This window comes from Nonomuraea salmonea, assembly GCF_042428605.1.
Lineage (GTDB): Bacteria > Actinomycetota > Actinomycetes > Streptosporangiales > Streptosporangiaceae > Nonomuraea > Nonomuraea salmonea.
In genome coordinates, this window is the sequence record NZ_JBHMCF010000012.1 from 1 (window position 1) to 57300 (window position 57300).

Here is a 57300-nt window from a genome sequence, read left to right on the forward strand (position 1 = left end):
CGACTTTCCAAGAATTAAGCCGCGCCCCCTTTCGGAGACAACCCCTCTAACTTACCAGCCGATCCGAAGTGGTGCGAAACCAGCGACGGACGACCGCGAAGGTAGTGGGATTTGCCGGGCATCTCCGAGGCTCTGAGGAACCTCTCGATCGCCCTGCGGGAAGTAACTCTAGCAGCCTGCACCGCGTACTCGGGCCGACTCAGGTAATCAGGAGGTTCTTCCCTTCCCACCAGACACTCAAACCTCGGCAACGAGCTCCCCAGCCGGCACCGTGGGGCAAGCCGACCGCAAGTCATCCGCAATCACCCCCAGGTACGAAGTAGGTCACGAGCAGACTGCGCTCACGGAGAGGTGACCGCTATGACCCGGTCGGAGTTCGACGACATCCGCGCATTCCTCGCCGACGAGGCGACCCACGCTGATGACCTGCTGCGGATCGCCAGGACTCTGATCGACGACCTGGAGCACTCCCGGCTGCGCGAGGCCGTGCTGCGTACCCACTATCTGCGGCTGCTGACGGCGGCGCGGGCGACGGTGGCGGCCGACATCGTGGGCTCGCCCGATCCCCTCGGCTTCATCCGGCACGAGTTGGCCCAGCGGGGGCAGCTGCCGGAGGACGGTGAGGCCGTTTACCGCATCCTCGCCGACGCCCGCGCGGCGGCCGCCCTGCTCGCCTGCCTGGAGAGCCGCGACTGCGAGGGGCAGCCCCGCGAAGGACGGTCTCCCGAGGGACGGCCTCTCGAAGGGCAAGCACTCCCAGAGGAGTTCCTCCCTGACCGAACTGAGGAGCTTCCGGGCCAGCCGGCGCTCGAAGCGCAGACGGTGGAAGGCCAGGCGGTGGAAGGCCAGGCCCAGGAGGGGGACGGACTGGACACGCGGGCGCCGGAGGGCAAGGGGCTCGTGGAGGGGCCGACGTTCACCGGGCAGGGCTTCGAGAGCCAGGACGTCCAGCTCGCGCAGGATACGCAGCTCCCCCTGGAGGGCGATGTGACGAACCAGAGCCCGCCGCGCTCCCGCGCCCCGCGAATGCGGAGCTGCATCGGCACCGCGCGCATCCTCCCCCGCTGAAGCGCCCGGTTCGCCTCGCCGCGGCGACGGTCCTGTTCCGTAGGAGGGGCCATCCAGCCCCTCTGAGGCGACCATCCGACCTCGGTTGAGATGGTCAGCCCGACTTTCTGCGGCGACCACCCCACCACGGGGGCGACCGTCCCATTCCGGGGGGACCGTCCCACGTCGGGGTGACCGTCCCACCTCCGGGGCGGCCATCCCACCTCCGGGGCGACCGTCCTGTTTCGGAGAGAGGGGCCATCCACCTCCCCGAAGCGACCATCCGACCTCGGCTGAGGTCGCCATCGTTTTTGGCTGCGACGGCCGGCCTGCGTCGCCCCGAGGGGGGCAGGTCAGGCGCTGACATGATGACGACTTCGGGCATACCCGCCCTTGGTCGACCGCCTGTAAGACTGCGCATATGTGGCAGCGGGGGCTGAATTGGGTGGCAGTCGGCTTGGTTGGGCTATTCGGCCTGATGTGGGTCGGCATCGTGATTTATGCGGATCAGGGGTCGCCCGGCTGGATGCGCGTCGTCCAGATCGTCTTCGGGGTGTTCCTGCTCGGCTGGGCCGTACGCAAGACGTACCTCATGATCAGCCACGCGACCCAGGAAACGAAGAAGTCCCCGGCCTCCGGATGATCCGGTGACCGAGGACTTCAATCTTGGTAGCGGGGACAGGATTTGAACCTGCGACCTCTGGGTTATGAGCCCAGCGAGCTACCGAACTGCTCCACCCCGCGTCGGTGTGTCTGCACTTACTCTACAGGCCCCGGAGGAGTGCTTTGACCACCGAGGTGGTCCGTTCACACGAAAGCCCGGTTTCCGTTTCCGGATCCCGGGCCTTCGGCCTGGTAGCGGGGGCAGGATTTGAACCTGCGACCTCTGGGTTATGAGCCCAGCGAGCTACCGAACTGCTCCACCCCGCGTCGTCGTGCTTATGAAGGCTACCGGGCGACGCGGGGCGGACGCAAACTGAATGACGCTAACCGGTCGGCGTGGCCGACGGTGACGCGCTGGGCGCGGCCGGCGGCGAGCCTGTCGGTGTGGCGGACGGTGCCGCCGACGGTGCCGCCGGCGGGGAGCCTGACGGCGTCGGTGACGGCGAGGACTGCGGCTGGGCGTTCGCGCCCTTCAGCGCCTCCAGCGCATCCTCCAGCCGCTTCTGGGCGTCGCCGTAGGCGTCCCAGTCGGGCGGGCTGGCCTGCAGCGCCTTCTGGGCGTCGGAGTAGGCCTTCTGGGCGTTGGAGATCGCGGTGTTCAGCGCCGTGCTCGCCTGGTCGGGCTGAGCCTGCTGCTGCTCGTCCGTCTGTTCCTGCTCTTGCTGCTGCTGTTGCTGCTCGCCGCCGAAGACCTCTTGCAGGGCCTCCTCGAGCGTGCGGGCCACACCGATCTTGCTGCCGAACGACACCAGGATGCGCTGCAGGATCGGGTACGGCTCCTGCCCGCCGCCCGCGGCCACCTGGATGTAGACCGGCTCGATGTAGACCAGCCCGCCCGCGTACGGCAGCGTCAGCAGGTTGCCGTAACGGACCGACGAGGCGCCGACGCCCAGCAGGTTGAGCTCACCCGCGAAGCGGCTCTGGAAGGCGTTCTGTGCCTGTCCTGGGCCGGGGATCGGGGTGCTGGACGGCATGCGCAGGATGCGCATCCGGCCGTATTCGCCGCTCGCCGACGAGTCGACCGCCATGAACGCCGCCAGGTTCGGACCCTGACGCGGCACGAACGTGGTGGTCAGCGAGAACGTCGGCTGGCCGCCCGGCATCGTGGTGGTCAGGTAGTAGGGCGGCTGCTTGATGTTCTTCTCGCCCTGGGTCGGGTCGTTGGGGACGTTCCAGAAGTCCTGGCCGCTGTAGAAGGCGGCCGGGTCGGTGATGTGGTAGCGCGACAGCGTGTAGCGCTGCACCTTGAACAGGTCTTCCGGGTAGCGCACGTGCTGCTTCAGCTCGGCGCTCATCTCCGAGGCCGGACGGATCGTGCCGGGGAAGGCGTTGCTCCAGGTCTTGAGCAGCGGGTCGTTGCTGTCCCACGCGTACAGCCGCACGGTGCCGTCGTAGGCGTCGACCGTGGCCTTGACGGAGTTGCGGATGTAGTTGATGCGGTCGCTCGGCTGCTGGGCGATGACGCGGCGGTCGGTCGAGGTGTCGCGCGTCATCTCGCCGAGGCTCTCGCTCTGCGAGTACGGGTAGTCGTTGCTCGTCGTGTAGCCGTCGACGATCCACTGCACCCGCCCCCCGATGATCGCCGGGTAGGCGTTGCCGTCGAGCGTGAGGTACGGAGCGACCTTCTGGACCCTCTCCCGCGGGTTGCGGACGTACAGGATCTTGGAGTTGTCGTTGACGTCGCCGGACAGGACGATGTTCGCCTCGCCGTACTTGGCGGCGTAGAGGAGCCGGTTGAGGAACGAGCCGACGGGGACGCCGCCCCGGCCGGTGTAGGTCGTGTTCTTCTGGCCGGTGCCGCCGGTCTCCGGGTAGTCGAGCTCCTGCGGCGCGTTGGGGTTGCCGCCGGCGATGACGTATTCGGCCGAGGCCGGGTCTTCGCCGTAGTAGATGCGCGACTCCTTGAGCTGGGTGCTGTTGACCAGCGGACCCGTGACCGGCATGTCCTTGGCGTCGTAGTCGGGCAGGCCGCTGGTGTCGACCTTGTTGCCCGGCGCGGCGACGAAGCCGTAGCCGTGGGTGTAGACGAGGTGCCGGTTGATCCAGTTGTTCTGGCCCTCGGGCGGCCCGTCGAGCTCGCGGACGCCGATGATGTGGTCGATCAGCTTGCCCGAGCTGTCGGGGTAGCGGTCGACGTCGAGCGGGTCGGCGAAGCTGTAGAAGCCTCTGATGCGCTGGGTCTGCTCGTAGGTCGAGGAGACCAGGGACGGGTCGAGCAGGCGCACGCCGGAGACGGAGGTGTCGCCGTTGGCCTGGACCTTGGTCGGGTCGGCCTGCGCGTTGTACGTCTCGACCTCTGTCTTGTCGACGTTGTACGCCTCGCGTGTCGCCTCGATGTTGCGCCCGATGTAGGGCGACTCCTTGCCCTGCTGGTTGGGCTTGACCTGGAACTGCTCGACCAGCGCCGGGTAGACGCCGCCGATGAGGATGGCCGAGAGCACGAGCAGGCCGAAGGAGACGCCGGGCAGCATGCCGCCCGGACGGACCACGCCGGCGAAGAAGAGCACGGCGCAGATCAGCGCGATGATCGCGAGGATGGTCTTGGCCGGCAGGACCGCGTTGACGTCGGTGTAGGAGGCGCCGTGGACGAAGCCCCGGTCGGAGAAGACGAGTCCGTACCGGTCGAGCCAGTAGGCCACGGCCTTGAGCAGCACGAAGACGCCCAGCAGCACCGACAGGTGGACGCGGGCCGCGCGGGAGGCGTGGACGCCGGGCGACTGCAGGCGGAAGCCGCCGTACAGGTAGTGCGTGATCGTCGCCAGCACGATCGAGATGATCACGGCGGTGAACAGGAAGTTCAGCACCATCCGGATGAACGGATAGTCGAACATGAAGAACGAGATGTCCATCCCGAACAACTTGTCCGTCTTGCCGAACGACTCCCCGTTGATGAACTGCAGCCACGTCTGCCACTGGCCCGAGAAGGACGAGCCGGAGAAGAGGGCGAGCAGCGCCATGCCGACGATGAAGATCAGCTTGCGGTGGGGGTCGAGCGCCATGCGGTAGCGGTCGGCTCCGCTGGCGCCGCCGAACATCGCCGGGCCGAACATAGGCCGGGTGCGGAAGGCGAGCAACATGTTGCCGCCCGCGATGGCGACCATGAGCACCGCTCCGACCAGGAACAGCACGATCTGGGTCAGCACCACACCGCTGAAGACCGTCGTGAATCCGGTCGCGTCGAACCACAGATAGTCGGTATAGATGCCGGAGAACAGGAAGAAGAATGCCACGATCGCCACGAGGGCGATCGCCACAGGCAGAAGCAGTCGCGGTCGGCGGGGCAAGCGCATCGCCCTGCCGGCTCCTGGGGTCCGGAAGCTCAAGGCCAACCCCTCGTCGTAATGAAGAAACGGTCCGTGTCTGGCAACCTACACCGCAGGGCCAGCCGTACGGCTAACGCACGGCGAGCGCCAGAAGTTTCATCCGGCCTCGCACGCGGGCACGTCGCCCTTGCTGGTGCGCAGCGCGTCGAGCGCCGCCACCGCGCTGTGCAACGTGTCGGCCCTGACCAGCCGTAGCCCGTCAGGAACGCTTTTGAGCGCCTCTGCGCAGTTGTCGGCCGGGGTCAGGAAGATCGTGGCGCCTGAGTCCTTGGCGCCGACCATCTTCTGCGCGATGCCGCCGATCGCGCCGACCTCGCCGGCCGGGGTGATGGTGCCGGTGCCGGCGATCTGCTTGCCGCCGGTCAGCTCTCCTGGGGTGAGCTTGTCGAGGATGCCGAGCGAGAACATCAGCCCGGCGCTCGGCCCGCCCACGTCGCCCACGTTGATGTCGACGTCGAAGGGGAACTTGTACTTCGCCTGCATCATGACGCCGACCACGGTCTGCGCCTGGGGGCCCGCGACCGTCTGCACGGTGACGTCGATCTTCTGTGTGCCTCTGGTGACGTTGAAGGTGACGCTCTCGCCCGGCTTGTGTGCCTTGACCGCGTCGGCGACGGCGGTGACGTCTTTCGTCTCCTTGCCGTCGACGGAGTTGATCTCATCGCCCTTCATCAGCTTGCCGTCGGCGGGCCTGCCCTTCTCGGTGGAGACCACGCCCACGACCATCGCGTAGGGGATCTTCAGCTCGTTGAGCGCGGCGGCGGTGGCGGAGTCTTGGGAGTTGGTCATCTCGACGGTGTTCTCCTCCTCGACCTCCTGCGCGGTGCGGTCGGGAGCGAAGATCGTCTCCTGCGGGACCACCGCGACGGTCGGGTCGAGCCAGCCGCGCAGCGCCGTCAGCAGGTCGATCTTGGCGGCGGGGCCGCCCTGGTAGGCGACCGTGACCAGTTGCAGCGAGCCGCTGGTGGGGTAGGTCTGCCTGCCCTTGATCGCGATGACGGGCTTTTTGTTCACCTCGCCGATCGTGTTCTCCGTCGGGCCGGGGCTCAGCACGACGTACGGGACCGGCTGGAACGCGCCCGCCACGCCGAGCGCGAGCACGAGGAATCCCGCGAGCAGGAGCGTCAGGGCGCGTCGAGACATGTCTTCGAGCTTATTCGCCGGCGCCGACCCACTCGGTCTCGCCGTCGGCGAACGCCTGATGTTTCCAGATGGGGACGCGGGCCTTGAGGTCGTCGATGAGCCGCCGCGCGGCCTTGAACGCCTCGTCTCGGTGGGGCGCGGCGACCGCGACGATCACCGCGGTGTCGCCGAGCGCGAGGTCGCCCACCCGGTGGACGGCGGCCACGGCGGTCACCGGGAAGTCGGCGGCGACCTTCTCGGCCACCTGGCGCAGCTCGGCCTCCGCCGAGGGGTGGGCGGAGTAGGCGAGCCCGGTCACCGGCTTGCCGTGGTCCTGTTCACGCACGGTGCCGAGGAACAAGGCGGTGCCGCCCGCGGCGTGGTCGCGCACGGCGGCCAGCACCTCGTCGACCGAGAGCGGGGTCTCACGTATGCCGAGCAAGCGGATGACGTCCACAGAAAGAGCCTAACCGTTACGAGCGACGCTTCTTACGTACCTGACGGACGATCGCGGCGGTGCCGATGACGGCGACGGTGGCGCCGGCGGCGGTGAGCGTGGCCTCCTTGACGGGCAGGCGGCGCCCGACCACGGTCGTACGGTTCTCGCGCAGCTCCAGGAGCTGCTCGAACGAGGCCTCGTTCGTCCATTGGGGCTTCCAGCCCGCCTCGCGCAGCGCGGCGCAGTCGACGACCCACGGATAGACGACGTAGTGCAGGTCGGTGGCGGGCGCCGGGGTGACGCCGAGGCGGTGGAGGCGCTGCGCGGTGCCGAACGTCAGGCCGGCGGGCAGCTCAAGGCTCCTGATGCCCGAGAGCTCCTCGATCTGCTCGTGCTCGAGCCAGCCGTCGCTGCCGACCGCGACCACGCCGCTGACCAGGCCGCGGGCGGCCAGTTCGAGGGCGGAGACGAGGTCGTCGATGTGGCAGAACTGCCAACGGGGGTGGCAGCCCTTGACCGTGAGCAGCCTGGGCGACTCGAAGTGGCGGGTGATCACGGTGTCGACGCCCGGGCCGACGACGGCCGCCGGGCGCAGCACGGTGATCTCCAGGCCGGGGTGGCTGCGCAGCGACCTGCGTACGAGGGACTCGATCTCCAGGAAGTCGCCCACCACGCCGGTGTCGGGCTCGGCGGCCACGGGGGCGTCTTCGGGCAGCGGCACCTCGTTGTCGGGTGCGGCGCCGTACACCATCGCGCTGGTGACCAGCACGACCTTGCGCACGCGTGCGGCGGCGCAGGCGGTGAGCACGGTCTGCGCGGCACGCAGGTTGTACGCCCGCCGCTCCCCCGGGTCGGAGTCGACGGCGTAGTCACCGGCGAGATGGACCAGGACGTCGATGTCGGAGATCCGGTTCGCCAAGAGCGGATCTCGTACGTCGATCACTCTCCACGTGGCCTCCTGGATGTCGCCGCGCTGCTCGTCGATGGCCACCACTCTGCGGAAATCCGCGGCGGATACGAGCCTCGCGAGCAGCTCGCGGCCCAGGCCGGAGGCCGCGCCTGTGACGGCGACGACGGGTTGGCGCGAGCGTTTCGAGGTTGGCACCAGGTCCTCACTTTGCACTGATCCGCCGTAGGACGACTAACGTGGCGGATGTGGACTCCTCCATCCTGCACGAGGTAGAGCGGTGACTGACCTGCCAGGTCGCGAAAACGACCCCAACGAGAACCCGTTCGCCATGTTCGGCAACCCTGAGCAGATGGCTCAGGCGATGCGCCAGTTCGCCGACATGTTGTCGGCGCCCCAGGGTTCAGGCCCTGTCAACTGGGACATGGCCAAGAACATCGCCAGGCACTCCGTGGTCGCCCAGGGCGACCCGAGTGTCATGGAAGGCGAGCGCCGCCAGATCGTCGAGGCGCTCAGCCTGGCCGACTTGTGGCTCAACGAGGCGACGACGCTGCCGAGCGGCGTGACGACGCCGCAGGCCTGGAGCCGGTCCGAATGGATCGAGAACACGATCCCGATCTGGCGCAAGCTGTGCGAGCCGATCGCCGAACGCATGGTCGAGACCATGGGCGGCGCGCTCGGCGGCTCCGGCCTGCCCCCTGAGGCCCAGCAGATGGCGGGGCCGCTGATGGGCATGCTGAAGCAGATGGGCGGCATGATGGTCGGCCAGCAGATCGGGCAGGCCATCGGGTCGCTGGCGCGCGAGGTGATCGGCACCACCGACATCGGTCTTCCCCTGTCCGACACGGCGGCGCTGCTGCCCGGCGGCATCGCGTCCTTCAGCGAGGGCCTCGAGATCCCGTCCGACGAGATCCGGCTCTATCTGGCGCTGCGCGAGGCCGCGCACCACCGGCTGTTCCAGCACGTCCCGTGGCTGCGCTCGCATCTGCTCGGCGCGGTCGAGGAATACGCCAGGGGCATCACGGTCGACACCTCCGCGCTCGAAGAGCAGATCCGCGGGCTCGACATCAACAACCCGCAGGCCATCCAGGAGGCGCTGAGCGGGGGCAACCTGCTCAAGCCCGAGGAGACCGAGCGGCAGAAGGCCGCGCTCGCGCGCCTTGAGACGATGCTCGCGCTGGTCGAGGGGTGGGTGGCCACCGTGGTCGACCGCGCTGCGCAGGGCAAGCTGCCCTCCGCGGTGGCGCTGGCCGAGACCGTGCGCAGGCGCCGGGCCACCGGCGGGCCCGCCGAGCTGACGTTCGGCACGCTGGTGGGTCTTGAGCTGCGGCCGCGGCGGCTGCGCGAGGCCGCGGCGCTGTGGCAGGCGCTGGAGAACGCGCGCGGCGTCGACGGGCGCGACGCGCTGTGGAGCCACCCCGACCTGATGCCGACGGCCGAGGACCTCGACGATCCCGACGCGTTCGTACGCGGTGAGGCCACCTGGGACATCTCCCAGCTCGAGGCCAAGCCCGGCGACGACGAGGGCGAGGAAGGCAAGAGTTGACCCTGCACGCCGACGCGGTGGCGGTGCTGTCCTCCTGGGCCGCGCCGACGCCAGAGGAAGAGGCGCTGCGCCTGGAGTTCCTCGATCACCTGCGCGCTCACGACGACGCGATGCTGCGCGAATGCGTGCCGGGGCATCTGACGGCGACGACGGCGGTGCTGTCGCACGACGGGTCCCAGGTGCTGCTCACGCTGCACCCGAAGGCCAAGATGTGGCTGCCGATGGGCGGCCACTGTGAGACATCCGACACGTCACTGGCGGAGGTGGCGTTGCGGGAGGCGTGGGAGGAGTCCGGCATCACCGGCCTGCGCCTGCTGCCCGGGCCGCTCGCGGTCGACCGGCACCTGGTGTGGTGCCATCCGCCGCACAGCTGGCATCTCGACGTCGAATACGCCGCGGTGGCGCCTCCCGACGCCACGACCGTGATCAGTGACGAGTCGCTCGACCTGCGGTGGTTCCCGGTCGACGAGATCCCCGAGCCGTCCGACGAGGCCACCAGGCGGCTGGCCGCACGCGGACGTGAGGCGCTTAGCTCAAGCTCACGCGCACTTGGCTAAAGTCCTTTTGCGTCGTTCCAAAGGGGGGCTCGTGTGGAGGGTTCGGCCGTCGGCGGCACGATCGTGACGCCGGTTCGCAAACGTCGCAAGATGCCTCGCACGGCGCTGACCTGGGTGGCCGTGACCCCGTTCGCCGCGTGGGCGGTGGCCAGGGTGGCCGGTCTCGAACGCGGGTCGCTGCCGACCCAGCTCATGACGGCGACGCCGTACGCGGCGGCCGGTTCGCTGCTCCCCCTCCTCATCGCGGCGCTCGGACGCAGGCGCGCCGCGACCGTCGTCGCGCTGCTCGCGACGACGGCGCTCGGCTTCAGCGTGCTGCCCAGGGCGCTCGGCACCGCCGACGCGGCCAAGGGCAGGCCGCTGCAGGTGATGACGGTCAACATGTTGTTCGGCAAGGCCGACGTCGGGACGATTCTGCAGCTCGTACGCGAGTTCAGGCCCGACGTGCTGAGCACTCAGGAGCTGACGCCGGGGGCGGTCGCCGACCTCGACACGGCCGGTTTGAAGGAGCTCATGCCGTACCGCGTGCTGGAGGACGAGTGGAACGCCAGCGGCAGCGGGCTGTTCTCCCGGCATCCGATGGAGCCGCTCACGAGTTGGAGCGCGCCGGCCGGGCACCACATGCCGGCGGCGACGATCGAGTTGCCCGGGGGCGAGCCGATCGAGTTCATCGACGCGCATCCGTTCCCGCCGCTCGGGCCGCAGGTCACCGACTGGAAGCGGGCCCTTGAGTCCTTCCCGTCCGCCTCGCCCGACCGGATCAGGATCATCGCGGGCGACTTCAACGCCTCGCTCGACCACTCCTCCATGCGCCGGCTGCTCGCGCGCGGCTACAAGGACGCCGCCGACGAGGTCGGGGCCGGGCTGATCCCCACGTGGCCGGCCAACAAGAAGGTGCCGCCGCTCATCACCATCGACCACGTGCTGGTCGATCGGCGGGTGGGAGTGCAGGAGGTGAGTGTGCGGGACGTGCCGCGCACCGATCACCGCGCCGTGCTGGCCCGGCTCACCGTGCCGTGATCAGCGCTCTGGTGCTCTCCCAGCCCTCCAGGCCGGGGTCGAGGCGGGCGAGATCGTGCGGGGTGCGCAGGCGGTGCCAGCCAGGGGTGGTCGCCACCCTGCGGGGGCCGGGGGCCTGCGCGCGCAGGTCTTTGACGACGTCGTACGCGTCGAGGTCGGGCTCGGCCCACTCCGGCGCGGGCAGGGCGCAGGCCATGGCCACGGCTCCGCCGTTCTCCGCGGGGCAGATCGTGATCTCGGCCCGGCCCAGCTCCCTGAACAGCTTGCCCACCAGCAGGGGCGGCAGGTCGGGCGCGTCGGCGCAGATGACCGCCGCCTGATCGGCCTTGAGGCGGGCGAGGGTGGTTCTCAGCGGTTCGCCCTCGGCGATCGTGATCACCTCGGTGCCCGGCCAGACGATGTCGTCGAGACCGGGGACGCTGGTGGCGAGCACGGGGGTGACGAGGTCGAGGCCGGCGACCATCTCGTACGTGTCCTCCGCCACCGCCTCAAGGAACCGCGCGGGATCGACGCCCTCGGGCGCCGCGTCCGCCATGTGCCGATGAACCAGGACCGCGACGATGCGCGTCAACACTCCTCCGGTGCGGTGTGGGCCGCGGCGGAGAATCCCTCAAGGAACCCGCGGGCCCGCTCCGCCTTCGGATACTGTTCTACCAGTGCCCAGAACTTGGGCCCGTGGCTGGGCACCAGCAGGTGCACCAGCTCGTGGATGATCACATAGTTGATGACCCACTCGGGCAGGCCCTTGAGCCTGGTGGAGATCCGGATCGTCCCGGTCTCTGGGGTGCACGAGCCCCAGCGGTGCTGCTGGTTGTCCACCCAGCGCACGCTCACCGGGTCGGGCTCGCCGTCCAGATATCTGGCCGACAGCTCCTTGGCCCGCTCGAGCAGAGCCTCGTCGGTCGGCCTTCGACGTCGTTCTTTCGCGGCCAGCCGATCCAGCATGCGGCTCACCCATTCATCCGCGTCTTCACCGCTCAGCCAGGCGGGCAGGAGCACGATCGTCTTGTCGCCGTCGCGGTAGGCGGAAACCGTACGCCGGCGACGAGAACTGCGACGAACCTCGACTGTCTCGGGGGGCACATATGCACGTTAGCCGAGACTGACGAAATTCCACAGAGGGTGGACCATGTTTCTGCTGGTCAGATGATTAAGAGCCGGTGAATTTGGGCATGCGCCTTTCCCGATGGGCGGTCAGGCCCTCGATCATGTCGGCGGAGGCCATGGTCACGGGCTGAGCCAGGGATTCCCACATCAGCGCGGCTTCCAGGTCTTGATGGTCTTGGTTGAGGGCTACTTTGGTGAGGCGCGTGGCAATGGGGGCGTTCTGGGCGATCTTCCGGGCGATGGCCTCCGTTTCCGACATTAGATGATTTTTCGGGAAAGATTGATTTACTAGTCCTTTGTCGGACGCTTCCCGCCCAGAGACGGTGCGACCGGTCAGCAGCATCTCCGCCGCCAGCCGCGCGCCCGCCCTCTTCGGCAGCAGGTACGTGGCGGCCATGCCCGGGTGCAGGCCCAGCGACGTGAACGGGGCCAGCAGCTTGGCGTCGTCGGCGGCGTACACGAGGTCGCAGGCCAGCGCCACGCACAACCCCGCACCCACCGCGGGGCCGTTGACGGCGGCGATCGTGGGGATCTCGAGCTCGGTGATCGCCAGCCAGGTGCGGTAGAAGGCGAGCATGCGGTCGCGGAGTCGCGGGACGGCCTCCGTACCGCGCTCGCCGATCCACGACAGGTCACCACCGGACGAGAACGCCGACCCCGCCCCGGTCACGACCAGGCACCGCGCCTGCCTGTCATCGCGCAGCTCCGCCATGACCGCCCGCCACTCGGCCGTCATGGTGTCGGTCATGGCGTTGCGCATGTCGGTGCGGTTGAGGGTGATGAGCACTACTCCGTCGTCTTTGCGATCAACCAAGAGCTCGTTCATGCGGGGAAGCGTAACCCCGCCCCTCTCCCCCATCTCCGCCCCACCGCCCAGCACCTCAACGCTCCACCTCCCGCCACCCGTGTTCTCTGGCCTTCCTTTCCTTGACCGCTTCGCTCTCGCGCCGGTGCGCCGGAGCGTCCTGGTGGTCGTTTATCCACAGGTCAGTCGCCATGTGCCTGGTTATCCACAGTCGGCGCCGAAGTCCCTCCTGATCTTGCTTGGCCGTGAAAATCTTCCGGCCATGAGGCCACGTGTGAAGCCCGCCCTCCGGCACCTCCTGCGCGACGAGAGCACCCTCCAGCTCGGCACGCATCCGCTCAGAGCGGTGATGCTGAGCGGACTGACCGAGCGGGTGCTCAAGTGGATCGAGAGTCTCGACGGCACGCGGGAGCTGGAGACCGTGCTGGAGGAAGCCGCGCTCGCGGGGCTCGACGAGCCGCGTGCCCGGTGCCTGATCGACCATCTCGCCGCCCAGGGCGCGCTCCACGACGCCTCACTCGAACCCGGTTGCCTCAGCGACCTGCCGCTGGCCCAACGCGACCGGCTCAGACCCGAACTCGACGCCCTCGACCTCGCCTCGACCACTCTCGACGGCATGATGACGACGTTCGAACGCCGCCGCCAGGCCCGCGTACGCGTCTACGGCGCGGGCCGGGTCGGCGCCCAGATCGTCGCCCTCCTCGCGGCCGCCGGCGTGGGCAACATCCGCGTGCTCGACCCGGCGCTCGCCCGGCCGGCCGACCTCACACCAGGCGGGTTGACCTGGGCGGAAGTGGGCCTCCCCCGGGAGGTGGGCGCGGTCGCCATCGCCCGCCGCCTCACCGCCGGCGACCCGCCACCTCCGTCGCACATCCAGTCCGAGGACCTGGCCCAGCGCATCCCACCCCCGGCCGGACCTGCCCCTACGACACGCTTCCCGCAGGACTCGGCGGTGCGCTGGGGCGGCATCACCCCGTCCATCACCGGACACCCAGCCCGGGCCGTGGTCACCCATTCACCCACCCCACCGGCCGCCCGCCCTTCCCCTCAGCGCACCACTCCACCCTCCCCACGAACAGGCGGCACGTCTCCGGCGCAGGCGGCGAAACCGGCGCAGGGACCAAGGCCGGCGCAGGCGACAGGACGGGAGGAGACCCCAGGTCCTGGATCCAGGTCTGAGCCTGGGACCGGGCCGAAGCGGGGGTCTGCGTCTGGAGCTGAGGAGGGGGCGGCGGCCGGATCCCGAGGGAAGAAGCCGGCGCGGAGGCCGAAAGGGGTGCCGCGGGTCAGTGCGTACGAGAGCGAGTTGGGTGAGGAGGCGTGCCGGCCGACGGTCAATGTGCTCGCCGGAGGGCCGTATCTTGGGGACAAGACCGATCGACCTGACCTCGTCATCCTGGCGCCGGTCACTCCCCTCGACGGGGTGCTGGTCAACGAGCTGATCGACCTCGACATCCCCCATCTTCTGGCATCCGCCTTCGAGGGACACGGCACGGTGGGCCCGCTGGTCCTGCCGGGCATCACGGCGTGCGTGCACTGCCTCGACCTGACCCGGCGCGACCGCGACCCGGAGTGGGGGATGGTCACGGCACAGCTGGGCGGCTATCCGCCGGGCGAGATCGCCTGCGACGTGGCGCTGGCGGGCGTCGTCGCGGCGGGGGCGGTGGGGCACGCGCTGGCGTTCCTCGACGGAAAAACCCCTGCTGTGACCAACGGCACAGTGGAGGTAACGCCTGATTGGCGGTGGATAGGGAGATCGTGGGTGATACACCCGCAATGTCGCTGTATGCGAAACAATCGATATTCGCTAAGAATGGTCATGGCACCCAACCGCGACTGACGTGCTCAAAGGATGATCACGAAGGGGGGGAGCGGTATCTCGCCGAGGTTCCGCGCATCAGTGTGAACGATCTCCCGCGCCGTGCCGTCACGCGCTCGGCCAAGTTGGCCACCCTTCCGCTCGGTTTCGCCGGCCGCGCCGCCCTCGGCCTGGGCAAGCGCATCGGCGGCAAGTCGGCGGAGATCGTGGCCCAGGAGGTGCAGCAGCGTACCGCGGAGCAGGTCTTCAAGGTGCTCGGCGAGCTCAAGGGCGGAGCGATGAAGCTCGGCCAGGCCCTGTCGATCTTCGAGGCGGCACTGCCGCAGGAGATCGCCGGCCCCTACCGCGCCACGCTCACCAAACTCCAGGAGGCCGCGCCGCCACTGCCGGTGTCGACCGTGCACAAGGTGCTGGCCGAGCAGTTGGGTGACGACTGGCGCAAGCACTTCCAGTCGTTCGACGACCAGCCGACCGCCGCCGCCTCCATCGGGCAGGTGCACAAGGCCGTGTGGCAGGACGGCCGGGTCGTCGCCGTCAAGATCCAGTACCCGGGGGCGGGCAAGGCGCTGCTCGGCGACTTCGCGCAGCTCTCGCGGCTGGGCAAGCTGTTCGGGGCACTGCTGCCGGGGCTCGACATGAAGTCGGTGCTGAGCGAGCTGCGCGAACGCATCGCCGAGGAGCTCGACTACCTGCGTGAGGCCGAGGCGCAGCACGCGTTCGCGCTGGAGTTCAACGGCGACCCCGACTTCTACGTGCCCGACGTGGTGGCCGCCAACGAGATGGTGCTGGTCACCGAGTGGATGGACGGCACGCCGCTGTCACGCATCATCGCCGAGGGCACCAAGGAGCAGCGCGACCAGGCGGGGCTGCTGTTCGTACGGTTCCTGTTCTGCTCCCCGGCGCGGGTCGGGATGCTGCACGCCGACCCGCACCCGGGCAACTTCCGCATGCTGGATGACGGGCGGCTCGGCGCGCTCGACTTCGGCGCCGTCAACCGGTTGCCCGAGGGGTACCCGAAGGCGTTCGGGCAGCTCACCCGGATCTTCAACCAGGGTGACATGGAGACCGTCATGACCGGGCTGCGGCAGGAGGGCTTCATCCGCGAGGACATCGACATCGACCCCGACGCGCTGCGCGCCTTCCTCGCGCCGTACGTGGAGCCGACGGCGGTGGAGGAGTTCACCTTCAGCCGGGAGTGGTTGCAGGCGCAGGCCGCCAGCGTGACCGACCTTCGGCCCACGAACGTGGTCCGCCAGCTCAACCTGCCGGCCTCGTACGTGCTGATCCACCGTGTCCACGCGGCCGGCATCGGCGTCCTCTGCCAGTTGGGCACCACGGCCCGCTTCCGCGACGAGGTCATCCGCTGGGTGCCAGGCTTCGCCGACGACGCCGACCCCAACCCGGACGACGAAGCCCTGGCCGTCGGCTGACCCGAGTTCATGTCTGGGCGCTGAGCTCGGCTGACTGAGACGGACGAGCGGCACCATCGACCTCGATGGCGCCGCTCGGTGCCTGCCCCAGTCAGCGCTACTCGCTGTCATCCGCCCCGCCAACGGGCACTCGGGCAGCCCTTACGCCGGTGACGCCTGCCCGGCCAGCGCCCCATATGCCGGTGACGCCTGCCCGGCCAGCGCCCTCTTGGTGGGGTGCTCCGAGGTCTGTTGGCAAAGACTCTGGGCTCGGGGCGGAGTCCGGAGGGGTTGATTGCGGGGACACATCCCGTCATGTGAGGCCGGGGTTGGTGCCGTGCGCGCGCGGGGTGAGGTGGGGTGGCTTGAGGAACCATTACTCTGTGCAATCATACGAGGGCTAAAAGTTACTCTCCGTTGGGAGGCATCTATGCACCGTTCCGTGCGCCTGTTCGGCGCCGCTGTCCTCGCCGGCATGGGGTTGCTCGCGGGCGCTCCTGCTGCGAACGCCGTCGTCGATCCTGTCGCTCTGCTCGAATGCGTGACGGCCGGGGTCGGCGAGGTCACCACCCTCGTGGATCCGGCGGCTCCGGGGCTTCCCGCTGAGCTTCCCCTGGTGGGTTGCACTGCTCCTTGAGCTCAGGTGGCCGGGCCGGGAGCTCGGTGAGCGGGCATGGCAGTGAGCGATTCGCGGTTGTGGATGGTCCGTCGTCGTGAGTGGTTGCGGTGCGCGACGAGGACTGTGATCGGCCGCGATCGCTCCTGGCCATGGATCTCGGGCTTGTGGTTCTGGTGCACGGGTGTCGTGCCTGCTGTCGGAGATGCGCACATGAACAGACGGGTGGTGCGCAGGGATCAGTCCGCCCTCAGCGGTGGCCCTGGGGTTTCGGTGGCTGTGGCAAGGAGTTCTGTGACCGGTGTGGAGGCGTGACCGGTGATGGTGGTGCTGTGAGAGTTGAGGAGCCCGGGCTCGGTGCGTTGAGGGGCCCGGGCTAGGTGGGGTGAGGGGCCCGGGCTCGGTGAGGTGAGGGGTCGGGCGGTGGGGTGAGGGGGTCGGGTGGTGGGGTGAGGGGGTCGGGTGGGTGGGGGTGTGGGTGAAAAGGGGAGAGCCGGGCGCTTGGCTGTGCGCCCGGCTCTCTTTATTCACAAGTTCCGGTGGGAGATCCTGCGCCGGCGGCAGGACCTGCCGGTCAGAACTCGCGGCTCAACACCCTGCGGAGGCGCTCGTTCGCGCGCGTGACGCCGCGTCGCGCGCGCTGCACGCGCTGGGCGCGCAGGATGACGCGCTGCTCAGCGGCCTCACGGTGGAGGGTTTGTATTCGGTCATTCACCAGGTCATGGATGAGATCCGGCACTAGCAGACTCCTCGTCGGCTGGGTCCTCATGATCGTTTCTTCTCTCTTTCGGTTGGTGCGGTGTTTCAGGCAGCGACCGGGTGCTTGCGGGGACGCCCACGCGGACGCTTGCGGGGAACGATCGTTCCCCTGAGGATGAGCTCCCCGCCCCAGACGCCCCAGGGCTCTTCGCGCTCGAGCGCGCGCTCCAGGCAGGCCTTCTGGATCGGGCAGCCGCCGCAGAGTGCCTTGGCGAACTCGACGTCCTCCGGCGACTCGGCGAACCACAGGTCAGGGTCGGTACGACAGGGGATCTTGGCTTCGTCGATCAGGTCCATGATCGTCTTCGCCCCCATCTGCTTCTCCTTTTGATCGATCTTTTTGATCTTGGTCGGGCACCTCGTAGGTGGTCGGAGATCACGGACAAACAAGAAGGCCGCGGATCCTGTCTGTGGATCCGCGGCCTGGGGGCTGCTGTAAGCCGGTCAGGTTATGACCGGAGCATCCCGCCAGGGTTGCGGACCGCACAGTCCACCCTTGGTGAGCTGGTTGGCCGGCAGTTCGATACGTCCCGCATAGACAGGGGCACCTTCCGCGGCCACACCGGAGTGAGCTCGCGCGATGAAGGCGGCGGCCTGACGACGGGCAGACTTCTCCTGCCGGAGCTTGGCGGCACCGGCAAGCAGCACCACCGAGTCACGGCACGCGGAGGCGAACCACGGCGTGGCAGACATCTCGATGCTGATCACTGGGATTCACCTCCACTCTCGGGATCGTCGGAACTAGACCGTCCGACTCGCTTGACCAAGACCCTAAACCGGATTGCCGGGAAGGGGCAACATATTTTCTACCTGCGATTTCGTCACTTCGTCCGGCGGATCATGGCCTCTTGTACGACCGAGACCACGAGCTCTCCAGACGCGGTGAACATCTCGCCCCGGGCCAGTCCCCTGGCCCCGGCGGACCAGGGAGATTCCTGAGCATAGAGCAGCCAGTCGTCGGCCCTGAACGGGGCGTGGAACCACATGGCGTGGTCGAGCGAGGCGCCCATGATGTCGGAGGCGCCCCACGCCATGCCGTGCGCGAGCAGGATGGTGTCGACGAGCGTGTAGTCGGAGGCGTACGCCGCCAGCACGACGTGCAGCAGCGGGTCGTCGGGCAGCTCGGCGTCGTAGCGGAACCACACGTTCGTCTGCGCGCTGCGCAGCGCCGGGTCGAGGTGCGCCTCCCAGGTGAGCGGCGAGGCGTAGCGGGCGTCGACGGGGCGCGGCCGGGCGGCCCAGTCGCGCAGCTCGGGGTGGTCGCCGACGAGCTCGAACATGCGGTCCTGGAACGTCGGCAGCGTCTCGGGGTCGGGCACCTGGGGCAGCACCGACGCCTGGTGCGCGACGCCCTCCTCGGCGACGTGGAACGACGCCGACATCGTGAAGATCGCCTTGCCGTGCTGGACGGCGACGATGCGGCGGGTGGTGAACGAGCGCCCGTCGCGCAGCCGCTCGACGTTGTAGACGATCGGGATCGAGGGGTCGCCAGGACGGATGAAGTAGGCGTGCAGGGAGTGCACGTTGCGGTCCTTGGGCACGGTACGTCCGGCCGCCACCAGTGCCTGGGCCGCCACCTGACCGCCGAAGACCCGCTGGATGCGCTCCTCCGGGCTCCTGCCGCGGAAGATGTCGAGCTCGATCTGCTCAAGGTCGAGCAGGTCCAGCAGCTCTTTCAGCGCCTCGTTCACGTGTCGTCCCCCTTGGATGTTCCGGTCCTGCGACAAGTGTGACGTGCCGCCCGTACCGGGGTGAAAGCCGGGCCCAGTTCAGCCGGAATGATGTCGTCTTTCCGTTGCGTCCCCGTTACGGCGGTGTCAGGAGGCGCGGCAGAGAGCGAGGACGGCCTCGCCGTACCGGTCGATCTTGACCTTGCCGACGCCCGCGATCGACAGCAGCTCCTGCTCGGTCGCCGGCGCCCGCTCCGCGATGGCCTGCAGCGTGACGTCGGTGAAGATGACGTACGGCGGGACCTTGGTCTCCTTGGCGGTGGCCGTGCGCCACGCCTTGAGGCGCTCGAGCAGCGCCTCGTCGTAGTCGGCGGGGCAGGTGGCGCAGCGGCCGAGCTTCTGCTCGGTCGCGGCGGTCAGCGTCTTGGCGCACACCCGGCAGTTGACCGGCGCGGCCACCTGACGGCGCTCGGCGCGGGCGGACTGCGCCACCCGCGGCGCGGCGGGGGCGCGGCCGGTGAGGCCGTCGAGGAAGCGGGACGGCCGGCGGCCCTTCCGGCCTCCTGGTGCCCTGGCCGCCGCCCACGAGATCGACAGGTGCTCCCTCGCGCGGGTGATGCCGACGTAGAGGAGACGGCGTTCTTCCTCGATCTGCTCGGGACTCTCGGCGTAGATGATCGGCAGCATGCCGTCGGTGACGCCGACGAGGAAGACGGCGTCCCACTCCAGGCCCTTGGCGGCGTGGAGTGAGGCGAGGGTGACGCCCTCGACGGGCGGCGCGTGCTGCTCGGAGGCGCGGCGTTCGAGCTCGGTGACGAACGCCGGCAGGTCGGCGCCCTCGGCCGCCATGTCCTCGGCGAGGTCGGCCAGCGCCTTGAGCGACTCCCACTTCTCCCTGGCCTTGCCGCCGCCGGGCGGCGAGGGGGTCAGGCCGACGCCGCCCAGGATGTGGTGGACCTCGGAGGCCAGCGGCTCGCCCGCGGCGGAGCGGGCCGCGCCGCGCAGCAGCACGACGGCCTGGCGGACCTCGGGGCGCTCGAAGAAGCGCTCGGCGCCGCGCAGCACGTAGGGGATCTCGGCCTTGGCCAGCGCCTCCTCGTACGCCTCCGACTGCGAGTTGACCCGGAACAGCACGGCGATCTCGCGCGACGGCACGCCCTTGTCGATGAGCTTCCTGATCGACCTGGCGACGTCGGCGGCCTCGGCCGGCTCGTCGTCGTATTCCTTGAAGGCCGGCTTGGGGCCGTCGGGGCGCTGCGCGACCAGCTCGAGGCGGTGGGGCGACTTGCCCTTGGCGATGACGAGGTTGGCGAGGTCGACGACCTGCGGGGTGGAGCGGTAGTCGCGGACGAGCTTGATGACGGCCGCGCCGGGGTGGTCGACGGAGAAGTTCGTGAGGTAGCGGGGGCTGGCGCCGGTGAAGGAGTAGATGGTCTGGTTGGGGTCGCCGACCACGCACAGGTCGTCGCGCCCGCCGAGCCAGGTGTCGAGCAGCAGCTTCTGCAGCGGGTTGACGTCTTGGTACTCGTCGACCACGAAGTAGCGGTATTGCTGGCGGATCTGCGCCGCGACCTCCTGGTGCTCGGTCATCACGGCGGCGGTGAGCTCGAGGATCGTCTCGAAGTCGACCAGGTGGCGCTCGCGCCTGATCTGCTCGTACGCGTCGTAGACGTCGGCCAGCTCGGCCGGCGTGATCGGCGGGGTGCGGTGGTATTTCGCGGCGGCCGCCACGTAGTCCTCGGGACCGATCTGGGTGACCTTGGCCCACTCGACCTCGGAGGCGATGTCGCGCAGCTCGGCGCGCTCGACGTTCCTGCGCAGCCGGCGGCACGCCTCGCCGAGCACCGGCAGCTTCGACTCGATGACCGACGGCGCCGCGCCGCCGATGACGCGCGGCCAGAAGTAGGTGAGCTGGCGCAGCGCCGCGGCGTGGAACGTGCGGGCCTGCACGCCGGGCGCGCCGAGCGCGCGCAGCCGCTGGCGCAGCTCGCCGGCCGCCCGAGTGGTGAATGTCACAGCCAGTACGCTCTGCGCGTCGATGACGCCGCTGCGGACCGCGTACGCGATGCGGTGGGTGATCGCCCTGGTCTTACCCGTCCCCGCACCTGCGAGCACGCACACCGGGCCGCGCACCGCCTCGGCGACGGCACGCTGCTCGGGGTCGAGCCCGATCAGTACGTCATCCGCGTTGTTCACCCCTGAATCCTCCCAGCCGCTGGCGGTGCCAGACTTTATTCTGGCAACATGCGCCCCGGCGTATGTTCATCGTCACCGAGATGCAAAAGGATGGTCTCTTCCCCCACAATGGGGCCCGACCATGTGCATGGGGGAAAGGAAGGCCGTGCGAACTGCGGTTTGCGTGAGCGCCCTCGCGCTCGCTGCCGTTGTGCTCACACCTGTCGCCGCGAGCGCCTCTGGCGATCCCACCCCGCTGCCGACGGTGCACAACCCCATCGACGCACAGGGCCTTGGCGGGTTATCGGTCGAGACCGTCCGCTACGGCTCGCACCAGCGCCAGAGCATGGACGTGTGGTGGACGCCCGACGGCCAGCAGCGGCCCGGCGTCTTCCTCATCCATGGCGGCTGGTGGTCCAGCGGCGACAAGAAGTACATGAAGGAGATCGTCCGGGGCTACGCCGAGCTGGGCTACACGGTCTTCAACCTCAACTACCGGCTGTCCAGTGACGCGGCGTGGCCGGCGCAGCGCAGTGACGCGCTGGCGGCCATCGCGCTGGCGCGCAAGCACGCCGACAAGTGGGCGTTTGACCCGAAGAACTACGTGCTGGTCGGGTTCTCCGCGGGCGGGCACATCGCGGCGGCGGTCGGCACGTACGGTGACGGCATCAACGGGCTCAAGGGCGTGGTCGGGCTGTCGCCGATCATCTCGCCGCTGCGCGCGTACTCCGACGGGGCCAAGTCGCCCGACCCGAACAAGCGCAGGCTGCGTACGGCGGCGATCAAGCTGGCCGGCGGCTGCGCGCCCAAGGGCAAGTGCTCGCGGGTCTGGGCCAGCATGGAGGTGGCCTGGCACGCCAGCCGCAAGGACGCGCCGATGCTGACCGTGCACTCGAAGGACGAGTTCGTGCCGCCGGTGCAGAGTCAGTTGCTCAAGCAGATGCTCGGCCAGGTGGGCGTGCCGGTGACGGTGCTGACGGCGCCGGGCACCAACCACAGCTCGCCGCTCTATCGGGAGCCGGGCGTGGCGGAGCGGGTGCAGGCATGGATCGCGGAGCGCATCGGGTAAGAATCTGGGATTAAGCGGACGTCGCAGGTTGTTGCACGGATCGCTTGATTTCCTGACCTTGGAGGGATTCCTCAGATGGCGCTCACGGTCTACAGCACTACGTGGTGCGGCCCCTGCAAGCGGCTGAAGGCCCAGCTCACCCGCGAGGGCATCGCTTTCAAGGACGTCGACATCGAACGCGACCAGGCGGCCGCCGAGTTCGTGGAGAGCGTCAACAACGGCAACCAGGTGGTGCCGACCGTGGTCATCGAGACCCCCAAGGGGCGCGTCGTGCGGACGAACCCCTCGGCCATGGAGGTCAAGGCCCTGCTCGGAGCGGCCTGACGGTCACCAGTCGCCGATCAGCTCGCCGCCGTACCAGGTCTCAATCAGGCGGCGGGCGATCGACACGGGCGGCGGCAGGCGCAGCTCGCCGGAGTCGAGGGCGCGGAGCAGCTCTGTCCTCGAATACCAGTGCGCCTCGGCGATCTCGTCGGCGTCGGGGGTGAGTGTGGTCGTGGTGGCCTCGGCGAAGAAGCCGAGCATGAGGCTGCGCGGGAACGGCCAGGGCTGGCTGCCGAGATAGCGCGGGTTGGCGACGGTGATGCCGACCTCTTCCGCCACTTCGCGGATGACCGCCGCCTCCAGCGACTCCCCCGGCTCGACGAACCCGGCGAGGATCGACAGCCGCCCCTCGGGCCATTGCGGGCCGCGGGCCAGCAGGCAGCGGTCGTCGGGGTCGCGGATCAGCATGATGACGGCGGGGTCGACGCGCGGGAAGTGCTGGCTGCCGTCGCTCGGGCAGACCCTGACGTGGCCGCCCGCCTGCATGGTCGTGCGGGTGCCGCAGCGCGGGCAGAACTCGTGGGTGGAGTGCCAGGCCTCCAGCGCCACGGCGTGCACGAGCAGGCCCGCGTCGCGGTCGCCGAGCAGCCCGCCGACCTGGCGCAGCCCGGCCGCGACGGGACGGCCCTCCGGCGTGTCGCGCAGCCCCATCGGGGTGGTGAGCCGGCCGTTGACGTCGCCGGCGGGCAGCCCCGGCAGGGGCGCGGCCACCGCGAAGTAGGCGGCGCCGTCGTCGACGCCCAGGAGGTAGCGCGGCCCAGGCGGCGCCTCGGCCGGCGTGAGCAGCACCGCGTGCACCTCGTCATCCGTGCGCCGCACCAGCGTGTGGCCGTTGTCGATGACCAGGACCCTCGTCGCAGGGTCGGACCACGCCTGCTCCAGCCACCCGTCGTCGGCGCGCAGCACCGATGATCTGTCGGTGGTCCCCCGTGCGAGGAGCAGTGGTCCGATGAGCTTGTCTTCCGCGGTCTGCACTGGCCGCCCCCTCCCGATTTCCCCTGTCATCCTATGACCTCGCAGTTAGCCGGCGATTACGGAATCAGCACCCCGCGGTGATCTCTCCCGGGCTAAGATCGACGAGTTAGGTTAGCCTTACCTGATTCTTCGGGGGTGCCTTCGCGTTGCGGCTCTACCTGACCGCGCTCAAACCGACCGACTCCGTGACGGACGGCTTCCTGCCCGCGGCGCGGGCGCTCGGCTGCTCGGTGACGATCCTCACCGACCGCCCCGAGCAGCATCCGGACGCGGTGCGCTGCGACGTACGCGACCCCCGGGCCCTCATCGACGCGATCGAGCACCTCGGCAGGCCCGACGCCGTCTTCTCCAACTCCGACCACCTGCAGACCGAGACCGCGCTCGCCGCCGCCTACTTCGGGCTGCCCGGCAAGGACTGGCGGGCGTGCGCGGCGGCCAAGAACAAGTTCCTGATGCGGCGGGCGCTCGCGGCGGCCGGGGTCGAGGAGGTCTTCTCGCTGCGGCTGGGGCCCGGTGACCCGGTGCCCGAGCGGGTGCCGTACCCGGTGGTGGTGAAGCCGCGCGAGGGGGTGGCCAGCGAGGACGTCATCCTCGTGACGGACGATCTCGCCGCCGCCGTGGCCGGCGTCAGGAGACGGCGGCCGGGCGAGGCGCTGGTGGTGGAGGAGTACCTCGAAGGGCCCGTGCGCACGCTGGAGACGCTCGGCGACGAGGGCGGGCCGCGGGTGCTCGGCGGGTTCGAGACGACGCTGGGGGCGCTGCCGTACTTCGTGGAAGAGCGGCTCGACTGGGCGGCGCCGGACGCGTCCCACGCGCACGTGCTGGCCGCGCTGCGGGCGCTGGGCGTGGGGTTCGGGGCGTGCCACACCGAGTACGTGCTCACCTCCTCGGGACCGCGGATCATCGAGGTGAACTACCGGGTGATCGGCGACCACTGCGACTTCCTGCTCGCCGACGCGCTCGGGGTGCCGCTGTTCGAGTGGATCCTGCGGGTGCACCTCGGCGAGCGCGTGCCCGGTGTCCCGGCCACCTCGGCGCACGCGAGCGCGGTCAGCGTCGTCGCCGACCGGCCTGGCGTGATCAAGCAGGCGCCCGGCCACGAGTCCGTGACCGACGGCGGCGTACGCCTCTGGCACCGGCCGCTGCGCTCGGTCGGCGACGTCGTCACCCTCACCCGCACCAACCGCGACTACCTGGGCGTCGTACGGGCCGTCGGGCCCTCCAGGCAGGCGGTGGACGCGGCCGTCGCCGGGTTCCGCGCGGCCCGGCCGTGGGTGGTGGAATGAGCTCCAGGGAGGCGTACCTGGCCGCCCGGGTGCTCAACGCCCTGCTGCGCGAGGACTACGGCGGGCTCGCCGCCCGCGTCACCAGGACCAGGGACGGCGTCGGGCTGACGCTGGCCGACGGGCGGTGGGTGCGGCTGCGGCCCGGGCTGCTGTTCCAGGACTTCGAGGTGGCGCGGGACGAGTCGCTGGGCCTTGAGCAGGTGCTGGAGACGCTGGCGGAGGTCGCCGACCCGGCCGACGCGGGTGGGGTGGCGGCGTTCTTCGAGGAGTGCCTGGCGGCGCTGGGCGCGCTGGAGCTGCACGACGAGGCCGCCCATGAGGTGCTGCGGTCGGGGCCGTCCTACGAGACGCTGGCCGCGTTCCTCGACCATCCGGTCTATCCGACGTCGCGGGCGCGGGTGGGGCTGTCGGAGGCGGAGCTGCGGGCGTACGCGCCGGAGTTCGGGCCCTCGTTCGAGCTGCGGTGGGCGGTGGTGCCGCGTGAGCTGCTCGCGCCCGGCTCGGCCGGGCTGCCCGCTGAGGTGGCGCCTTTCGCGGGCGAGGTGCTGTTTCCCGTGCATCCGCTGGCGGTGCCCAAGGTGCGGCGGATCGACGGGGTACGAGTGCTGGACGCGGCGGCCGTCACCGTACGTCCCACCTTGTCCATGCGGACGGTCGAGGTTTCCCCTCGCCTGCACCTCAAGCTGCCCATCCCCGTCAGCACCCTCGGCGTCAGGAACCGCCGCTCGCTCAAGCCAGGCACGCTCGCCGACGGCGCCAGGGCGGAGCTGCTGCTGCGCGAGCTGGCCGGGCCGGACGTCGTGCCGGCCGACGAGCAGACCTACGCCGAGACCGGGGACGAGCACCTGGCCTGGATGGTCAGGCGGCTGCCCGAGGGGAAGATCGTCCCGGTGGCGGCGCTCAACGCGCCCGGAGTGCTGGCCGAGCTGGGCGACGTGCTGCCCGCCTACCTGCGGCTGCTGCTGCGCTGGAACGTACGGCTGTTCGTACGGCACGGCGTCGCCCTGGAGGCGCACCAGCAGAACCTCGCCCTGCTCTTCGCCCCCGACGGCCGGATGCGGCTGCTGGTCAAGGACAACGACGGCCTGCTCGCCTCGCCGTCCCGGCTGCGGGCGAGCGGCGTCGAGGTGCCGGACTTCGCCGACGAGCGCCTGCTGAACGACGACCCCCACGCGCTCGCCGACGTGTTCGTCACGATCACGCTGCACCTGGCCGCCGCGTCGGTGGCCTTCGGCGCGCTGCCGCACGCGCAGGCGGCGGGGCTGCTGCGCGACACGCTGGCCGAGGCGCTCGACGAGTACGGCGACGACCCCATGGCCAGGCTGCTGCGCGCGCGGACGCTCGACGCGGCCAGGCTGACCGGCAAGTCCATGGTCACCGCGGGGACGCTCGTGGCCAAGGAGCGGTCGGGCGCGCGCGACATCAACAAGTTCTACGGCACCAGCGGGCCCAACTACCTGAGGAGAGCCTGAATGCACGGACCGGCCATCGAGGCGCCCTGCGGCCCGGCCGAGGAGGCGACGCTGGCGGCCCTGCTGCGCTGCTGCGTGCGGGAGGTGGCCGGGCCGCGCGGGCTGGTGTGGCCGGCGCCGCCGTACGTGCTGCTGCGGGTGGCCGGGGTGCTGCTGCGGGCCCGTACGCACGGGGGCGCGGCGCTGCGCTTCGACGGCCCGCCCGAGCGGCTGGAGTCCGGCGCGTGGCGGCCGCTGTCGAGCGACGAGCTGGTGACGTTGGTGGAGACCGAGCTCGGGGGCGGAAACGCCGAGTTCGCGGGGCAGGTGGCGGCCAGCAGGGCCGCGATGGAGGCGATCCTGCGGGCCAGGGTCGAGGCGGTGCCGCCGGCCGACCCGTGGCTGGCCTCGGAGCAGGACCTGGTGTACGGGCACCCGTTCCACCCCAGCCCCAAGGCGCGCGGCGGCGACGGCTGGCTGCGCTACGCGCCCGAGGCGCACGCCGAGTTCCCCGTCAGGCTCCTCGGGGTGCGCGACGACGTGCTGGACGAGGGCGGCGACCCCTCGATGCTGGACGCGCTGGGCGAGGCGCCGCCCGGCCACCGGGTGCTGCCCGCGCATCCGTGGCAGCTCGAATTGCTGCGTCCCGCGCTCGGCGGTGAGCTGATCGACCTCGGTCCCGGTCCCGTGGTGGCGCCCACGTCGTCGGTGCGGACCGTGTACGCCCCTTCGCACGAGGTCTGCCTGAAGTTCTCCCTGGATGTCAGGATCACCAACTGCGTGCGCAAGAACGCCTGGTACGAGCTGGCCGGCGCGGTCGAGCTGACCAGGCGGCTCGCACCGGTCTTCGACGCGGTGTCGGTGCGGCACCCGGGCACCCGCTGGCTGCCCGAGCCCGGCTACCGTTCCGCCGCGCTCGGCACCCGGCTGCGCGAAGGTCTCGGCGTGATCGTGCGGCACAGCCCCTGGGCGGTCTGCTCCCCCGGCGTGACCCCGGTACCGGCCGCCGCCCTGGCCCTCGGCAAGCAGCCACCCGATCCGCTGGGCTGGTGGCGGGCGTACGTGGGGGTGGTCGCGCCGCCCGTACTCGACCTGTACTTCACGCACGGCGTGGTGCTGGAGCCCCACCTGCAGAACGTGCTGGTCGGCCTGGACGCGGACGGACTGCCCGTCGAGGCCGTCTTCCGCGACCTGGAGGGCGCCAAGCTCGTCGAGGGCCGCCACGACCTGGTCGGGCCGCACCCCGAGGTGGCCCGCGCGCTCACCTACGACGCCGAGCGCGGCTGGGCGCGCGTGGTCTACTGCCTGCTCGTCAACCACCTGACCGAGATCGCCGCGACGGTCGCCGGGCCCGACGACGCCCTGCTGCGCGCCTTGTGGCGGGAGGCCCGCGACCTGTTCGACCGGCAGGCGGACGCGCTGGGCCGGCCGCTCGGGCTGTCGGACCTGCTCGCGGGCGCGCCGCTGCCGGCCAAGGCGAACCTGGGCGTGCGCTGGGCCAGGGCCGCCGACAGGACGGCCGGGTACGTGCCGATCGCGAACCCGCTCGCATGATCGCCCCGCGCGTCCAGGAGGCCGCCGTACGCCTCCCTCGGCTCCCCGCCTACGTCTATGACCTGCCGACCCTGGACGCGCACGTCGCGGCCGTACGGCGGGCTCTGGGGGCCACTGAGCTGTACTACGCGGTCAAGGCCAACCCCGACGCCGGGCTGCTGCGGGTGCTGGCCGGCCACGTGGACGGGTTCGAGGTGTCGTCGGCCGGTGAGCACGCGCACGTCACCGGGCTGTTCCCCGGCATGCCGGTGGCGCTGGGCGGGCCCGGCAAGACCGACGCCGAGCTGCGGCTGCCGCACCACCGGCTGCACGTCGAGTCGCCGTACGAGCTGCGCCGCCTGCTGGACACGGGGCTGGAGGCCGACGTGCTGCTCAGGCTCAACCCCGGGCTGCCGGTCGAGGGAGCGGCGCTGACGATGGGCGGGCCGTTCGGGATGGACGCGGCGGGCGTGGCCGAGTGCCTGCCGCTGTTCACCGACCGCGTACGGCTGCGCGGCCTGCACGCCCACCTGGCCAGCGGCCTCTCCGCGCCGCAGCTGCTCGGGCTGGCCGAGGCGCTGCTGGGCGACGGGGCGTACGAGGAGGTCAATCTCGGGGGCGGGATGGCGGTGTCGTACGCATCCCCCGGCGAGCGGTTCGACTGGGCGGCGTACGGGGCGGGGCTGGACGCGCTGCGCCGGGGGCGGCTGCTGCGGGTCGAGCCGGGGCGGGCGCTGACCGCGTACTGCGGCTCTTACGTGACCAGGGTGGTGGACGTGAAGCGGGTGCACGGGCAGGCGTACGCGGTGGTGCTGGGCGGCACCCACCACCTGCGGACGCCGGTCACGAAGGGGCACGACCAGCCGTTCGTGGTGCTGCCGACGGGCGCGGGGCCGGGGGTGACGGACGAGCCGGTGACGGTCGTCGGCCAGCTCTGCACCCCGAAAGACGTTTTCGCCCGAAATATCGGGACTTCAGTGCGGGTGGGAGACACCGTGGTCTTCGCCATGGCGGGCGCCTACGCCTGGAACATCTCCCACCACGACTTCCTCATGCACCCGAAGCCCGCCTTCCACCATCTGACGTCCTGACCTTCTCGATGAGCGCGGCCAGGCCGTCGGCGTCGAGCAGGTCGATCGGGCGTACGGTGCGGTTGTCGCGGACGTAGTGGAAGGCCGCGCCCACCTCATCCAGCGGCACCTGCGCGAGGTGCGCCCAGGCCAGTCGGTACGCCGCGAGCTGCACCGACGCCGCCCGCTGCGCCTTCTTGCCCCGGGGCGGCGCGCCGGTCTTCCAGTCGACGACCTCGTAGCCGCCGCCCGGCCGCTCGAAGACGGCGTCCATGCGCCCGCGCACCAGCCGGTCGGAGATCATCATCTCGAACGGGATCTCCAGGTCGATCGGCCGCCGGTCGGCCCACTCGCTCTCCTCGAAGCGCTCCTGCAGCTCCGCGAGGCGCACGTCGGCCTCCTCCGGCTCCTCGTCGAAGAGCTCGAAGTCGTCGATCAGCCGCTGCTGGTCCCACCGGGTCTCCAGCCACTTGTGGAACGAGGTGCCCCGCCTGGCCAGCGGCGCCGGCTTGACCGGCACGGGGCGGCGGATCCTGCGGGCCAGCTCGCGCGGGTCGGCGGCCAGCGTGACCAGCGACGACACGGTCAGCTTCGCCGGCAGCTCGACCGTGGTCGCCGGGCGGCGGCGGTGCAGCTCGCGCTCGCGCAGCAGCAGGTCGGTGTCGCGTTCCCAGGCGCGCAGCCGCTCCTCCTCGTACGGCTTGAGCGCCTCGCCCTCCTCGTCGGCGAGCGTGCCCGCCAGGGCGTCCTCCACCAGGTGGGCGCCGTCGAGCACCGACTCGTAGCGCAGCCCCTCGGGCGTGACCGGCCAGGTGGCCTCGGCCGGCTCGGCGAGCAGCGGGTTGCCCGCGCCCTCGGCCGGCGCGTCGGCCCAGACCGCGACCCGGTCGGCGGTGTCGCGGATCTCCAGCAGGAAGTCGGACGGCTCCAGCGGCTTGGTGGCGGTGCCCCAGCGGTAGCCGGAGGCGATGAGGTGGTAGTGGGCACGGGTCACCGCGACGTAGGCGAGCCTGCGCTCCTCCATCAGGTCGCGCTCGCGGCAGTGCTCGTCGAACGCGGCCAGCTCCTCCTTGCTCAGCCCGCCCAGCCTGGGCAGGTCGGCCGCGTCGCCGCGCAGCGGGTAGGGCAGCTTGCGCGGATTTTCCGTCCAGCGGCTGTTCATCACCGGGGTGGCCGGGAAGATGCTGCCGGTCGCGATCGTGCCCTTCGAGCTGACCAGCTGCGACAGGCCAGGCACCACCACGACCGGCCACTCCAGCCCCTTGGACGCGTGGACGGTCATCAGCTTGACGCTGTTGCTCTCACCGACCCGGCCCGCCTCAAGCCCGAACTCCTCGCTCTCCGCCGCCTGCAGATAGGCGAGGAACGCCCCCAGCGTCGGGTCCTCCGCGTCGCCCGCGAACCTGGAGGCCGCGTCGATGAACGCGTCGAGGTCGGCCCGCGCCGCGAACGCCCCGGCCGTGCCGCTGCGCGCCGCCACCTCGATGTCGAGCCCCAGCCTGCGCTCGACCTCCGTGATCAGGTCGGGCAGCGGCTGCGCGGTGTGCGCCCGCAGCTGGCGCAGCTCCTGCGCGAGCGCGACCAGCCTGGTGCGGGCCAGCGGGGAGAACGGCTCAAGCCACTCCTCGCGATCGGGCAGCTCGTCGAGCGCGTCGACCAGGCTGCCCCGCTCTTCCGCGAGGTCGGCCACCACCTGGTCGAGCGGGTCGTCGGCACGCCCGCTCTCGCTCAGCTCGCGGGCCAGCGTGCGCGCGTGCTCGCCGAGCACCCGCAGGTCGGCGGGGCCGATGCGCCAGCGGGGGCCGGCCAGCAGCCGGGCCAGCGCGTCGCCGGCGGTGGCGTCGTACAGGACGCGCAGGGTGGCGACGATGTCGCTCACCTCGGGCACGGTCAGCAGGCCGCCGAGACCCACCACCTCGACCGGGATGTCACGCTCCTCCAGCGCCCTGCGCAGCGCCGGGAACTGCGAGCGCTTGCGCGCGAGGATCGCGACGTCCTGAGGCTGGATCTGCAGCGTCTTCTTGCGCTCCTTCTCGCCCCACGGCAGGCCGTCGGGCGCCACCTCCTGGCCGAGCAGCTTCGCGATGCCGTCGGCGATCCACTTCGCCTCGTCCTCGGCCGTCTCGTGGAAGGCGCACGTGACCCGCCCGCGCTCGACCCGGTTGGGCCCCGGCACCAGCACCGGCACCTCGCGGGCCTCCATGCGCAGCGCCAGCTGCACGCGGGCGGCTACGTCGAGCACCCGGTCGCCGTTGCGGAAGCTCACGCTGAGCCGGCGCAGCTGCGCCTGGTCGCCCGTCGCGGTGCGGAAGTCGCGGGGGAAGCGGCGCAGGTTGCCCGACGACGCACCGCGCCAGCCGTAGATCGACTGGCACGGGTCGCCCACGGCCGTCACCGGATGGCCGCCGCCGTAGAGCGAGCGCAGCAGCACGAGCTGGGCGTGGCTGGTGTCCTGGTATTCGTCGAGCAGCACCACCGCGTAGCGGGAGCGCTCGATCTCGCCGACCTCCTTGTGCCGGGAGGCGATCCTGGCCGCCAGCGACATCTGGTCGCCGTAGTCGATCACCTCGCGGGCGCGTTTGAGCCGCTCGTACGCCTCCACCAGCGGCAGCAGCTGCTCCCTCGCCGCCTGGACGCCGACCGGCCTGCGCTGCGCCAGCGTCGTACGGCCGGGCAGCGCCGCCAGGCGCTCGTCCAGCCACCGCCCCATCTCGCGGACGTCGCCGGGCGTGCGCAGATGCTCCGACAGCTCGCCGGCCAGCTCGAGCAGGGCAGCGGTGACCGAGGGCGGGCCCAGCTCGATCTTGTCCATCGGCCCGTCGTACATCGCCACCACCCGCGACGCGAGCTGCCACGACACGGCCGGGGTGACCAGGCGCATCGTCGGCTCAAGACCTTCGCGCAGCGCGTGGTCGGTGACCAGGCGAGCGGCGTAGGCGTGGTAGGTGGAGACGGTCGGCTCGTTGTCGAGTGCGCCCGGCTCGACCAGCCCCGCCTCGGCCAGGCCGTTGAGCCGCTCTCTGACGCGGGTGGCCAGCTCGGCGGCCGCCTTGCGGGTGAACGTCAGGCCCAGCACGTGTTCGGGCTTGACCAGGCCGTTGGCGACCAGCCAGACCACCCGGCCGGCCATGGTCTCGCTCTTGCCCGAGCCCGCGCCCGCCATCACCACCATGGGCTCAAGGGGCGCCTCGATGACCTCCGCCTGCTCGGGCGTGGGCGGCAGGATGCCGAGCTTGCCGGCGAGTTCGGCCGGGGTCAGCACACCTGCCCCCCGCCGTCGTTGACCGGGCAGCTCGCCCTGGCCGCGCACGTGCGGCAGCCGTCGTTGACCTTCGCCTGGAAGAACGGGCCCGACATGCCGGTCGCGACCGTGTCGACGAGGTCTTTGGCCCAGCCGGGGTCCTTGTCGTCGGACAGCGGCTGCTGCTTCTGCTCGACCGCGTCGTGCTTGCCCGCCGCCTTGCCGAGCTGCACCAGCGCCGCGCCGCCCGGCTCGGTCATGCCGTGCCTGGCGAACGCGCCGAGCAGCGCCGCGAGCTGGTAGACGCCGAGCTGGGGATGGCGGTCGATGTCGCCGGCCTTGGGCTTGGAGCCGCCGGTCTTGAGGTCGATGATCACCGCGCGGTTGCCGGAGTCGCGCTCGACGCGGTCGACCCTGCCCTTGATCTGCACGCCCTCCGACACCATCGCCGTGAACGCCTCCTCCAGGGCCACCAGCTCGCGCGGGTTCTCCTTGTGCCAGCGCAGGAACTTGCCGATCATCTGCTCGGCGACCTGGCGCTGCTTGCGGTTGTACCAGACGCCGCCGAAGTCGAGCTCGTTCCAGATCTGGTCGAGCCGGTCGCCCAGCAGGTCCTCGCTCGGCAGGTCGGTCGCCGCGAGCACCGCGAGAGCGTGGATGACGTTGCCGAGGCCCTGGGCCGTGCTGGTGCCGGCCGCGCCCACCGCGGTCTCCAGCAGCCAGCGCAGGCCGCACTTGGTGAAGCTCTCGACCGCAGACGGCGAGATGCTGACGACGTCGCCCGGCCAGCTCAGGGGGCGGTCGTCGGAGATGGGGGTCAGCGCGTACCAGTCGTTGGGGTGGGCGCCCTGCACGCCCGCCGCGGCCAGCCTGGCGAGCTGCTGGGCGGCCTTGCGGCGCATCGTGCGGGGCTTGGTCGGGTCGGTGACCGCGCTGCGCAGGTCGGCCACCAGGGCCTGCATGTTGAGCCAGCGTGCGCGGTCGTCCATCGTGGCCGGCTCGACCCCGCCCGGCCTCAGCTCCGTCAGGAACCTGGACGGCCGCTCGTCGGTGTCCTCGCCGCCCACCGCCGTGACCACCAGCCTGCGCCTCGCCCTGGTGACGGCGACGTAGAACAGCCTGCGCTCCTCCGCCAGCAGCTTCGAGGCCAGCGAGGCGGCGTTGGGCTCGGCCCCCTCGACCACCTCCACGAGGTCCTCCACGCCCAGCATGGAGCCGCGCAGCCGCAGGTCGGGCCAGACGCCCTCCTGGACGCCCGCCACCACCACGACGTCCCACTCCAGGCCCTTGGAGCGGTGGGCGGTCAGCACGCGTACGGCGTCGCCGTCGGGCGCCCGGTCGGCCAGCGTGTCGCCCGGGATCTCCTGGGCCGCGAGGTCGTCGATGAACACCTCGGGGCCCGCCATCGGCATGCGGTCGACGAACCTCGCCGCATGGTCGAACAGCGCCACCGCCGCGTCGAGGTCACGGTCGGCCTGCGCCCCCCTCGGGCCGCCTGACAGGCTCAGCTCGCTCCAGCGCTCGGCCAGGCCGCTGCCGTGCCAGATCGTCCACAGCAGGTCTTCGGCGGTGCCGCCCTGCGCGGCCGCCTCGCGGGCCGCCGCCAGCAGCTTCGCGACGCGTTCTGCGGGCAGCGCGACGTGCGGCTCCAGGCGGGTCAGCTCGCGCACGTCCTTGACGGCGGCCACCAGCAGCTCACCGGACGACCGCGCCCTGAGCGGCCCCTGCGGGTCGGGGTCGTCGTCCGGCGGGACGACCTGCGTGGCGGCGGGCTCTGCCACAGCGGTCTCCGCTGCCGGTTCCTCCCCCTCTCCTGGCTCCACCGGGTCGCTCGTGAGGGCGGTCACCGCCTCGTTCTCGGCGATCTTGAGTGCGCGGCGCAGGCGGCGTACGCCGATCATGTCGGTGCCGCCGAGCGGGCCCGTCAGCAGCTCCTCCGCCACCGCCTCGTCGAGCTGGGACGGATCGAGCGCCACCCGCAGCATCGTGAGCAGCGGCCGCACACCCGGCTCCTGCGCGATCGGCACCTCGTCGCCGGCGATCATGGTCGGCACGCCGGCGTTGGTCAGCGCCCGCCGCAGCAGCGGCACCTGCCGCCGGGCCGAGCGGACCAGCACGGCCATGCGGTGCCACGGCACGCCGTCGATCAGGTGGGCGCGGCGCAGCGTGTCGGCCACGATCGCGGCCTCCTGGCTGGTGCTGTCGGCCAGCAGCACGCGCACGTCGCCGGGATCGGCGTCGGGCAGCGCCACCAGGTCGCGGTGCCCGTGGCGCTGGTCGTGCTCGGGCGCGGGCGCGACCGGCAGCTTGGCCGCCACCCGCCTGGACGCCTCCAGCAACTCGGCGCCGCTCCTGCGGCACACCCGCAGTGCCACCACCGGCGCCTCGCGGCCGTCGAGCGTCTTGAAGCGCTCGGGGAACTTCATGATGCCCTGGACGTCGGCGCCCCTGAATCCGTAGATCGACTGGTCGGGGTCGCCGACCACCACGAGGTCGCGGCCGTCGCCCGCCAGGTGGGCGAGCAACTGCTCCTGGGCCGGGTCGGTGTCCTGGTATTCGTCCACGAAGACCGCGTCGTGGGCGGCCCGCTCGCGCTCGCGGACCTCGGGCCGGTCGAGCAGCGCGCAGGCGGCGCCGATGAGCTCGGCGTAGTCGTAGGTCTCCTCGGGGGCGAGGTCGAAGCGGTCCTGATAGCGCTCGGCGAACCGGCCGGCCGCCACCCAGTCGGAGCGCCCGTGCAGCCGGCCGAGCGCGACGAGGTGCTCGGGGTCGAGGCCGCGTTCGTAGGCGCGTGAGAGGAAGTCGCGCAGCTCCTCGGCGAAGCCGCGGGTCTTGAGTGCCTCGCGCAGCGAGGCGGGCCAGCCCGGCGCGCCCTGCTCCAGCTCGCCGTGGAGCAGCCGGCGGATCTCCAGCAGCTGCTCGGGGCCGGTGAGCAGGCGCGGCGGCTCCTTGCCCGCCAGCACCGACTCGCGGCGCAGGAGCGCGTAGGCGTAGGAGTGGAAGGTCAGGGCGAGCGGGGTGCGGGTGGTGCGGCGCAGCCGGCCGGTGACGCGCCTGCGCAGCTCCTCCGCGGCTTTGCGGCTGAAGGTGAGGATGAGCACCCGCTCGGGGTCGAGGCCGCGCCGCTCGATGCGGTCGACCACGCTCTCGACGATGGTGGTGGTCTTGCCGGTGCCAGGACCTGCGAGAACGAGCAACGGCCCGCCCTCGTGGCCGACCACGGCACGCTGGTGCTCATCGAGCACAGGAGGCACATCGGGCCCCCCGCTGCCTCGCCGCACCAACCGCCAGGTCTGAGCACTCACAGCACTAGATTCCACCAGACCACAGGGGTAGATCGTGCCGACTTGCCCGGTCTCCCTCAGCGATCCGCCTACGGTATCGAGGCAAATACCGGTTTTTCTCGTGACACGCCGGACGCCGTGTTCGCCGTCGGCGTCAACGCCACGCGCACGAAGACGGCCCGGGGCCTGGGCCCCGGGCCGGATGCGGTCATGTCACGAGAAGAGGTGGTCGACCACGCGGGCCGTGGCCTTGCCGTCGTCGCGCGGGGCGAACGTGGCGCGGAAGGCGTCGTAGCGGTCGGCGTTGGCGGCGGCGACCGCGTCGATCGACCGCAGGGCCTCCACGACGTCGGCCGACGTCGACAGCACCGGCCCCGGCGCCTGCTCGGGCAGGTCGATGTAGAGGCCGCGCTTGTTGCCGTACTTGGCCCGGTCGTAGGCGTACAGGACGATCGGCTTGCCGGTGGCGGCGAAGTCGAACATGACCGAGGAGTAGTCGGTCACCAGCACGTCGGCAACCAGCAGCAGATCCGCGATGTCCGGATATGTCGTGACGTCGCGGGCGATGTCGGGGACGGCGGGCATGGCCTGCATCGGGTGGGCGCGTACGAGGATCTCGTGGTCGGCGCCCAGCGCCTGGCGGGCCTTGGCGAGGTCGAGCTTGACCATCGCGTTCTTGCGGTCGTAGTCGCGGTAGGTCGGCGCGTACAGCACCACCCGCTTGCCCTCGGCCAGCCCCAGCCGCGCCCGCACCGCCGCGGCGCGCTCCTCGCGGTCGGGCGAGTTGAGCACGTCGTTGCGCGGCAGGCCGCTCTCGAGTACCTCGCCCTTGTAGCCGAACGCCTTGCGCAGCACCTGGGTGGCCCAGGGCGACTGCGACAGCAGCAGGTCCCAGCCGCGCACCTCGGCCGCCTGGCGGTGCCAGATCGGCGGCCTCGGGTCGCGCTTCATGTGGGCCTGGTCGCCGCCGATGAGCTTGGCGGGCGTGCCGTGCCAGGTCTGGACGACGACCTGGTCCTCGCGGGCGCGGAACCAGGCGGGCAGGAACGCGTTGGTGATGATGTGGCGCGACCTCGCCAGCGCCTCGTGGTGCTCGCGGCTGCCGGCCCGGATGACCTTGGCCGGGCCCGGCGGCACGAAGGCGCCGTCCTTGACGATCCAGAGGTGCTCGCGGTCGTCGCCCCTGCGCAGCCGCTCCTCGTAGATGGCGCGCACGCTGTCGGCGTAGAGGCGGCCGTCGTTGACGACGTAGACGGTGCTCTCGCGCAGCGGCTCGGTGCGCTGGGCGGGGTAGAAGACGCGGCGTAGCACATGGGTGCCGGCGACGCCGCGCTCCTCCGCCGGCCTGTCCTCCTCGACGGTGATCACCGGCACGTCGAAGCGGGTGGAGATCATCCGGAAGACGTGGCCGCCGAGCGTGCGCGGCTCCTCGTCGAGGCCGGGCAGCGCGGCGTGGTCCATGCGCAGCGGGACGATCTCGCCGGACGGGTGGCGCAGCGACATGTTCCAGGTGCCGGAGGAGAGCGGCACGGCCTCGCCGAACCTGTCCATCGCATTGGGCTCGACGCGTACGGAGAAGTCGGCGCCGGAGCGCTCCATCGGCAGCAGATAGGACAGCCCCGACCGGTGGCGCAGGGTCAGCGTGCGCGGGTCCTCGGCGTCGGGGTAGTGGCCGCGCAGGACGAGCGCGGGGCCGTCCCAGACCGCCGAGGTGATGACCGGGCGGATGCGGTGGGCGGAGACCACGACGCGGTCGCGGCGGTCGCCCAGCACGGTGATCTCGCGATCGCCCACGGGCGTGCGGACCTCGGCCGCGTCGGCCAGCATGACGGGGGCCGCGGGGTCGCCCTTGGGCTCGACCCACAGGCGCCGGCCGTCCTTCTCCTGCGTCAGCGCGGGCACCGCGAGCCCGACCACGACCTGCGTGCCGTCGCCCGACGGCGTGAAGTCGGCGGCGATGCGGTGGCCGCCGAGCCTGGCGTGGCCCTTGGTGACCTGGCGGCCGGGCAGGAAGATCTTCAGCTCGAGACGATCGCCGTCGAGCCGCACGCCGGTCAGCTCGGCCCTGTTGGGCTGGAGCACGACCTGCAGCGCGCGGTCGGACGTCCAGACGGGACGCACCCACCAGCCCGGCTTGAGCTTGAGCCCGGCGGGCCGCTCGGGCCGTCCGATGGAGGAGCCGCGCAGCAGGCCGGTGGCCCGCGCGCCACGGCTCCAGAACACGATCTCGGCCCGCCACGTGGTGGCGTCGGGCACGCCGGGACGGTGGCGCATGCGCCGCCGCACCCCGTGGACCATGCCGCGCACGGCTCCGCGCCAGCGCAGCGGCCAGGGGCTCAGCTCGGCGGTGAAGCCGGACCAGTCGTAGTTGCAGCCCGGCTCGCGCGCGCCGTGGGTGGCCTCGGGGGCGAGGACCCTGCGGGTGCGCATGCGGATGGGCGGCAGCCAGCGCGGGCCGCGCAGCACCACGGTCGCCCAGTTGAACCTGCGGCTGCGCACCGACAGGCCGGCCAGGTAGGCGAAGCCGCTGACCCGCAGCTTGCCGTCGACCCAGACGATGTCGTCGATGTGGGTGACCGGCGCCAGGTCGGCGCGGCGCAGGCGGTAGAGGTCGGGGGGCAGCTCGTCGCGGAAGGGCAGGTCGGCGTACCAGCGCAGGCCCTTGCGGATGCGCTTGGACGGCTCGGCCGCCGCGGTGACCACCTTGAGCAGCGTCTCGCCCTCGACGAGCTCGTCGTCTGAGCGGGTCTCGATGAGGTGGACGATGACGCGGCGCGCCACCGGCAGGTCGCGTTTGACCTGCGCGTCGACGCCCGCGAGGTAGGGGCGTACGAGGTCGAGCATCTCGCGCCGCCGCGCCGCGCCGCGCTTGACCGCGAGGTCGATGCGTCCCCCGAGGGGACCGCTCAGCACCTCGTTGTCGAACGCCGCGTCGCGACCGCCTGGGCCGACCGCTTGCATGACCGCTTCGAGAGGCTCGCCACGATCGCAGAGATCCTGGACAGCCTTCAGGCGGTCGGCGAGCGAATCGCCGCCCTGGCTTCGGGCTGTGACGCCGGTGGCCATAGGGGAGGCACCGCCTTTCGGGCCGCCATCACTGTTCAGCCCATGGTAATGGGAGTCACATGTCACGAAATCGCCTGTTCGGCGAAAGTGCAGGTCAGGTGGGTTACTGAAAATCGGCTGAACGCCCGTCCCAGCGGGCCAGGCGCATGTCCACGCGTTCGCCGCGCAGCGGGGTGCCTTCGTCGCGCCAGTGGGCCAGGCAGCGTTGCACGTGGTCAGCGGCCGCGCCGGAGCCGTCGGCGTGGACGACGCGCCACCACGGGACGCCACCGCCCCAGGTGGACATGACCTTGCCGACCTGGCGTGGACCGCCTTCGCCGAGATATTCGGCGATGTCGCCGTAGGACATGACCTTGCCGGGCGGGATGCGCTCGACGAGGTCGAGCACCCGCTCGGCGAACGGGTTCACGGGCTCCACGCCGCCGGGCCCGCGTCGATGATCTCTTCGAACGCGCCGATCTCGACGGCGCTGCCGCCGGTGGCGACCTCGATCACGCCGTCGCGCAGCCCGTAGACCTCGCCGTCCTCGCCCACGAGCCGGGCGCCGAGCGCGGTGGACAGGCGCAGGAGCTGGGCCACCTGCCAGTCGGAGCCGGGCTCGCCGACGACCTCGCCCTGCCAGCGGGCCACGGTGTGCTTGGCGCCCGCGTGGCCTGCCACGATCTCGTCGGACCCGTGCAGCTCGAAACCGGCCGGCGCGATGGCCTTCGCCAGCTCGGCGAAGGCGAGTGGCGACTCACGCACCACTCGCAGCTCGTATCCCATGACGGGGGACCATAGCGGATCTTCTCCCGACTCGGAAACCTGTTCACGAACTCGCCGTTATGCCTGCTCCTTGCGCTGATTGAGGACGACGATCGCGCCGCAGAACATGACCAGCGCCACCAGCACCCCGCCCCCGTACAGCCACAGCCTTACCGGATCGGGCCCCGGCCTGGTCGGGACGGGCGAGTCGGCGCCCTTGCCGAAGTGCTGCATGCCGGGCGTGACGCTGCGCTTGGCGCCGACGAGCCGCTCGGCGGCGTTGAGCGCGACGGCGGCGTCGACCACGCCGAAGCCGGTCTCGTCGTCGTAGCCGGCCGCGGGCCGTCCCCTGGCGCTGGCCGCCAGGGCCTGCGCCACCTGCTCGGGCGCGAGGGCCGGGTAGCGCGCCTTGAGCAGCGCGGCCACGCCGGCCACGAGCGCGGCGGCCGAGCTGGTGCCCTCGGACAGCTCGTAGCCGCTGCCGCGCTTGACGACGGGCACGCCCACGCCGGGCGCGGACACCAGCACCGACAGGTTGTCGCTGCTGAACGTGGCCCGCTTGCCCTGCTTGTCGGTGGCGGCCACGCCGATGACGCCCGGGTAGCCGGCCGGGAAGCTCCAGTAGGAGGTGCCCTTCTCCTTGGCGTACGCGGTCTGGCCGTCGTTGCCGACGGCGGCGACCAGGACGACGCCCTTGCTCAGCGCGTACGAGACGGCCTCGCGCTCCGACCTGAGCGGGCCGTACGAGCCGATGGACATGCTGACCACCTGGGCCCCGCGGTCGGCGGCGTAGCGCAGGGCGCGGGCCAGCGGGCTCTGCGCGTTGGGCCTGCTCTGCTGATCCTCCAGGGGCGGCATCGCGACGCCCGGCTCGTCGTCGATGACCATGGGCAGCGACAGGATGCGCGCGGACGGCGCGACCCCGATGAAGCCGTCGCCCTTGCCCGAGCCGGCGATCAGGGCGGCCATGGCGGTGCCGTGCCGGCCCGGCGGCAGATCACGCTGGACCGAGCCCGAGGTCATGTCGGGGCCTGAAGTGACGCGGCCCTTCAACTCCTTGACGCCGGTGTCCACGGCGCTGTCCACGACGGCGACCGTGACGCCCTCGCCCTTGGTGACCGTCCACGCCTGCTCGACGTTGAGCGCGTCGAGCACCCATGCCTGCTGTTCCCTGACCGGGTCGGCGGCAGGAGCCGAGAAGGCGAGCACAGCGGCGGTCAGCGCGCGTACGACGGTCAGCACACGTTCCCCTGAGTGCAGGGCGGCACCGTGGGCGGGTCCGCGAGGAAGTAGGCGATCTGGTTGCCGATGGACTTGGCGGCCGGCCACAACTCGCTGTGCAGGATCTCCTCCGGCGGGATCGCGGCCCTGGTGCGCCCGTCGGCGTAGCCGCCCGTCGAGAACACGATGTACGGGCCCGCGCCGACCCAGCTCGTCCGCTGGCGCTGGTCGGGCCCGAAGCGCTCGGTCACGGTGCCGGGGAAGGCGACCGGCAGCACGCCGACGCGGTCGTCCTGGGTGAGCTCCTCACCGGCCGACACGCGCGACTCCTCGTCCTTGAGCACGGCCACGCCGACCGTGAAGACGAAGGTGGCGGTCTGGTCGATGTACGTGGCCCGCAGCAGCGTCACGCAGCCGTGGTTCTGCAGCACGCCGGCCACGGAGGCGTCGACGCCCTTGCCGCACTCGGTCTCGGGTGCGATGCCGACGCGCCTGGCGTACTGCTGGGCGCGGTCGAGCCCGAGGTAGCGCACCTCTTCGGGGAAGACGCCGGTGGCGGGCCACGCCTGCCAGCGGCGGGCGATCTCCTCCTGCTGGTAGCGGCTCTGCTCGGCGGACGTCAGCGGGCGCGAGCGCGTCTCGGTGAACAGCCCGACGGTGCCGAGCAGGACGACGAGCGCCGAGACGGCGATGACGGCGCCGAGCAGCACCACGAAGGCGCGGCGATAGCGGACGCCCTGCTGGAGCTCGGCCTCTTCCGCGCGTTGCCTGGCCGCCGTGCGCTTGCGTGAGTCCGCCGCCGGCCACGAGCGCACGCGCGAGCGGCGGCCGGTTGTGGCGCCGAGCGGGTTTCTCCGCCCCTGTGTGGCGTCCCCCTCGGCGCGCGGTAGCCCTGTGGTCGACCTACGTGCCTTCACCACCGCCTCGTTCCCGCATTCGCGTCGATGTCTATTTCGTCCCCCTTGAGGGGCGGATCATGCGTCTTGCGACATGTGCGCCCGTCGTACGCGTCTGACCAGGATAAAGATGACGGCCAGGGAGGTCAGCGCGCCGAGGGCGGCGCCTGCGGCGATGGCCGCGTACACCGTGACGCGGCGCTCGTCCCTGGTGACCACGTCGATGGGGCCCGCGCTGCCGCCGGCCAGCGGTCTCTCCGGGTCGTGCGCCTGGTCGCCGGCCGCGACCTCGGTGTGCTCCGCCAGCCTGGACGCCTCCTTCAGAGCCTTGGCGGCGTTGACGAGGCCGAAGCCGGTGGCGGTGTCGTAGCCGCCGGGCGGCAGGTCCTTGGCGCCCGCGGCGAGGGCGCGCGCGACGAGCGGCGGCGACATCTTCGGGTATTCCGCCTTGATCAGGGCGGCGACTCCCGACACCAGCGCGGTCGCCTGCGAGGTGCCCCTGCCGACCCAGTACTCGTCGCCGGGGCCCGCGCCCATGATGTCCACGCCGGGCGCGGCCACCAGCACCGAGGAGTTCCAGTTGGAGAACGCCGCCCGCCGCATCCGCCGGTCGGTCGCCCCCACCGAGACGACGCCGGGGAACGCCGCGGGATAGGAGTAGGGAGCGAAGTCGCCGTCCTTCTTCCTGTCGCCGTCGTTGCCCGCGGCGGCGACCAGCACGACGCCCTTGCCGATCGCGTAGCGCACGGCCGCCCGCTCCTCGCGGGTCGCCAGCTCCTTGGAGATCGACAGGTTGATCACGTCAGCCCCCTCGTCCACCGCGTAGCGGATGCCCCTGGCCACCACGTTCTCGAAACGCTCGGCCGAGTTGAACGTCAGGAAACCCGGCTCCTCGTCCTCCAGGATGACCCTTACTGACAGTACGTCCGCTTCGGGCGCCACGCCGATGATCCCCCGTTTTCCGTCAGGCCCGTGGCCGTGCCCGGCGATCAGCGACGCCATGTACGTACCGTGCAGCCTGCTGGGAGCCGTCCCCGGCGGGTTCGCGCCCGCGGTGAAGTCTTTGCCGACGCGTACCGACCCGGCCAGGTCGCGATGGTGCGGGTCCACGCCCGAGTCGAGCACGGCCACCGTCACCCCCGCGCCCTTGCTGGTGCGCCACGCCTTCGTCAGGGCCAGTGTCTCGATGACGGCCCGCTGCCCGCCGCGTACGTCGTCGGCCCACAGCGGCCCCACCGGCACCAGCAGCACCGCGGCCAGCGCCACGACGGCGCTTTTCCTCAGCACCGCCACTCCCCTGACGCGCAGTCGGGCATGCCGGGCGTGCTCAGCCGGGTCAGCACCTGCTCGGAGATCTCGGCGGCGAAGGCGAAGATGGACGGCCGCGCCTCGCCGGCCGCCGCCGACGGCCGCCCGTCCACCTGGCCCGACGTGGTCAGCACCAGGTAGGGGCCGGCCTGGCGGACCGAGCCCGCCTCGCGTACGCCGGGGGTGAACCGGTCGGCCAGCGTGGCGTGGAAGGAGACCGGACGCAACCCCGGAGTGGGCTTGCCGGTGTCGGAGAAGGCGTCCCTGGCGCGTTCGGCATGGGCCTCGTCGCGCAGCGCCACCACGCCGATCGTGACGAGCACGCCGCGCAGCGCGTCGACGTACGTGGCCCGCAGCACGCCCTTGCAGCCCGCCTGCCGCAGCGCCTTGACCGCGGCGGCGTCGACCGCGTCGCGGCCGCAGCCGGTGCGCGGCGAGATGCCGATCCTGGTGGCACGTTCCCGGCCGCCCTGCTCGGCGGAGTAGGGCAGCGTCTCGGGGAAGATGCGGCCCGCCGGCCAGGAGCGCCAGCGCTCGGCCACCTCCCGGTGGGCCGCCGCGCGCAACTCGGCCGCGGTGGGCCCGCGGGTCAGCTCGGTGCCGGCCGCGCTGCCCGCCACCCCGGCGGCCACCGCGCAGATCAGCGTCAGCGCGGAGGCCACCACGAGGATCGGCCATGGACGGGCGGCATTCACGGCATCGACCTTAACCGGGAGGTCCCGGCGGAAACCCCTTAATAGCTGGGCAGGCTCGGGTCGACCGTCTTCACCCAGCTCAGCACGCCGCCGCCCACGTGAACGGCGTCGGAGAAACCGGCGTTCTTGACGACCGCGAGCGCCTCGGCCGAGCGGGCGCCCGACTTGCAGTGGAGCACGATCTTCTTGTCCTGGGGCAGCTTCTCCAGGGCCGAGCCGTTGAGGAACTCGCCCTTCGGGATCAGCGTGGCGCCCGGGATGGAGACGATCTCGTACTCGTTGGGCTCGCGGACGTCGACGACGAAGATGTTGTCGCCGCGGTCCATCATGCCCTTGAGCTCCTGCGCCGTGATCGTCGAGCCGGTGGCCGCCTCGGCGGCCTCGTCGGAGATCGCGCCGCAGAACGCCTCGTAGTCGTCGAGGAGCTGCGTCTGCGTCGGGTTCTTGCCGCACAGCACGCACTCAGGGTCCTTGCGGACCTTGACGTCGCGGTACTTCATCTCGAGGGCGTCGTAGATCATCAGCCGGCCGACCAGCGGGTCGCCGATGCCGGTCAGCAGTTTGATGGCCTCGTTGACCTGGATGGAGCCGATCGACGCGCACAGCACGCCGAGCACGCCGCCCTCGGCGCACGACGGCACCATGCCGGGAGGCGGGGGCTCGGGGTAGAGGCAGCGGTAGCAGGGCCCGTGCTCGGCCCAGAAGACGCTCGCCTGGCCGTCGAAACGGTAGATCGAGCCCCACACGTACGGCTTGCCGAGCAGCACCGCGGCGTCGTTGACCATGTAACGCGTGGCGAAGTTGTCGGTGCCGTCGACGATCAGGTCGTAGCCGGAGAAGATCTCCATCACGTTGTCGACGGACAGCGTCGTGTTGTGGATGACGACGTCGACCAGCGGGTTGATCTCGCGGACGGTCGCGGCGGCGCTCTCGGCCTTCAGCTTGCCCACGTCGGACTGGCCGTGGATGATCTGGCGCTGCAGGTTGGACTCATCGACCACGTCGAAGTCGATGATGCCGAGGGTGCCGACGCCCGCCGCCGCGAGGTACATCAGCGCGGGCGAGCCCAGGCCCCCGGCGCCCACACACAGCACCTTGGCGTTCTTCAGCCGCTTCTGCCCCGCCATGCCCACATCGGGAATGATCAGGTGACGTGAGTAGCGGCGCACTTCGTCGACGGTCAGCTCTTCGGCCGGCTCGACCAGCGGTGGCAACGACACTTTCTACGCTCCCGTTTTAAAGGGGACCCATCTCACTGTGAAACCTAGCCGGGCAGTGGGGCATTCCCCAATCGCGTCTCACCGATCAGACGGCGTGCCTCCGCCGCGACGACCCGCGGCATCTCCATCATCGCCACGTGACCGGCCGTCGGCAGCAGCACCAGCCTGACCTGCCGGAACGTACGGTACGCCTTCCTCGCCATGGCGGGGCGCACCAGGCGGTCGTGGCGTCCGTGGACGATCAGCGTCGGCGCCTCGACCTTGGCCGCCTGCCGCCACAGGTTGTCCGCACCCCAGCGGAAGTACTCGGTGACGATGCCGCGCGCCGAACCCACGACCGCCTCGCCCGCGTACGGCAGGTCGTCGCGCCTGCGCTGCTCCTCTATGGCGTCGCGCAGGCGGATCGGGTGACACGCGCCCATGTCGGCCCAGACCATCGCCATGGAGGCGGTGATGCGCTGCTCGACCGGTACCAGCCGGAGCCGGTCGGCCACCCACTCGCCCAGCCGGGGTATCGCCGCGGCGGCCACCCGCACGGGGCCGTAGCGCGGCAGCAGGTCGGGCAGGGCCGGGGAGACGAGCGTGAGCGTACGGACCAGCTCGGGGCGCGCGGCGGCGACCCTGACGGCGATCGCGCCACCCATCGAGTTGCCGAACAGGTGCGCGGGGCCCGTGCGCTCCAGCAGCTCGATCACGGCCTTGGAGTGCGCCGCCACCGAGTAGTCGCCGTCCGGGGGCGCCGGTGAGAAACCTGCTCCAGGCAGGTCGATGGCGTGCCCGGTGACGGTGTCCTTGAGCTCGTCCATCAGGTCGGTCCAGTTGGTCGCCGATCCGGCCAGGCCGTGCACGAACACCGCCTGCTCCGCGGGGCCCTGGGGGGTGGACCGGACGTGCACCGAGCCGATCATCCTTCCCGGCCAGTGCGGGACCGGCTGCGGGGTCATGACTGCTCCTCCTCGTTCTCGAACCTCTCTTCCCCTGCTTCTCACGATAACCATCGCTTGTTGGAGGGGTCTTGATTCCGTACAACGAGGTTATTTTCATGACTTTCCTGGACAGATGGGCCGGATAAGGACAGGGGGTACGCCCATGCTCACCGCCCGCATCGCCGCGCTACTCGCCGCCACGCTGTGCACGGGGCCGGCCTGGACCGTTCCGGCGCACGCGTCCGACCGCCCGGGATGCATCTATCGAGTGGTACGGGTGAAGACGCACCTCAACGTCCGCGCCTGGCCGAACGGCCGCATCCTGGACAAGCTCTACCCAGGCGACCGCACGTGGGGTCCGTGCAGGAAGACCGGCTCCTGGCGCCACATCCACGGCACAGACGTCGGCCGCAAGGGCTACGCCTACGGCCACTACCTGAAAAAACTCGGCAGACGCTGACCCCCGACCCCCACCTCCTCGAACGGAGAGGGCACCGCACAAGCACCACCCTTCACGGCGGGGACGCCGCACGAGCACCACCCTTGAACGGCGGGGACGCCGCACGAGCGCTTCACTAGCCATCCGCCCGCCCCCGCCCCCAGCCCCCAGCCCTCACCCTCCGTCCCAGCCCCCGAACGGCGGAGCCCGTCGGCCCCAGCCCCAAGCGGAGGGGTCCGCGCCGCACGAGCACCTGACGAGCACCTGACGAGCCGTCCGACCACCCGCCGCTCCCAGCACCCCACTCCTCATCCCAGCACCCACCCCATCCCAGCCGCCCGCCCCCTACCACCCACCCGCCCAGGTCAGACTTGTCGGGATATTTCGCGCTATAGGTCTCTAAGCGATCTCTTGGCAGCCCAAGCTTCCGGCAAAAGCCGCCGTTCGCCGTTTATGGCGCACCCGCTCGGAAAGCATCACGGTACCCAGCGTGACGTCTGTGCCACTCACCGTTAACGGCGAGTGACGGTCGGGCGTCGCGCATGGGGACCACGTAGAGCGGCTGACATCTCCGGGGGACATTCCCCCACACCACGATGGCCGCCGCCGCGCCCGCACGACGCTCGGCCTTGCGAGCAGCCGCGCACGCATCACCTCAATCGGTGCATCCGGCCGGCCTCAGCACAATGAGCGGCATTATTCGGGCCCGGCGTCGCGGCTTTTCTCGCGCTCGCGGAAATTCATCTCCGCGCGCGGGGACGCCGCATGCGTACGACATCTCGAATGGCAACTCGGGCGCGGCCGACAGCCCGTGAGTCGCACATTGCCACCTGCGACCTCGGCTCGATATGCCGTCAATTCGGACATATCATCTCATTTCATTTGATAATTATGTAATGCGAGCAATAAGATTGTTAATGTAGAGCAAAATGGGGTCGTCGCCGTTTGCCCGCCCATCGGCACGGAAATGACATTCGACGGATGAGCCTTCAGCAGCCTTCCAAGATCTGTTTCCGGTAATTAGGAAACGGCCGAGAACGGGGCAATCGATCCTTTAGGGGGAAACACAATGCCCAAGCTCAAGAGTGTTATCGCAGGCCTCGCCATCAGCACGGCGGTGACCGGCGGCATGGTGGGCGTGGGCGCGGCCACGTCCGCCGCCAACGCCACCACCCAGGTCAGCAACGGCACGTCCGTCCTCATGGACGACGGCTGGGGCTGGGGCTGGGGTCACCGGCGTCACCACAACCGTCACCACAACAACCGCTGCGGCAGGCACCACGGCGGCTGGGGCGGCGGCTGGGGCGGCTGGGGCTGGGGCCACCGGCGCCACCACCGCGGCGAGGTCTGCGTCGTCATCCGCAACCACAACACCAACGACAACGGGCCCCGCCAGCGCCACCACCACCACCACGACGACCAGAACCGCACCTGGTAGTGAATGACCGTGCTTTGATGGCGCAAGGAGTTCTCGGGGACGGCCCGCGTTTCACGCGCGGTTCGGCCTGAGGTCCGTTTCTCCTCGTCTCCACGGCAATTCTGGCGAGGGCTCTCCCGGCATCCACCGGGAGGCCCTCGCTGCGTCATTTCCCGACCGCACCCGCGGCCGGGATTTCGTACGTTTAGCCACAAGTAGCCACAAGCGCTTTTCGCGCACCCTCCCATCCCCATGCATTACCCTGCGCCCTCCGCAGCCACCTCCCGCCCCCTTCCTTTCACCACCCCCCGACCCCCGACCCGCGCCATACGCCTTCCTATCGCGCGTTCTCCAGCGCTCGATGGGCTCTGCCATGTCATGAGAAGTACTGGACTCAGGAAAGAGCAGACAATGTCCGTTTCTTCTGCTTTCGCTGGGAAATATCCACGGTGCGGATGAATTGCTAGCTATATCCGCGAACGGGGCAATCGATCCTTTAGGGGGAAACCGCAATGCCCAAGCTCAAGAGTGTTATCGCCGGCCTCGCCATGAGCACCGCTCTCACGGGCGGTGTGGTCAGCGTAGGGGCGGCCACCACCAGCGCGAGCGCCAACGCCGCGACCCAGATCAGCACCGGCACCTCCGTCCTGGCCGGACACGGCTGCGGCTGGCGTCCCCGCCGCTGCGGCGGCTGGGGCTGGAAGCCCTGGAAGAGGTGGGGCCACCGGCACCACGGTGTCGGCCGGATCCGCGTCGTCATCGTCAACCGGAACTACAACCGCAACGACAACCACGACCGGCACGACCGTCGGTGGTGACCCTCGGCTGACGAGTCCGCCCATGCGATGAACTCAAGCCGTAGCTAGGGGAGTGCCCGTATTCACCGGGAGGCGCCCACCACCCTCGACACCGAGGACTGTGGCCCCCACCGAATACGGGCACTCCTCATCCCCACAGCACTGTCACCACCCCACACCACTGTCACCGCGCCCCACACGCACATCTCCCTCGACGGCACCCCACCCGCACAATTTCCCCCAGCCGACACCCCACCCGCACGACCTCCCTTGGCCTGCGCCCCCACCCCCACGGCCTCCCCCGGCCGGCGCCTCATCTGCCCATCCCCACCCCCACAGGCCCGCCCTGAGTCGTGCGCTCCGAGTCGCCGTCCCCACCCAGCGCAGCTCCCTGGGACGCCACCCCGCACGACCTTCAGCCCGGCGCCCGACCCCACAGCGCAGCCCCCATGCCCGTGCCGTGGGCCGAGCCTGAGGGTCGTGCGGTGTCCGCCGCCACGACCCTCAGTCCCGCGCCCATCCACAGCTGCCTGGCCGCCCTGCCCGCAGCCCTCAACCTCTGGCCGCCCTGTCCACACTCCTCAGCCACTTACCGTCCGGTCCACAGCACAGGCCCCTACCCCCGGAGCTGCCCAGCGCAGTCCACACCGAGGCACACCCCTCAACGCTCCGCCCATGCCGCTCCGCGGGCCGAGTCTTCAACGCTCGGCCCTGTCCGCCGACCCCCGCCCTTGACCTTGGCCTCGTGCTCCCAGCCACCGATCCCCCTGCCACAGCAGGCGGCGACCGATCCCCGGGGCGGCCATCAGTGGGGCCGGCGATCGAGCCGCGGGATCTCGCCACCACTGGAAGAGGCCTCAACTCCTGCGACCAGCACAAAACCGTGCAGGCACAGGGCCCGCACGGCTGGAGGCTCATCAGAGCCGGGGCATTTCTCAGGCAACCACGAAATCAGCACAACACCGAAACGCCCGCCAACAAAATGAAACAACCGGAAACGAAGCAGCGAGGGCCTCCCGGCAATGCCGGGAGAGCCCTCACTTGGATTCCGTGGAGACGAGGAATTGAATTCCTACGCCATTGTCACACGGTCAGATCAACGCGTCGTCGCGTCGGCGACCTCACGCGGCTGGACACGGCGGTCGTGGTGGTGGTGGTCGCGGTGCTCGTGGTTGCGGTTGAAGTTGCGGTTGAAGACCTTGACCCTCACCCTCATCCGGTGGTGGTGGTGACGACGGTGTCCCCAGCCCCAGCCGCAGCGACGCCAGGCCCAGCCACCGCCACAGCCGGCGAGAACCGAGTTGCCGGTGCTGATCTGGGTGGCCGCGTCGGCGCTGGCCGAAGTGGTGGCGGCGCCGGCGCTGACCACGCCGCCGGTCAGCGCAGTGCTGATGGCGAGGCCCGCGATAACACTCTTGAGCTTGGGCATTGCGTTTTCCCCCTAAAGGATCGATTGCCCCGTTCTCGACGTCTCCGGATTACCCGGAAACATGTCTTGGACGCCTGCTGAAGAGTCATCCACGAAGTGTCATTTCCGGCGGATGAGCGGGCAAACAGAAGCGCCTCCATTTTGCTCTGCATTAAGAATCTTATTGCTTGCATTAAACTCCTATCAAATGAAATAAGGCGAATTAAGCTGATATGTCTCTTTCAGCAACGCCCGGGAGGCAGGCGGCGACGGTACGGGGCAAGCCCCAGGCGCGCAGGGCAGCGAGCACGCGCCGACGAGGCCGCAAGGGGTCCTCTATGCCTCTGAAGCGGATGCGGGAAGCATCGTCCGCCAGGCGACGTCTACGGGGGCTAGGAGCGCCGCCCAGGCAGCACCTGCAAGGGCGGCGGATTCCGTGCAGTGAGGGAGTGGTCACCACGCGATGGCGGTACCGCACGAAAGGGCACCGGACCGGCCGGGCCGCGGGGCACTCCGTAAGGCCGGTCACGGCGGACGTCCGGTCACGGCGGGCGGCCCGGCGGGGCAGGCCGTGAGGTCGGTCACGGCGGGCGACCGGACGGGCGACCGGTCCCGGCGGGCGACCGGCTATTGCTGCGCGGGTGGGTCGATCTTGGTGACGACGCCTTCCACATCGGTGACTCCGATGGTGCCGCCACCGGGAGCGTCCATGTAGTAGCGGGAGTCCTTGGAGACGTGGCGGTGGTCGTTCATGATCCAGAGGCGACCTTGCGGTACACGGATGTCGAACTCCACGCGGGAGGAAGGACGAATCGTCACATAGGGCTCTTCCAGCGGCTTGCCGTTCAGCTCCAGCAGCCCGCCGGTGACGCAGCACTTCACCGTGCTCCCCGGTACGCCGATGACCCGCCCCACGCGCCGCTGACCCGCGACGGTGCCGGCCCAGCCTTCGGGCGTGCGGTAGATGATGATGTCGCCGGTCCGGGGCGCGTAGTCGCCGGGTTGGCTGGCTGTCAGGAGCGACCCCATCCTGATGGTCGGTTCCATGGACTCACCCGGCATGGTGGCCCGGTAACCACCGAGGGCCACGTCGACGAGCGCGCAGCCGGAGAGGGGCAGGAGCAGCGCGAGGGACAGCGCGAGGGACAGCGCGGATAAGCGTGTACGAATCACCAGGGGATTGTGCCGCAGGTGGCCGGCCAAGGGCCCGGGATGCGCTGGTTCAGGCGGACTTGCGGGTCTTGCGCTTGGCCGGTGCCTTCTCCTCCTCCTTCGACTCCTTCTCCTTGGAGTCCTTCGACTTGCCGGACGCCTTCTTGGGCTTGGCGGAGGAGCCCTCGCGTTCCCGTTTGGCGGCCTCCACGCTGGCCCGCAGCGCCGCCATGAGGTCCACGGCGGGCTTGGCCTCCTCTTCCTCCTGGGCGGGGATGACCTCCTTGCCGGCCACCTTCGCCTCGATGACCTGCTGCAACGCCTCGCGGTAGGTGTCGTGGTACTCGCTCGGGTCGAAGTCCGACTCCATGGTGGTGATGAGGGACTCGGCCATCTTGAGCTCTTGGGGGCGTACCTCGATGTCCTCCTCGAGGAAGGGGAAGTCGGGGACGCGGATCTCGTCCGGCCAGAGCATGGTCTCCAGGACGAAGACGCCGTCGCGGACCCGCAGCGTCGCCAGCGACTCGCGCTGGCGCAGGGCCACCTTGACGACGGCGACCTGCCCTGAGCTCTCCAGGGCGTTGCGCAGCAGCACGTACGGCTTCGCGCCCTGCGCGTCGGGCTCCAGGTAGTACGACTTGGCGAAGTAGATGGGGTCGATCTGCTCGACGGGCGCGAACTGCAGGACGTCGATCCTGCGCGAGCTGCTCAGCGGCAGGTCCTCGAAGTCCTCGTCGGTGAGCACGACCATCTCGCCGCTGGCCAGCTCGTAGCCCTTGGCGATGTCGGAGTAGGGCACCTCTTCGCCGTCCTGGGTGCAGACGCGCTTGTAGCGGATGCGGCCGCCGTCCTTGCGGTGGACCTGGTGGAAGCTGACGTCCTTCTGCTCGGTCGCGGAGTACAGCTTGACCGGGATCGTGACCAGACCGAAGGAGATCGCACCTTTCCAGATGCTGCGCATGGTCACTCCTCAGCTCTCAACGGCCCACCATGGGGCACATACCCGTCATGGGGCAAGCAATGCCATACCCGGTCGAACCGATGCTCGCCGTGCCCGGGGAGCTACCCTCCGCTCGCGACCACTACGGCCTGGAGGTCAAGTGGGACGGCATCCGCGCCCTCATCCACCTCGACGGCGGGGTGCGGGTGACGGGGAGGCACGGAGCCGAGTACACCCGCCGCTATCCGGAAATTTCGGGATTCGGGATCAAGAACGCGGTGATCGACGGCGAGGTCGTGGCACTCGACCCGCGCGGCCGGCCCAGCTTCATCCGCCTCCAGCACCGCATGCACCTCACCGACCCAGAGCCGGCCATGCTCAAGCGCTATCCCGTCACGTACCTGCCCTTCGACCTGCTCTACCTCGACGGCATGCCGCTGTTCGACCTGCCGTACCGCGACCGCAGAGCCCTGCTCGACGAGCTGGACATCGGCGCTCCCCCCTACTTCCCCGGCGCGTCCGACCTGCTCACCGCCACCTCTGAACAGGGGCTCGAAGGCGTGGTCGCCAAGCGACTCGACTCCCCCTACCGCCCCGGCGTCCGCTCCCCCTGGTGGGTCAAGGTCAAGAACCTCACCACCCGCGAGGTCGTCATCGGCGGCTGGAAACCAGGCAAGGGGCGGCGCGCGGGCGGGATCGGCTCGCTGCTCATGGGGGTGTTCACGGAGCGGGGGCTGACGTACGTGGGGCACGTCGGCACCGGCTTCACCGAGCCCGTGCTGGACGACCTGTACGCGATGCTGCGCCCGCTGGAGGTGCCGCACAGCCCGTTCGAGAACCCGGTGCCGTGGCGAAATCGATGGGTTAGGCCCGATCTCGTAGGGGAGGTGGCCTACACGATGTGGACCGACGAACAGCGGTTGCGACACCCCGTGTGGCGTGGCCTGCGCCCCGACAAACTCCCCGCGGAGGTGACGCGATGAAGGTGCCGGTCAAAGTCGACGGGCGCGAGCTCACCCTGAGCAACCTGGACAAGGTCCTCTATCCAGACAACGGGTTCACGAAGGCCGAGATCATCGACTATTACAGTCGCATCGCCCCCGTCCTGCTGCCGCACCTCCAGGGCCGTCCCCTGACCGTCAAGCGCTTCCCCAACGGCGTGACGGGACAGTCCTTCTTCGAGAAGAACGCCCCCGACCACACCCCCGACTGGGTCAGGCGCGTCAACCTGCCCGCGCCCGGCAGCACCAAGAACCGCGAGACCATCGACTTCGCCGTCGTCGAAGACCTGCCCACCCTCGTCTACTACGCCAACCTCGCCGCGCTCGAACTCCACGTCCCCCAGTGGCGCGTGGACGACGACGGACAGGCGCTGCCGCCCGACACGCTGGTGTTCGACCTCGACCCCGGCGCGCCCGCCAGCATCGTCGAGTGCACGCGGGTGGCGCTCATGCTGCGCGACGTGCTGAAGGCCGAGGGGCTCACCGCGCTGCCGAAGACCAGCGGCAGCAAGGGCATGCAGCTGTACGCGGACTGGGACTGCCGCGAGGAGCCGTCCGCGTACGCCAAGAGGCTGGCCCAGCTTCTGGAGAAGGAGCACCCCGACCAGGTCGTCAGCGTGATGACGAAGAAGGCGCGGCCTGGCAAGGTGTTCATCGACTGGTCGCAGAACAACCCGGCCAAGACCACCGTGGCGCCCTACTCGCTGCGGGCCAAGGACCGGCCGACCGTGTCGACGCCGCTCACCTGGAAAGAGGTGGAGGGCTGCGAACACCCCGACGACCTGGTGTTCACCGCGCCCGACGTACTCGCCAGAGTGGAGAAGCACGGCGACCTTTTCCGCCGGGCGTAGTCTGGTTTCCGTCCACACCGAGAAGGGGGCCGAAGATGTCGGAGATGGACATTCGCGGGGACGAGGTCCCGTACACCGAAGAAGAGAAAGAGCTGTCGATCGAGACGCCCGAGGCGGATGCGATCGAGCAGCAGCGCGAGATGCTCCAGAGCGCCGGACGGCTGCGCCGGGAGCTGCCGCTCGACGTCGACCCCGCCGACGGGGCCGACCAGGACCGCGTGGTGGACCTCGACGAAGACGACTACCGCTGAGCCCCGGCCCGGCGGCGGTGACCTGCGCGAAAGGGGTCGAAGACGGACGGCTGCGGCCGACGCCGGCGGCCGGCCGCACGTAGGATGTCCGCACAGTTCGCTGAGAGACCAATGGAGACCCGCGTGACAGCAACCCCGGATGCCAAGCCCCGGGGCACCCGGCTGCCCCGCCTCGCCCGACGCAGGCAGCTCCTGAGCGCCGCGCAGGAAGTGTTCGTGGAGAACGGCTATCACGCGGCCGCCATGGACGAGATCGCCGACCGGGCCGGGGTCAGCAAGCCCGTGCTCTACCAGCACTTCCCCGGCAAGCTCGAGCTCTATCTCGCGCTGCTCGACCTTCATGTCGACGACATGGTCAACCGCTGCCGCGAGGCGCTGGCCTCCACGCAGGAGAACAAACTGCGCGTGCAGGCCACGTTCAGCGCGTTCTTCGACTTCGTCTCCACCCAGGGCGAGGCGTTCCGGCTGGTCTTCGAGTCCGACCTGCGCAACGTCGCGCCCGTGCGGCAGCGGGTCGAACGGTCGCTGCAGGAGTGCGCGGAGATGGTCAGCGAGCTGATCCAGGAGGACACCGGGTGCACCAGCGACGAGGCCCATCTCCTCGGTGTGGGCCTCGTCGGCATGGCCGAGGTGAGCGCCCGCTACTGGGTCACCACCCACGGCTCCATCCCCAAGGACGCGGCCGAGCAACTCATGGCCCGGCTCGCGTGGCGGGGCATCAGCGGTTTTCCGCGTACGGCATAACCCGTTCGCTGGGCGCGATCATTCGTCGTTTTCGGGGGGCCGACCGGCCACGATGAAAGTGAGCCAGCCCGTCATCTAGGGAGCCACCATGGAAGTCAAGATCGGCGTACGCTCCGTACACCGCGAACTCGTTGTCGAGACCGACCTCTCCGCCGACCAGGTGGAGCAGGAGATCAGAAACGCCCTGTCCGTCGATCGCGGCGGCGTGTTCGCCCTGACCGACGTCAAGGGCAGGCGAGTCGTGGTGCCGGTGGCCTCGCTCGGGTTCATCGAGATCGGGGAGGACGAGTCCCGCCCCGTCGGTTTCGGCGGCACGCTCTAAGTCTGTACGCGAAGGGTACGGCCGCCCGAGCCGTACCCTTCCCGGCTCCATCGCTCGCCGCTTCGCAGGCCGCACGTGCCTGCCGCATCGGACGCACCCTGCCGGCCGGCAGGGTGCGTCCGATGCGCGGGGCCGGCCGTAGGCCGGGTTCGCCCTGGGCCGTCCTCTGCTCGTCCCGGCTCCCCTCACGCAGACCGACGGCCTCGGGCCACGGCACGATCGCCGCGGCCACGACGGCTGTCCGGCGCATGCGGGGACGTCGGCCGAAGCCGCTCACGGATGGACCCTTCGCCCGTCATGCGCAGGGTCGGCCCAGCCGCCTCCGTCGATCCGGTCAGCGGGCGGCGACCGTACCGTTCAACCCGGCCGCCGGAAGACGGTCCGGTGCGGCCGGATCGGTTGCCGAGTGACAGTCCGATGCGGTCTGTCCGGTTGTCGGGTGGCGGTCCGGTGCGGCCGGATCGGTTGCCGAGTGACAGTCCGATGCGGTCGGTCCGGTTGTCGGGTGGCGGTCCGATGGGGTCGGTCGGGGGACCGAGTGGTGGTCAGGTGCGGGGGGAGCGGCGGAACAGGCAACCGCGGGGGCGGCGGGGGCGGGGGACACATGCCCGGCCCGGCTCCGCAGCCGGACAGGCCGCGCTCTCCCTTCGCAGCACAGCGCGGGATACCCAGCGGTTCGGCCCACATCTCGTCAAGGAACTGCCGTAGCGGCGCGAGGCCCTCATGTCGGCACGGTACAACCCTTCCGCGCCGCGTGCCCCCGGTTAGCGCAACCCCACCTCCCACAAGTCACCCAACCCTCCCGAAACCCCCCACCCGCCCAACCCCCACCACCCTTTCGACCCACTTCCTAGGGATCGAGAAGGCCCAAACGCCCCCACCCCACGCCGCCGGGGTAGCTGGCCGGTGAGCCGGGTGCACGTCAGGGACCGACCCCTGAAGTTCCGGACGGCCACGCGAACCACCGCACAGAAGTGCGGGCGGTCAGGCCGGAACCCCCACCCAGAAATGCCGGGCGATCACGCGGAACTCCGCCCAGAAGTGCGGGTAGCCACGCCGGAACCCGCACCTCCAAGCGCGGGCTGGGCGCGAGAGGCGGTGTCGCGGGGGGGGGGGGGGGGGGGGTGCGGGGTCAGATGCCTAGAGCGGCCATGCGTTTGTTGTGAGCCTCCGTGAGTTTGGCGAAAAGACGGGAGATGTCGGCGTGTTCCTCGGCTTGCGACTCCATCAGCAGCAACGCCAGCTCGGGACGGGCCGAGGCCACCTGCTGGCCCTGGCTCAGAGCCTCGCCCACCAGGCGGCGGGCCCACAGGGCGAGGCGGCCGGCCGCCGTCGGGTCGGCGGCGATGCCGGCCCGCACCCCCTCCACCGCGAAGCGGGAACGTTCCTCGTCCACCAGGACCTCGTCGACCAGGGAGGCGATGGAAGGGTCGAGGTGGCGGGCGGCCTCCCGGTAGAAGTCGAACGCGATGCCCTCCCCCACGTACGTCTTGACCAGCGCCTGCAGCCAGTCGGCCGGCCGGGTCTGCGCGTGCCAGGCGTCCAGCGCGTCCACGAAAGGCGACATGGCGTCGTCGGGATCGGCCCCGAGCTCGGCCAGCCGGTCGCGCAGGAGACGGAAGTGGGCGTACTCGGTGACGGCCAGCTCGCTGAGCGCCGCGCGGTCGGCCAGCGTGGGTGCCAGCGTGGCGGCGTCCTCGGTCATGCGGGCGTACGCACTGAGCTCCGCGTACGCCAGCACACCGAGCAGGTCGACGACTCCAGGAGACTCCTTCATGGAAGGCAGCGTACTTCGGCCAAATCTCGGGAACATACGCAAGCTCTGTCAGCGTTGTGGTATCGAGTACACTGCTCTGTGAAAGTGCGACCGCACTGTGTTAATTCGGGTTGATGACCCGATTACCCCCGATTCCCCGGGTGCGCGGTCGCTGATGACGCGAGAGGGCTGGCTCTACCGCGAGGACCCACGACACGGGGGCTGTTTTCCGCCCGTCGGTCCCGGCAGGCCCGCCTTCATTTGAGACTGAGGCAGGCCACGCTGACGACTTTCCGAGACCTCGGAGTCACACCAGAGATCGCCGATGCCCTCGAGACCGAGGGCATCGTCACACCGTTCCCCATCCAAGAGATGGCACTCCCGCTCGCGCTGAGCGGCCAGGACCTGATCGGTCAGGCACGCACGGGCACGGGAAAGACCTACGCGTTCGGCATCGCGATGCTGCAGAGCATCGGTAAGCCGCGCAAAAACCGCAAGAAGCCCCGCGGGCTGGTCGTCGTACCGACCCGCGAGCTGGCCGTACAGGTCAGCGAAGACCTCGTGACCGCCGCGGGCAAGCTCGGCTCCCGAGTCCTGACCGTGTACGGCGGCCGCGCGTACGAGCCGCAGATCGAGGCGCTCAAGGCGGGCGTCGACGTCATCGTCGGCACCCCGGGCCGGCTGCTCGACCTGGTCAAGCAGAAGCACCTCGACCTGAGCCAGGTCACCTCGCTCGTGCTCGACGAGGCTGACCGGATGCTCGACCTGGGCTTCCTGCCCGACATCGAGCGCATCTTCAAGCTCATCCCGGCGCAGCGGCAGACGATGCTGTTCTCGGCCACGATGCCGGGCGAGATCGTCTCGCTGTCGCGCAAATACCTCAACCGTCCGACGCACGTACGCGCGGAGCTGGAGAGCGGCGAGGGTGA

51 protein-coding genes and 2 tRNA genes (1 of these 53 only partly in view) are annotated in these 57300 nt (G+C 70.4%); 23 read left to right on the forward strand and 30 right to left on the reverse strand.

Translation table 11 applies throughout. The annotated features are described in order from the left end of the window. Positions 1 to 360: 360 nt before the first annotated feature. Positions 361 to 1068 (forward strand): hypothetical protein, encoded by a 708-nt coding sequence (locus tag ACFFR3_RS16465; protein WP_345389673.1) that lies wholly within the window; start codon positions 361 to 363, stop codon positions 1066 to 1068. A gap of 472 nt (positions 1069 to 1540) precedes the next feature. Further along, positions 1541 to 1690, forward strand: a complete 150-nt coding sequence (locus ACFFR3_RS16470; protein WP_364371219.1) for a hypothetical protein — start codon at positions 1541 to 1543, stop codon at positions 1688 to 1690. Positions 1691 to 1714: 24 nt separating this feature from the next. Here the strand turns inward: ACFFR3_RS16470 and ACFFR3_RS16475 are convergent. From ACFFR3_RS16475 to ACFFR3_RS16500, 6 genes are all read right to left on the reverse strand, one after another. After that, positions 1715 to 1791: transfer RNA gene (locus ACFFR3_RS16475), tRNA-Met, on the reverse strand. A 109-nt stretch (positions 1792 to 1900) separates the two neighbouring features. Beyond that, positions 1901 to 1977 (reverse strand) — tRNA-Met (locus ACFFR3_RS16480). A gap of 56 nt (positions 1978 to 2033) precedes the next feature. Next, on the reverse strand, positions 2034 to 5000 hold the full coding sequence (locus ACFFR3_RS16485; RefSeq protein WP_379483392.1) for a UPF0182 family membrane protein: 2967 nt from the start codon (positions 4998 to 5000) through the stop codon (positions 2034 to 2036). A gap of 129 nt (positions 5001 to 5129) precedes the next feature. Next, entirely contained in the window at positions 5130 to 6176 is a 1047-nt protein-coding gene (locus tag ACFFR3_RS16490) for a YlbL family protein (RefSeq protein ID WP_345389684.1), read from the reverse strand. Positions 6177 to 6186: 10 nt separating this feature from the next. Beyond that, a complete protein-coding gene (locus ACFFR3_RS16495; RefSeq protein WP_345389687.1) occupies positions 6187 to 6612 on the reverse strand; it encodes a molybdenum cofactor biosynthesis protein MoaE in 426 nt (141 codons plus the stop codon). Positions 6613 to 6628: 16 nt separating this feature from the next. After that, a complete protein-coding gene (locus tag ACFFR3_RS16500) occupies positions 6629 to 7702 on the reverse strand; it encodes an NAD-dependent epimerase/dehydratase family protein (protein ID WP_364371818.1) in 1074 nt (357 codons plus the stop codon). Positions 7703 to 7781: 79 nt separating this feature from the next. Here ACFFR3_RS16500 and ACFFR3_RS16505 point away from each other — a divergent pair, with 79 nt between their 5' ends. The 3 genes from ACFFR3_RS16505 (at position 7782) to ACFFR3_RS16515 (ending at position 10624) form a co-directional block, all read left to right on the forward strand. Further along, positions 7782 to 9047 carry a zinc-dependent metalloprotease gene (locus ACFFR3_RS16505; RefSeq protein ID WP_512699778.1) on the forward strand — a complete coding sequence of 422 codons (1266 nt, stop codon included), beginning with the start codon at positions 7782 to 7784 and terminating at the stop codon, positions 9045 to 9047. Beyond that, the gene (locus ACFFR3_RS16510) at positions 9044 to 9604 is read left to right on the forward strand and encodes an NUDIX hydrolase (protein WP_345389690.1); all 561 of its coding nucleotides are present in this window, start codon (positions 9044 to 9046) and stop codon (positions 9602 to 9604) included. The genes ACFFR3_RS16505 and ACFFR3_RS16510 overlap by 4 nt, the downstream gene beginning before the upstream one ends. A gap of 90 nt (positions 9605 to 9694) precedes the next feature. Then, positions 9695 to 10624: an endonuclease/exonuclease/phosphatase family protein gene (locus tag ACFFR3_RS16515; protein WP_345389693.1), complete on the forward strand. Its 930-nt coding sequence runs from the start codon at positions 9695 to 9697 to the stop codon at positions 10622 to 10624. On the opposite strand, the gene ACFFR3_RS16520 is transcribed toward ACFFR3_RS16515, so the two are convergent. From ACFFR3_RS16520 to ACFFR3_RS16530, 3 genes are all read right to left on the reverse strand, one after another. Further along, on the reverse strand, positions 10611 to 11195 hold the full coding sequence (locus ACFFR3_RS16520) for a hypothetical protein (RefSeq protein WP_364371232.1): 585 nt from the start codon (positions 11193 to 11195) through the stop codon (positions 10611 to 10613). The genes ACFFR3_RS16515 and ACFFR3_RS16520 overlap by 14 nt on opposite strands. After that, positions 11192 to 11707 carry a M48 metallopeptidase family protein gene (locus ACFFR3_RS16525; protein WP_344883689.1) on the reverse strand — a complete coding sequence of 172 codons (516 nt, stop codon included), beginning with the start codon at positions 11705 to 11707 and terminating at the stop codon, positions 11192 to 11194. Before ACFFR3_RS16525 ends, ACFFR3_RS16520 begins: the two co-directional genes overlap by 4 nt. A 67-nt stretch (positions 11708 to 11774) precedes the next feature. After that, positions 11775 to 12557, reverse strand: coding sequence for an enoyl-CoA hydratase/isomerase family protein (locus ACFFR3_RS16530; RefSeq protein ID WP_364371238.1), 783 nt, complete (start codon positions 12555 to 12557; stop codon positions 11775 to 11777). Positions 12558 to 12798: 241 nt separating this feature from the next. On the opposite strand from ACFFR3_RS16530, the gene ACFFR3_RS16535 reads away from it, so the two are divergent. From ACFFR3_RS16535 to ACFFR3_RS16545, 3 genes are all read left to right on the forward strand, one after another. Further along, positions 12799 to 14376 carry a hypothetical protein gene (locus tag ACFFR3_RS16535; protein ID WP_379483393.1) on the forward strand — a complete coding sequence of 526 codons (1578 nt, stop codon included), beginning with the start codon at positions 12799 to 12801 and terminating at the stop codon, positions 14374 to 14376. Positions 14377 to 14438: 62 nt separating this feature from the next. After that, a complete protein-coding gene (locus ACFFR3_RS16540; RefSeq protein ID WP_364371244.1) occupies positions 14439 to 15785 on the forward strand; it encodes an ABC1 kinase family protein in 1347 nt (448 codons plus the stop codon). Between the two features lie 409 nt (positions 15786 to 16194). Continuing rightward, positions 16195 to 16401 (forward strand): hypothetical protein, encoded by a 207-nt coding sequence (locus ACFFR3_RS16545; protein WP_364371247.1) that lies wholly within the window; start codon positions 16195 to 16197, stop codon positions 16399 to 16401. Positions 16402 to 16954: 553 nt separating this feature from the next. Here the strand turns inward: ACFFR3_RS16545 and ACFFR3_RS16550 are convergent. The 5 genes from ACFFR3_RS16550 to ACFFR3_RS16570 form a co-directional block, all read right to left on the reverse strand. Next, on the reverse strand, positions 16955 to 17119 hold the full coding sequence (locus tag ACFFR3_RS16550) for a hypothetical protein (protein ID WP_345389710.1): 165 nt from the start codon (positions 17117 to 17119) through the stop codon (positions 16955 to 16957). A gap of 65 nt (positions 17120 to 17184) precedes the next feature. Beyond that, a complete protein-coding gene (locus ACFFR3_RS16555; RefSeq protein WP_355426360.1) occupies positions 17185 to 17454 on the reverse strand; it encodes a WhiB family transcriptional regulator in 270 nt (89 codons plus the stop codon). A gap of 129 nt (positions 17455 to 17583) precedes the next feature. Beyond that, positions 17584 to 17847 carry a hypothetical protein gene (locus ACFFR3_RS16560; protein ID WP_345389716.1) on the reverse strand — a complete coding sequence of 88 codons (264 nt, stop codon included), beginning with the start codon at positions 17845 to 17847 and terminating at the stop codon, positions 17584 to 17586. Between the two features lie 113 nt (positions 17848 to 17960). Then, entirely contained in the window at positions 17961 to 18830 is an 870-nt protein-coding gene (locus ACFFR3_RS16565; RefSeq protein WP_345389719.1) for an acyl-CoA thioesterase, read from the reverse strand. 126 nt (positions 18831 to 18956) lie between these two features. After that, complete coding sequence (locus ACFFR3_RS16570; RefSeq protein WP_364371252.1) at positions 18957 to 21005, reverse strand: ATP-dependent DNA helicase UvrD2; 2049 nt, start codon at positions 21003 to 21005, stop codon at positions 18957 to 18959. A gap of 190 nt (positions 21006 to 21195) precedes the next feature. Here ACFFR3_RS16570 and ACFFR3_RS16575 point away from each other — a divergent pair, with 190 nt between their 5' ends. Then, on the forward strand, positions 21196 to 22053 hold the full coding sequence (locus tag ACFFR3_RS16575) for an alpha/beta hydrolase (protein WP_364371255.1): 858 nt from the start codon (positions 21196 to 21198) through the stop codon (positions 22051 to 22053). A gap of 75 nt (positions 22054 to 22128) precedes the next feature. Next, a complete protein-coding gene (locus ACFFR3_RS16580; protein WP_355426373.1) occupies positions 22129 to 22377 on the forward strand; it encodes a mycoredoxin in 249 nt (82 codons plus the stop codon). A 3-nt stretch (positions 22378 to 22380) separates the two neighbouring features. Here ACFFR3_RS16580 and nudC read toward each other — a convergent pair whose 3' ends face one another. Then, entirely contained in the window at positions 22381 to 23352 is a 972-nt protein-coding gene (nudC, locus tag ACFFR3_RS16585) for an NAD(+) diphosphatase (protein ID WP_364371258.1), read from the reverse strand. Positions 23353 to 23498: 146 nt separating this feature from the next. Here nudC and ACFFR3_RS16590 point away from each other — a divergent pair, with 146 nt between their 5' ends. From ACFFR3_RS16590 to ACFFR3_RS16605, 4 genes are read left to right on the forward strand one after another with little or no spacing between them, the layout of a single operon-like run. Next, entirely contained in the window at positions 23499 to 24638 is a 1140-nt protein-coding gene (locus ACFFR3_RS16590; protein ID WP_379483394.1) for a siderophore biosynthesis protein, read from the forward strand. After that, positions 24635 to 26110, forward strand: a complete 1476-nt coding sequence (locus ACFFR3_RS16595) for an IucA/IucC family protein (protein ID WP_379483395.1) — start codon at positions 24635 to 24637, stop codon at positions 26108 to 26110. Before ACFFR3_RS16590 ends, ACFFR3_RS16595 begins: the two co-directional genes overlap by 4 nt. Next, complete coding sequence (locus ACFFR3_RS16600) at positions 26111 to 27643, forward strand: IucA/IucC family protein (protein ID WP_379483396.1); 1533 nt, start codon at positions 26111 to 26113, stop codon at positions 27641 to 27643. It begins immediately after the preceding gene. Then, on the forward strand, positions 27640 to 28713 hold the full coding sequence (locus ACFFR3_RS16605; RefSeq protein WP_345389740.1) for a type III PLP-dependent enzyme domain-containing protein: 1074 nt from the start codon (positions 27640 to 27642) through the stop codon (positions 28711 to 28713). Before ACFFR3_RS16600 ends, ACFFR3_RS16605 begins: the two co-directional genes overlap by 4 nt. Here the strand turns inward: ACFFR3_RS16605 and ACFFR3_RS16610 are convergent. The 11 genes from ACFFR3_RS16610 to ACFFR3_RS16660 all read right to left on the reverse strand — a co-directional run bounded on the left by ACFFR3_RS16610 (position 28673) and on the right by ACFFR3_RS16660 (position 45311). Further along, positions 28673 to 31954 carry an ATP-dependent helicase gene (locus ACFFR3_RS16610; RefSeq protein WP_345409389.1) on the reverse strand — a complete coding sequence of 1094 codons (3282 nt, stop codon included), beginning with the start codon at positions 31952 to 31954 and terminating at the stop codon, positions 28673 to 28675. The two genes, ACFFR3_RS16605 and ACFFR3_RS16610, sit on opposite strands and share 41 nt — an antisense overlap. Continuing rightward, complete coding sequence (locus ACFFR3_RS16615) at positions 31948 to 35178, reverse strand: ATP-dependent helicase (protein WP_379483397.1); 3231 nt, start codon at positions 35176 to 35178, stop codon at positions 31948 to 31950. The genes ACFFR3_RS16610 and ACFFR3_RS16615 overlap by 7 nt, the downstream gene beginning before the upstream one ends. A 252-nt stretch (positions 35179 to 35430) precedes the next feature. Continuing rightward, complete coding sequence (locus ACFFR3_RS16620) at positions 35431 to 38178, reverse strand: CDP-glycerol glycerophosphotransferase family protein (RefSeq protein ID WP_379483398.1); 2748 nt, start codon at positions 38176 to 38178, stop codon at positions 35431 to 35433. A gap of 208 nt (positions 38179 to 38386) precedes the next feature. After that, entirely contained in the window at positions 38387 to 38701 is a 315-nt protein-coding gene (locus tag ACFFR3_RS16625; protein WP_345389749.1) for an MGMT family protein, read from the reverse strand. After that, on the reverse strand, positions 38689 to 39048 hold the full coding sequence (locus tag ACFFR3_RS16630; RefSeq protein WP_345389752.1) for a hypothetical protein: 360 nt from the start codon (positions 39046 to 39048) through the stop codon (positions 38689 to 38691). The genes ACFFR3_RS16625 and ACFFR3_RS16630 overlap by 13 nt, the downstream gene beginning before the upstream one ends. Before the next feature lie 57 nt (positions 39049 to 39105). Continuing rightward, on the reverse strand, positions 39106 to 40269 hold the full coding sequence (locus ACFFR3_RS16635; RefSeq protein ID WP_345389755.1) for a S8 family serine peptidase: 1164 nt from the start codon (positions 40267 to 40269) through the stop codon (positions 39106 to 39108). Continuing rightward, positions 40263 to 41165, reverse strand: coding sequence for a hypothetical protein (locus ACFFR3_RS16640; RefSeq protein WP_364371284.1), 903 nt, complete (start codon positions 41163 to 41165; stop codon positions 40263 to 40265). The genes ACFFR3_RS16635 and ACFFR3_RS16640 overlap by 7 nt, the downstream gene beginning before the upstream one ends. Positions 41166 to 41222: 57 nt before the next feature. Further along, positions 41223 to 42431, reverse strand: a complete 1209-nt coding sequence (locus ACFFR3_RS16645; protein WP_364371287.1) for a S8 family serine peptidase — start codon at positions 42429 to 42431, stop codon at positions 41223 to 41225. Then, a complete protein-coding gene (locus tag ACFFR3_RS16650) occupies positions 42425 to 43147 on the reverse strand; it encodes a hypothetical protein (protein ID WP_345389764.1) in 723 nt (240 codons plus the stop codon). The genes ACFFR3_RS16645 and ACFFR3_RS16650 overlap by 7 nt, the downstream gene beginning before the upstream one ends. A 38-nt stretch (positions 43148 to 43185) precedes the next feature. Next, complete coding sequence (gene moeZ, locus ACFFR3_RS16655; protein ID WP_345389767.1) at positions 43186 to 44367, reverse strand: adenylyltransferase/sulfurtransferase MoeZ; 1182 nt, start codon at positions 44365 to 44367, stop codon at positions 43186 to 43188. Positions 44368 to 44411: 44 nt separating this feature from the next. Beyond that, positions 44412 to 45311: an alpha/beta fold hydrolase gene (locus ACFFR3_RS16660; protein WP_345389770.1), complete on the reverse strand. Its 900-nt coding sequence runs from the start codon at positions 45309 to 45311 to the stop codon at positions 44412 to 44414. A gap of 145 nt (positions 45312 to 45456) precedes the next feature. Here ACFFR3_RS16660 and ACFFR3_RS16665 point away from each other — a divergent pair, with 145 nt between their 5' ends. From ACFFR3_RS16665 to ACFFR3_RS16675, 3 genes are all read left to right on the forward strand, one after another. Further along, a complete protein-coding gene (locus ACFFR3_RS16665; protein ID WP_364371292.1) occupies positions 45457 to 45753 on the forward strand; it encodes an SH3 domain-containing protein in 297 nt (98 codons plus the stop codon). Between the two features lie 1048 nt (positions 45754 to 46801). After that, complete coding sequence (locus tag ACFFR3_RS16670; protein ID WP_345389776.1) at positions 46802 to 47170, forward strand: hypothetical protein; 369 nt, start codon at positions 46802 to 46804, stop codon at positions 47168 to 47170. 491 nt (positions 47171 to 47661) lie between these two features. Beyond that, positions 47662 to 47967, forward strand: coding sequence for a hypothetical protein (locus ACFFR3_RS16675; RefSeq protein WP_364371295.1), 306 nt, complete (start codon positions 47662 to 47664; stop codon positions 47965 to 47967). Positions 47968 to 49042: 1075 nt separating this feature from the next. Here ACFFR3_RS16675 and ACFFR3_RS16680 read toward each other — a convergent pair. The 3 genes from ACFFR3_RS16680 to ku all read right to left on the reverse strand — a co-directional run bounded on the left by ACFFR3_RS16680 (position 49043) and on the right by ku (position 51467). Beyond that, positions 49043 to 49375 (reverse strand): hypothetical protein, encoded by a 333-nt coding sequence (locus ACFFR3_RS16680; RefSeq protein ID WP_345389782.1) that lies wholly within the window; start codon positions 49373 to 49375, stop codon positions 49043 to 49045. 606 nt (positions 49376 to 49981) lie between these two features. After that, entirely contained in the window at positions 49982 to 50527 is a 546-nt protein-coding gene (gene lepB, locus ACFFR3_RS16685; protein ID WP_364371298.1) for a signal peptidase I, read from the reverse strand. Between the two features lie 49 nt (positions 50528 to 50576). Then, a complete protein-coding gene (gene ku, locus ACFFR3_RS16690; protein WP_345389788.1) occupies positions 50577 to 51467 on the reverse strand; it encodes a non-homologous end joining protein Ku in 891 nt (296 codons plus the stop codon). Between the two features lie 59 nt (positions 51468 to 51526). Between ku and ligD (ACFFR3_RS16695) the strand changes: the two genes are divergently transcribed. The 5 genes from ligD (ACFFR3_RS16695) to ACFFR3_RS16715 all read left to right on the forward strand — a co-directional run bounded on the left by ligD (ACFFR3_RS16695) (position 51527) and on the right by ACFFR3_RS16715 (position 54615). Then, positions 51527 to 52429, forward strand: coding sequence for a non-homologous end-joining DNA ligase (gene ligD / locus ACFFR3_RS16695; protein ID WP_379483399.1), 903 nt, complete (start codon positions 51527 to 51529; stop codon positions 52427 to 52429). Then, positions 52426 to 53298: a non-homologous end-joining DNA ligase gene (gene ligD / locus ACFFR3_RS16700; protein ID WP_364371304.1), complete on the forward strand. Its 873-nt coding sequence runs from the start codon at positions 52426 to 52428 to the stop codon at positions 53296 to 53298. Before ligD (ACFFR3_RS16695) ends, ligD (ACFFR3_RS16700) begins: the two co-directional genes overlap by 4 nt. 44 nt (positions 53299 to 53342) lie before the next feature. Next, positions 53343 to 53549 (forward strand): hypothetical protein, encoded by a 207-nt coding sequence (locus ACFFR3_RS16705; RefSeq protein ID WP_345389800.1) that lies wholly within the window; start codon positions 53343 to 53345, stop codon positions 53547 to 53549. 123 nt (positions 53550 to 53672) lie between these two features. Beyond that, complete coding sequence (locus tag ACFFR3_RS16710) at positions 53673 to 54293, forward strand: TetR/AcrR family transcriptional regulator (RefSeq protein WP_355426440.1); 621 nt, start codon at positions 53673 to 53675, stop codon at positions 54291 to 54293. Between the two features lie 88 nt (positions 54294 to 54381). Further along, positions 54382 to 54615 carry a DUF3107 domain-containing protein gene (locus tag ACFFR3_RS16715; RefSeq protein WP_345389806.1) on the forward strand — a complete coding sequence of 78 codons (234 nt, stop codon included), beginning with the start codon at positions 54382 to 54384 and terminating at the stop codon, positions 54613 to 54615. A gap of 1132 nt (positions 54616 to 55747) precedes the next feature. Here ACFFR3_RS16715 and ACFFR3_RS16720 read toward each other — a convergent pair. Then, positions 55748 to 56392: a ferritin-like fold-containing protein gene (locus tag ACFFR3_RS16720; protein ID WP_379483400.1), complete on the reverse strand. Its 645-nt coding sequence runs from the start codon at positions 56390 to 56392 to the stop codon at positions 55748 to 55750. A 351-nt stretch (positions 56393 to 56743) separates the two neighbouring features. Between ACFFR3_RS16720 and ACFFR3_RS16725 the strand changes: the two genes are divergently transcribed. Next, a protein-coding gene (locus ACFFR3_RS16725; RefSeq protein ID WP_364371311.1) for a DEAD/DEAH box helicase crosses the window boundary here: on the forward strand, positions 56744 to 57300 show its 5' portion. Its footprint extends 1441 nt past the window's final position; 557 of the gene's 1998 nt are visible here — the first part of the coding sequence; it begins with the start codon at positions 56744 to 56746; the stop codon falls past the right edge of the window.

What these genes read in the sequence shown, in the direction of transcription:
- ACFFR3_RS16465 (WP_345389673.1), top strand. Translation starts at nt 361, where the DNA reads ATGACCCGGTCGGAGTTCGACGACATCCGCGCATTCCTCGCCGACGAG.
- ACFFR3_RS16485 (WP_379483392.1), bottom strand. Translation starts at nt 5,000, where the DNA reads ATGCGCTTGCCCCGCCGACCGCGACTGCTTCTGCCTGTGGCGATCGCC.
- ACFFR3_RS16490 (WP_345389684.1), bottom strand. Translation starts at nt 6,176, where the DNA reads ATGTCTCGACGCGCCCTGACGCTCCTGCTCGCGGGATTCCTCGTGCTC.
- ACFFR3_RS16515 (WP_345389693.1), top strand. Translation starts at nt 9,695, where the DNA reads ATGCCTCGCACGGCGCTGACCTGGGTGGCCGTGACCCCGTTCGCCGCG.
- ACFFR3_RS16530 (WP_364371238.1), bottom strand. Translation starts at nt 12,557, where the DNA reads ATGAACGAGCTCTTGGTTGATCGCAAAGACGACGGAGTAGTGCTCATC.
- ACFFR3_RS16535 (WP_379483393.1), top strand. Translation starts at nt 12,799, where the DNA reads ATGAGGCCACGTGTGAAGCCCGCCCTCCGGCACCTCCTGCGCGACGAG.
- ACFFR3_RS16545 (WP_364371247.1), top strand. Translation starts at nt 16,195, where the DNA reads ATGCACCGTTCCGTGCGCCTGTTCGGCGCCGCTGTCCTCGCCGGCATG.
- ACFFR3_RS16555 (WP_355426360.1), bottom strand. Translation starts at nt 17,454, where the DNA reads ATGGGGGCGAAGACGATCATGGACCTGATCGACGAAGCCAAGATCCCC.
- ACFFR3_RS16580 (WP_355426373.1), top strand. Translation starts at nt 22,129, where the DNA reads ATGGCGCTCACGGTCTACAGCACTACGTGGTGCGGCCCCTGCAAGCGG.
- ACFFR3_RS16595 (WP_379483395.1), top strand. Translation starts at nt 24,635, where the DNA reads ATGAGCTCCAGGGAGGCGTACCTGGCCGCCCGGGTGCTCAACGCCCTG.
- ACFFR3_RS16600 (WP_379483396.1), top strand. Translation starts at nt 26,111, where the DNA reads ATGCACGGACCGGCCATCGAGGCGCCCTGCGGCCCGGCCGAGGAGGCG.
- ACFFR3_RS16605 (WP_345389740.1), top strand. Translation starts at nt 27,640, where the DNA reads ATGATCGCCCCGCGCGTCCAGGAGGCCGCCGTACGCCTCCCTCGGCTC.
- ACFFR3_RS16620 (WP_379483398.1), bottom strand. Translation starts at nt 38,178, where the DNA reads ATGCAAGCGGTCGGCCCAGGCGGTCGCGACGCGGCGTTCGACAACGAG.
- ACFFR3_RS16630 (WP_345389752.1), bottom strand. Translation starts at nt 39,048, where the DNA reads ATGGGATACGAGCTGCGAGTGGTGCGTGAGTCGCCACTCGCCTTCGCC.
- ACFFR3_RS16660 (WP_345389770.1), bottom strand. Translation starts at nt 45,311, where the DNA reads ATGACCCCGCAGCCGGTCCCGCACTGGCCGGGAAGGATGATCGGCTCG.
- ACFFR3_RS16665 (WP_364371292.1), top strand. Translation starts at nt 45,457, where the DNA reads ATGCTCACCGCCCGCATCGCCGCGCTACTCGCCGCCACGCTGTGCACG.
- ACFFR3_RS16670 (WP_345389776.1), top strand. Translation starts at nt 46,802, where the DNA reads ATGCCCAAGCTCAAGAGTGTTATCGCAGGCCTCGCCATCAGCACGGCG.
- ACFFR3_RS16675 (WP_364371295.1), top strand. Translation starts at nt 47,662, where the DNA reads ATGCCCAAGCTCAAGAGTGTTATCGCCGGCCTCGCCATGAGCACCGCT.
- ACFFR3_RS16680 (WP_345389782.1), bottom strand. Translation starts at nt 49,375, where the DNA reads ATGCCCAAGCTCAAGAGTGTTATCGCGGGCCTCGCCATCAGCACTGCG.
- ku (WP_345389788.1), bottom strand. Translation starts at nt 51,467, where the DNA reads ATGCGCAGCATCTGGAAAGGTGCGATCTCCTTCGGTCTGGTCACGATC.
- ligD (WP_379483399.1), top strand. Translation starts at nt 51,527, where the DNA reads ATGCCATACCCGGTCGAACCGATGCTCGCCGTGCCCGGGGAGCTACCC.
- ligD (WP_364371304.1), top strand. Translation starts at nt 52,426, where the DNA reads ATGAAGGTGCCGGTCAAAGTCGACGGGCGCGAGCTCACCCTGAGCAAC.
- ACFFR3_RS16705 (WP_345389800.1), top strand. Translation starts at nt 53,343, where the DNA reads ATGGACATTCGCGGGGACGAGGTCCCGTACACCGAAGAAGAGAAAGAG.
- ACFFR3_RS16715 (WP_345389806.1), top strand. Translation starts at nt 54,382, where the DNA reads ATGGAAGTCAAGATCGGCGTACGCTCCGTACACCGCGAACTCGTTGTC.
- ACFFR3_RS16720 (WP_379483400.1), bottom strand. Translation starts at nt 56,392, where the DNA reads ATGAAGGAGTCTCCTGGAGTCGTCGACCTGCTCGGTGTGCTGGCGTAC.